We start from the raw sequence: 56,922 nt of genomic DNA on the forward strand, positions 1-56,922 counted from the left end.
GAAGGGGTGGTGCGCGCGCCTTCGGCGTTCTCGATCACCTTGGCTTTGCCGTTTTCCAGCACGGAGACACAGGAGTTGGTAGTCCCCAGGTCAATACCGATAATCTTGCCCATGTATGAAACTCTCCCGAAACTTTGAATTAGGTTGCCGCGTCAGTGGTGGCTGCACGCGGTAGCACTCGAACGCTTGACGACTAAATGGGGGCCGCTTTGCGGATTTCAAGCCTTCTCGTCGATGGACGGCGATGCCGCAGCGGCGGGCTTGCTGACCACAACCATGGCCGGGCGCAGCAGGCGGCCATTGAGCTGATAACCCTTCTGGAACACCTTGAGCACGGTGTTGGGCTCCACGTCGGCGCTTTCCTGCATGGCCATTGCCTGATGGTGCTCGGCGTTGAACGGTTCGCCATGCGGATCAACCACCTCGGCACCGTAGCGCTTGAGGGTGTCAGCGAACATTTTCAGGGTCAGCTGCATGCCTTCGCGCATCGGGCGAAGGGCTTCGTCTTCGGCGTTGGACATTTCCAGGCCGCGCTCGAGGCTGTCGATGATCGGCAGCAGGTCGCCTGCGAATTTTTCCAGCGCGAACTTGTGCGCCTTTTCCACATCCTGCTCGGCGCGGCGGCGGATGTTCTGCACGTCCGCGGCCACACGCAGGGATTGGTCCTTGGCTGCGGCCAGCTGCTCTTCGAGCGCCTGCACTTGAGCGGCGAGGTCTTCGCCGGTGGCTTCTGGCGCCGGGGTGGTGTCCGGGTTCTGTTCGTCCAGAGTCTTTTCTTCAGCCATGGAATTCTCCTTTGGATACGTCGGCGAGTGTTGCCTCGCACAGGTTGCCCGCTATATGGGGCCGCGATCACAAGCTTCAAGGGCCCCGCGTGCAGCCAATTCACTTTCGCCCGCTGAACGGCTCCATGGGCGAGCGATGGCCGGGATTGTCAGCACCACCAAAAGCACTGTATAAATAACCAGACATTTCTCACATCGGGGATCGTGACCATGCTGGTGCACCTGTCCGTTCACAACTACGCCATCGTCGAACACCTGGACCTTGAACTGGAACGCGGCATGAGCGTGATCACCGGTGAAACGGGTGCGGGCAAGTCCATCATGCTCGATGCGCTAGGCCTTACCCTGGGCGATCGGGCCGACAGTGGCGTGGTGCGCCCGGGCGCCGACAAGGCCGATATCCTGGCCACCTTCGACGTGAGCGAAATCCCCGATGCCAAGGCCTGGCTGGCGGAGCGGGACCTGGAAACCGACGCGCATTGCATCCTGCGCCGGGTGATCACCAGCGAAGGCCGTTCGCGTGGCTACATCAATGGCGCGCCCAGCCCGCTTGGCGATTTGAAAGCCCTGGGCGAGCTGCTGATCGACATCCACGGCCAGCATGAGCACCAGTCGCTGCTCAAGCCCGATACGCATCGCCGCTTGCTGGACGAATTCGCCGGTGCCACTGACCTTGCACGCCAGGTGAACCTGGCGGCACAACGCTGGCGGCAAACCCGGCAGGAAATCCACCGGCTTTCCAGCACCAGCGATGAGCAGCGCGCCCGTCATCAGTTGCTCAGCTACCAGCTCGAAGAGCTCGAAAACTTGGCGCTGGGCGAGAACGAACTCGAGGAGTTGGAAGAAGCGCAGAAGAACCTCGCCAACGCCGAGGGCCTGTTCGCTACCAGCCGCCAGGTGGTGGAGCAATGCAGCGAGAGCGACTCGGGCAACATTCTCGACGCGCTGGGTGCCTGCCTCAACCGGCTCACCGCCATCACCAACCCGCCACGGGCCTTGCAGGAAGCAGCGAACCTGCTGGCAAGCGCGCAGATTCAGGTGGAGGAAGCGGTGGGTGAGCTCAACCGGTTCGTGGATAATTTCGAAGCAGACCCGGCTCGCCTGCAACTGATTGAAGAGCGCCTGGACACGATCTATACCCTGGCGCGCAAACACCGGGTACAGCCTGGCGAAGTCGCCGCGCTCCAGCAGAAAATCTTCGACGAAGTGGAAAGCCTGGCGGCCAGCGATGAATCCATCGAGCGGCTTGAAGGCGAACTGGCAGCCTTTGCCCGGCACTATCAGGAAAAAGCCACCGAGCTTACCGCCCTGCGTGGCGAGGCAGCGAAGCGCCTGGCGGCGTCGGTCGAGGAAGAAATCCATCGCCTGGGCATGCCCGGCGGCACGTTCCGCATCGAGCTCAAGCCCCACGGCGGCAACGACCTGCACCCCAACGGCCAGGAAAGCATCGAGCTGATGGTCAGCGCCAACCCGGGCCAGCCGATCAAGTCACTGGCAAAAGTAGCGTCGGGCGGCGAGCTGTCGCGTATCAGCCTGGCCATTCAGGTGATCACCGCGCAAACGTCCCGCACGCCTACGCTGGTGTTCGACGAAGTGGACGTGGGCATTGGTGGCCCCACCGCAGAAATCGTCGGCCAACTACTGCGCAGGCTTGGGGACCGCGGGCAGGTACTGACCGTGACCCACCTGCCCCAGGTAGCCGCCCAGGGCCATCACCACCTGTTCGTGCACAAGCTGCGCGGCAGCGACGAAACCCGCACCGCCGTGCGAAGCCTGGCCAAGGCCGAGCGCATCGAGGAAGTGGCGCGGATGCTCGGCGGCGTGGACCTCACCAAGGAATCCCTCGCCCATGCGCGCAAGATGGTGGTCAGCGCCAAGGGCTGACCGCAACGGCTGCTCACCCGCAGACACAAAAAACCCGCCTTTCATGGCGGGTTTTTCATGCAGGCCTGGTTACTTGCCCTTGCGGACGTACAGCACCAGGTTGTGATCGACCAGCTCGAAGCCATGTTCGGCAACGATTTCCTTCTGCCGCTTTTCGATTTCGCTGTCGAAAAACTCGATCACCTCACCCGAATCCACGTCCACCATATGGTCGTGGTGGCCGCTGTCGGCCAATTCGAATACCGCATGACCACCATCGAAGTTATGGCGAACCACGAGCCCGGCAGCTTCGAATTGGGTCAATACGCGGTAAACCGTCGCCAGCCCAACATCCTCTCCCGCTTCCATGAGGGCCTTGTACACGTCCTCCGCGCTCATATGGCGCTGCTCGGCCGAGTCAAGCATTTGCAGGATCTTGACCCGTGGAAGGGTCACCTTGAGGCCTGCTTTTCGTAATTCGTTGTTTTCAACCATGGTCAGCTTTCTCGCCGATGCTGCTTCGCAGCTTCATTCATTGCGGGTATGATCGGGGCTTTGTTGACCCAGCCAAGATAGTGGAAGTCGCCCACCGATGCAAAACACCAAGCACTTGCTTACCAGCCTCACCTTCGTGAGCCTGCTCGCACTCGCCGGTTGTTCATTCCCCGGGGTTTATAAGATCGACATCCAGCAGGGCAATGTCGTCACGCAGGACATGATAGACCAGTTGAGGCCTGGAATGACCCGCCGGCAAGTGCGGTTTATCATGGGCAACCCGATGCTGGTGGATACTTTCCACCCCAACCGCTGGGATTACCTCTATAGCATGCAGCAAGGCGGTGCCCGTCGGCAGCAGGAACGCGTGAGCGTGTTCTTCAACGAAGCGGACCAGCTCGCCAGCCTTTCGGGCGATTTCATGCCTGGCGTGAGCCGCGACGACTCGATCCTGGGCAAAGACAACAACGCAGCGCCTGCCGAGGAAAACGCGCCTGTGCAGCAGCAACCAGAAGCGCCAGCCAAGCCAGGCTCGCTGCTGGAGCAGATCCAGCGCGACGTGGACCAGGCCAAGCCGGTGCCGGTGCCAAGCCCCGCGCCGATCGAAACTTCCCCGCAGTAATTCGCGGATGCAAAAAAGCCCGCTTCGCCGGGCTTTTTTTTCGCCTTGGGTTTTATGCCCGGCGCCAGTCAACAGCCGGGCGTTTGAACCTAGTCAGCCATTCAGCTGCTTCGCTCGCTGGCAAAAAGCATCTACCAAGGTATTCGCCGCCTGATTGAACAGCGGGCCCAGGGTGGCGCGCACAATCGGGCCGTCGTAATCGAAGGAGAGGTCGAGGCTGATCTTGCAGGCCTTTTCGCCCAGGGGCTTGAACACCCATATCCCATGGAGCTGAGTGAAGGGCCCTTCCTCGAGGTTCATCTCGATGCGCTCGCCGGGTATCAGCGCATTGCGCGTGACCAACCGCTGGCTCAGCCCGCCCTTGGCGACCTCCAGGCTGGCGCGCATGAAGTCGTCACTGCTTTCGATCACGCGGGTAGACGAGCACCAGGGCAGAAACTCCGGATAGCGCGCCACGTCGTTCACAAGGTCGTAGAGCGCCTTGGCCGGATACGGAAGCAAGGCAGAGCGTTGAATATGTGTGGTCATGAACGCGTCATTTTCCAAAACTGAGCGGCGAATACGATGAGAATGCCGCACGGCGCCACATAGCGCATCAAAAAGAAGGTCAACTGGAACATTAACGGGTTACGCATGGCCAGCTCATCCCGTACCGCGGCGCGACCCATTACCCAGCCGGCAAACACCACAAAACTCAGGCCACCCAGCGGAAGCATGATCCGCGAAGTGAAGAAATCGATCACTCCGAAGAAATCCAGCCCGGTGTCGGCCCCCCATTGATAGAGGCGGAAGCCGGCGGCATCGTTCACGAAAAATTTGGCCTGCTTCCACAGGTTGAATGAGAACACCGTACCCAGCCCGAACAGCCAGCAGGCCAGGGCTAGCCAGGTGGCGACCCAGGCCCGGGATATTTTATAGCGCTCCACCATGTAAGCCACCATGGGCTCGAGCAGCGAAATCGCGGAGCTCCAGGCAGCCACGCCCACCAGGATAAAGAACACCACGCCCATCAGTTGGCCAAACGGCACGCTGCCGAAGGCGTAAGGCAGGGTCACGAACATCAGGCCCGGCCCTTCGCCCGGGTTCAGGCCCGCGGCGAACACGATCGGGAACAGCGCCACACCGGCCAGCAGGGACACGAACGTATCCAGCAAAGCCACCGACACGATGGTGCCGCCGATGGACGCGCTGCGCGGCATGTAAGCGCCGTAGATCATGATCGACCCCACGCCCACGCTCAGCGAAAAGAACGCATGGCCCATGGCGGGCAGCAGGCCATCGAGCACCTTGCTGGCGTCGAAGTCGAACATGAAATGCACGCCTTCCATGAAGTGCCCGGTGGTCATGCTGTAGCCCAGCAGGATCAACAGCAGTACGAACAGCAGCGGCATCATGATCCGAAGGCTGCGCTCCAGCCCACCGACCACACCCTTGGCGATGACCACCGCCGAGGTGAACATGAACACGCTGTGCCAGAAGATCAGCCGCAGGGGATCGGCGATCACATTGCCGAAGTAGGCGCCTACCTGATCTGGCGTAACACCTTCGAAATCGCCCTTGGCCATGTCCACGATGTAATCGAAGGACCAACCGCCCACCACGCTGTAGAACGACAGAATCAGCAGCGCCGTGAGCATGCCGGCGAAGGCGGCCCAGGACCAGGCGCCTGGCTGGCCGGCTTCGCGGGCAAGCATGGCCAGCGCGTTGGCCGGGCTTTGCCGCGCCCGCCGGCCGATGAGGGTTTCGGCCAGCATCACCGGCACGCCGATCAGGGCGATACAGGCGAGGAACACGAGCACGAAGGCGCCGCCGCCATACTCCCCGACCATGTAAGGAAACTTCCAGATACTGCCCAGCCCGACCGCGGAACCGGTAGCGGCGAGGATGAATACCCAGCGGCTGGCCCAGCTTCCATGGACGGACACCTTTTCACTCGACATCCGTTTACTCGCCCATGAACAAAAAAGAGCGCGCATTGTCCGGGATATACCTCGGTGGCTCAACCCGTGAAGCACTGGTGAAACACTTCGAAACCGTAGCCGCCGCTTGAAGTTATCCCTATAATGCGCGCCCTATGGCTAAGCAAAAGAAGCATCCCACAGGGACGATCGCGCTGAACAAAAAAGCGCGCCACGACTATTTCATCGAGCAACGCATGGAGGCGGGGCTGGTGCTCGCCGGCTGGGAAGTGAAAAGCCTGCGTGCCGGCAAGGCGCAGCTGGTCGACAGCTACGTGCTGCTCAAGGACGGCGAAGCCTGGCTCTTCGGTTCGCATTTCACGCCGCTGACCGCCGCCAGTACCCATGTGATCGCCGACCCTATCCGCACCCGCAAGCTCTTGCTGAACAAGAAAGAGCTCGAGCGCCTGCATGCCTCGGTACAGCAAAAGGGCTACACCGCCGTGTGTACCGCGCTGTACTGGAGCAAGCACTTGATCAAGTGCGAAATTGCGCTGGGCAAGGGCAAGAAGGAATACGACAAGCGCGACACCGAGCGCGAGCGCGATTCCAACCGCGAGATGCAGCGCGCCGTACGCAGCAAGGGCAAGGGCGAAGAGTAACGCCCTTCCTCCTGCCATTGTGGGAGCTCGCGAATAAGGTGGTAGGAAGCGGGCGAAAGCTCGCGAATCAGGCAATCCCCTACAACCCCTTGCGCCGCTCCGCCCTGGCCAGCCGCTGCGCCTGCTGCTGCACTTCTTCCAGCACTTCCTGCACATACAGAATATGCCGGCTCGACACCTCTCGGGCTTTCTCGGCCTGGCCTTCCATGATCGCCTCATACAGCTCTCGGTGTTGGCTGATCAACATGGCTCGGGTTTCTGACCGTTGCTTGTACATGCCGCCAATGTTGGTCACCACGTTGCGCTTGAGCAGGTCGAACAGGCCGCGAATGGTGTGCAGCAACACGGCGTTATGGCTGGCCTCGGCGATTGCCAGATGGAAGCGCGCATCGGCGGCGCCCTCCTCTACTTGGCTGGCTTCATCGGCGCGGGCGTAGCAATCCTGCAGCGTATCGAATGCGGCCGTCAGCCGTTCGCGGTCCACATCAGTGGCGCGCAACGCCGCGTAATACGCACAGGAGGCTTCCAGCGTATGGCGAAACTCCAGCAGGTCGTGCTGGGCACTGGTGCTGTGTTCGAGCAATTCCAGTAAAGGGTCGCTAAAGGTCGTGCCCAGGCTGTCTACCACGTAATTACCGCCACCCTGGCGGCTGACCAGAATGCCTTTGGCTGCAAGCTTCTGGATGGCTTCGCGCAGGGACGGCCGAGACACGCCGAACTGCTCGGCCAGTACCCGCTCCGCCGGCAAGCGCTCACCAGCCTTGAGCGTGCCCTCGAGAATCATCCCCTCAAGCCGCTCGACAATATCGTCGGACAAGCGCCGCTGCCGAACCTGATCAAACCCCATCTACCGCCTCCCGTGCCTCAGCCGTAAGGGCTGATACCGCGATTTTACCTGCCTGCGAACGATCGCGCCTTAGACCTACTTACGAGGCGCTACGACCAAAGTCTCGACCAAGGGAAATTGACAGGCCAACCACGGGCACCCTAACCTACCCACCACAACCTGTAAATTGGTATTACCAATTTACCCAAGCGACCGCCTGCCAATAACAACTAGAGGCCGCCATGCAAACCTGGGAACAACTCTACAGCCCGCTGGGCAGCCTTGGGCTGTCTGCCACCTTCGCACTTATCCCCATCGCGTTTTTCTTCGTGGCCCTGGCCTGGCTTCGGCTTAAAGGCCACGTGGCCGGTAGCCTTACGCTGCTGCTCTCGCTGCTGGTAGCGATCTTTGCGTTTCGCATGCCCGCCGACATGGCGCTGGCCGCCGCCGGTTATGGCTTCCTCTATGGGCTGTGGCCTATCGCTTGGATCATTGTGGCCGCGGTGTTTCTGTACAAGCTGACCGTGCAAAGCGGCCAGTTCGAAGTGATCCGTGCCTCGGTGTTGTCGCTGACTGAAGACCAGCGGCTGCAAGTGCTGCTGATCGGCTTCTGCTTCGGTGCCTTCCTGGAAGGCGCGGCAGGTTTCGGCGCCCCGGTGGCCATCACCGCCGCGCTGCTGGTAGGGCTGGGCTTCAATCCCTTGTACGCCGCCGGGTTGTGTTTGATTGCCAACACCGCACCCGTGGCGTTCGGCGCGCTGGGCATTCCGATCATCGTGGCCGGCCAGGTGACTGGCATCGATGCGTTCAAGATCGGCGCCATGGCGGGCCGGCAATTGCCGTTGCTGTCGGTGTTCGTGCCCTTCTGGCTGGTGTTCATCATGGACGGCTGGCGCGGCGTACGCGAAACCTGGCCGGCAGCACTGGTGGCGGGCCTCAGCTTCGCGGTCACGCAATACCTCACCTCCAACTTCATTGGGCCGGAGCTGCCAGACATCACCTCTGCGTTGGTCAGCCTGGTGTCTCTCGCGCTGTTCCTCAAAGTATGGTCACCAGCGCCAAGCACCGCGCAGTTGGCAGGAGCAAGTGTCGGCGCCGCAGTGGTTACCGCACCCGCGCGCCAGGCTTGCCCCCACTCAATGGGCGCTATCCTCAAAGCCTGGTCGCCGTTTCTGATCCTCACCCTGCTGGTTACGGTGTGGACGCTCAAGCCCTTCAAGGCCCTGTTTGCCGCTGGCGGCTCGCTCTACAGCTGGGTATGGAGCACCCCCATCCCGCACCTGGACCAATTGGTGATGAAAGCGGCGCCCATCGTGGCGGCACCTACTGTGATGCCTGCGGTGTTCAAGCTTGATCCCATCTCGGCCACGGGCACTGCGATTTTCCTTTCCGCCTTGGTGAGCATGCTGGTGCTTCGCATAAGGCCGTCTATTGGTATTACCACTTTTCTCACCACGGTGAAGGAGCTGCGCTGGCCGATCCTGTCCATCGGCATGGTGCTGGCCTTCGCCTTCGTCACCAACTACTCGGGCATGTCCTCCACTCTGGCGCTGGTGCTTGCAGGTACCGGGGCGGCCTTCCCGTTCTTTTCGCCCTTCCTGGGTTGGCTTGGGGTATTCCTCACGGGCTCGGATACTTCGTCCAACGCGCTGTTCAGCTCACTGCAAGCCACCACCGCGCACCAGATCGGCGTGAACGACACCTTGCTGGTAGCCGCCAACACCAGCGGCGGGGTCACCGGGAAGATGATTTCGCCGCAGTCCATCGCCGTGGCCTGCGCCGCCACCGGCCTGGTGGGGAAAGAATCCGACCTGTTCCGCTTCACCCTCAAGCACAGCCTGTTCTTCGCCGCGCTGGTGGGGCTGATTACGTTGGCCCAGGCGTACTGGTTTACCGGCATTCTGGTGCATTGAAGCTTTACTGAAATGGCACGCCGGACACTCCGGCGTGGCGACCGAGCCCGACCATGGCAATAAAGAAAGCCGGGCCATTGTGGAGAACCTGCCTGATGAGCGAGCTTTTTTACAACGCGGCCCCGAACGCCACCCGCCTTGCCGCGCCTATTCCAGCGCCGCGTGAGTACCCGACGGGCAAGCCGGCGCGGGTGTACCTGTTCGGCACCTGCGTGGTGGACGTGTTCTTCCCCCACGCCGGGCTGGACGCGATCCGCCTGCTGGAGCGCGAAGGCATTGCCGTGGATTATCCACAGGGCCAGAGCTGCTGCGGCCAGCCCGCCTATACCAGCGGCTACACCGACCAGGCCCGCACGGTCGCCGCTGCCCAGCTGGAATTGTTCAAGCAGCCGTGGCCCGTGGTGGTGCCGTCGGGCTCGTGCGCCGGGATGTTCCGCGAGCATTACCCCGCGCTGTTCCAGGACGACCCGGCCCGGCTTGCCCAGGCGCAAGCCCTCGCCGCGCGCACCTATGAGCTGGCGGAGTTTCTGCTGCATGTGTGCCAGGTGGAGCTTCGCGATCAAGGCTCTCCCATCAAGGTGGCGCTGCATACGTCCTGCTCGGCGCGGCGGGAAATGAACACCCATGTGCACGGCCGCGCCCTCCTCGCCCAACTCGCCCAGGTGGAGCGCGTGGACCATAGCCATGAAAGCGAATGCTGCGGCTTCGGCGGCACCTTCAGCGTGCGCATGCCAGACATCTCCGGCGCCATGGTGGAGGACAAAACCCGCAACCTGATCGACTCCGGCGCGGATGAAGTGATCACCGCCGACTGTGGCTGCCTGATGAACATCAACGGCGCTTTGGAAAAACAGCGCCAACCGCTACGGGGCCAGCACCTGGCGAGCTTTCTGTGGCAGCGCACTGGAGGTGGCCAATGAACAGCCAGACCCGCATTCCCGCGTTGGAAATTCCTACAACCTTCCGCGAGCGCGCCCACACCGCATTAGGCGACAGCCAACTGCGCGGCAACTTCCGCACCGCCATGGATTCCTTGATGGCCAAACGCGCCCTGGCGTTTGCCGATGCCGATGAACGCGAGGAACTGCGCGTGCTGGGCAACGCAATTCGCGCGCGGGCGCTTTCCAAATTGCCCGAGCTGCTGGAAACCCTGGAGCGCAACCTCACCCGCCAAGGCATTCAGGTGCACTGGGCCGAGACCACCGAGCAAGCCAACGAGATCGTGCTCGGCATTGTGGCGAAGCATGAGGCGCGGCAGGTGATCAAGGGCAAGTCCATGGTCAGCGAAGAAATGGAAATGAACGACGTGCTGGCGGCCAAGGGCATCGAATGCCTGGAAGCCGACATGGGCGAGTTCATCGTGCAGCTGGACCACGAAAAGCCTTCCCACATCATCATGCCGGCCATCCATAAGAACGCCGGGCAGGTGGCCTCGCTGTTCGAAAACAAGCTGGGGGTGGAATACACCCGGGACGTGGACGAGTTGATCCAGATCGGCCGCCGCGTGCTGCGGCAGAAGTTCTTCGAGGCGGACATCGGCGTCTCCGGCGTGAACTTCGCGGTCGCCGAAACCGGCACCCTGCTGCTAGTGGAAAACGAAGGCAACGGCCGCATGGTCACCAGCGTGCCGCCTGTGCACATTGCCGTGACCGGTATCGAAAAGGTGGTGGAAAACCTGCGCGACGTGGTGCCGTTACTCTCCTTGCTCACCCGTTCGGCGCTGGGCATTCCCATCACCACCTACGTGAACATGATCTCCAGCCCACGCAAGGCCCATGAACTCGACGGCCCGCGCGAGGTGCACCTGGTGTTGCTAGACAACGGCCGCAGCCAGGCCTTTGCCGACAGTGAACTGCGCCAAACGCTGAACTGCATCCGCTGCGGCGCGTGCATGAACCACTGCCCGGTGTACACGCGAGTGGGTGGCCACACCTATGGCCAGGTGTACCCCGGCCCCATCGGCAAGATCATCACCCCGCACATGGTCGGGCTGGCGGCGGTGCCGGACCACCCCAGCGCCTCCTCCCTGTGCGGCGCCTGCGGCGAAGTATGCCCGGTGAAAATCCCCATCCCTGCCCTGCTGCGAAGGCTGCGCGAGGAAAACGTGAAGCCGCCCAGCGACACGCCACTGCTGCGTGGCCAAGGCAGCAAATACTCCCGAAAGGAACGCTTGGCTTGGAACGCCTGGGCCCGATTGAACAGTTCGCCCACGCTGTACCGCGCCTTCCTGAAAATGGCCACGCGGCTGCGCAAGCTCACCCCCGCGAACATCGGGCCATGGACCCAGAACCACAGCGCGCCCCAGCCGGCGCCACGGTCGCTGCATGAACTGGCCGCCGAGCACCTCGCCAAAGGGAAAACCACGCCATGAGCGCCCGTGAAAACATCCTTGGAAAGCTGCGGGCGAGCCTGCAAGGCACCACGCCGATTGTGGATAACTTCGACGAGGCCTTGGTCACTGCGCCTTGGTCCTACCCAGCGGAAGAACGGATAGGCCGGCTGCGGCAATTGATGGAAACGGTGCACACCGAAGTCCACCTCAGCACTGCGGCGCAATGGCCTTCATTAGTAGCGAAGCTGCTACGCGACCGCCAACTGGACAGCCTGCTGATCGCACCGCGCACGCCCTATGGCCAGCAACTGCTCAGCGCGTGGGAAGGCGACACGCATGCGCCGCAAACCAAAGCCTATGACAGGCCGATCGAGGCATGGAAAGGCGAGCTGTTCGATAACACACCGGCCAGCCTCACCGGCACGCTGGGCGCCATCGCGGCGACCGGCAGCCTGATCCTCTGGCCCACCGCCGACGAACCCCGGTTGATGAGCCTGGTGCCGCCGGTGCACTTCGCGTTGCTCAAGGCCAGCGAGATCCACAGCAACTTCTATGAAGTGATGCAGCGCTTCAACTGGGCCGACGGCATGCCCACCAATGCGTTATTAGTCTCCGGCCCCTCGAAAACCGCCGACATCGAACAGGTACTGGCCTACGGCGCCCACGGGCCGAAGGACCTTGTGGTGCTGATTTTGGAGGACGCATGACCCTGCCCGCCCGCTTCCTCGCCCATGCACAGGCATTGATCCCCGCCGAGCGACGGTTCGACGACCCGATGGCAACGCTCGCCTACGGCACCGACGCCAGCTTTTATCGGCTGCTGCCCAAGCTGGTGATACGGGTGGAAGCCGAAGCGGAAGTGATCAGCCTGCTCAAGGCCGCTGTCGCCGACAAGGTTGCGGTGACCTTCCGCGCCGCCGGCACCAGCCTCTCCGGCCAGGCCATCAGCGACTCGGTGTTGCTGGTACTGGGCGATCATTGGAACGGCCGCGATATCCGCAACCAGGGCGAGCAGATCCGCCTGCAACCGGGCGTGATCGGCGCCCAGGCCAACGCCTGGCTCAAACCCTATGGCCGCAAGCTGGGGCCGGACCCGGCATCTATCAACGCCTGCAAGATCGGCGGCATCGTCGCCAACAACGCGAGCGGCATGTGCTGCGGCACCGCGCAAAACACCTACCACACCCTCGCAGGCCTGCGCCTGGTGCTGGCGGACGGCACCTGCGTGGATACCGAAAGCCAAGACAGCGTTACGCAGTTCAGAGAAAGCCATGCGGACCTGCTCGCCACACTGGAGCAATTGGGCGAGGAAGTACGCGCGGACGAAGCCCTCGCCGCGCGCATCCGTCATAAGTACCGGCTGAAGAACACCACCGGCCTAAGCCTCAACGCGCTGGTGGATTACACCGACCCTCTGGATATCCTCGGCCATTTACTGGTGGGCTCCGAAGGCACCCTAGGCTTTATCAGCTCGGTGACCTACAACACCGTGGTGGACCTGCCCCACAAGGCCACCGCACTGGTGGTGTTCCCCTCCGTGGAAGAATGCTGCCGCGCCGTTACCGCATTACGTAGCCAGCCCGTGGCCGCCGTGGAATTGCTTGACCGCCGCAGCCTGCGCTCGGTGCAACACAAGCCCGGCATGCCGACGTTCGTGCAGCACTTATCCTCCGGCGCCTGCGCCCTGCTGATCGAAAGCACGGCCGGCTCTACCGAAACACTGCAAACGCAGGTCGCGCAGGTAGTCGCCACCCTCGCCTCGTTCGAGGTAGAGCAGCGCATCGCCTTCACCACCGACCCTACGGAAAACGCCCGCTTGTGGGCCATTCGCAAAGGCACCTTCCCGGCCGTGGGCGCGGTGCGTGAAACCGGCACCACGGTGATCATCGAAGACGTGACCTTCCCGCTGGAGCGCCTGGCCGAAGGCGTGAACCGCCTGCTAGCGCTGCTGGAAAAACACCGCTATGACGAAGCGATCCTGTTCGGCCATGCACTGGAAGGCAACCTGCACTTCGTGTTCACCCAAGGCTTCAACAACCCCGAGGAAATCGCCCGCTACGAAGCCCTGATGGCAGACGTCGCCCAACTGGTAGCAGTGGAATTCGGCGGCTCGCTCAAGGCCGAGCACGGCACCGGCCGCAACATGGCGCCGTTCGTGGAACTGGAATGGGGCACCCAAGCTTACCAACTGATGTGGACACTCAAGCGCCTGCTGGACCCTCACGGCATTCTCAACCCCGACGTGGTGCTCAGCGAAGACCCGCACATCCACCTCAAGCACCTCAAGCCCATGCCCGCCGCCGACGTGCTTGTGGATAAATGCATCGAATGTGGCTTTTGCGAACCGGTGTGCCCGTCCCGCGGGCTTACCCTCAGCCCCCGCCAACGCATCGTGATGTGGCGGGACATTCAGGCGCGCCAGCGCGACGGGCAGAACACCACAGCGCTGGAGCAGCAATTCCAGTACCACGGCATCGACACCTGCGCAGCCACCGGGCTGTGCGCCGAACGCTGCCCCGTGGGCATCAACACCGGCGACCTGATTAAAAAGCTACGCACCGCCAGCGCCGAACACGGCCGCACCGCCAGCTGGGCCGCCGAGCATTTCGCCACACTGCTGGCAGGCGGCCGTGTAGGCTTGCGCCTCGCCAATGGTGCACAGCGGCTACTAGGCGCACCGCGCATGGCCCGCTACGCCGCCGGTTTACGCCGAGTGAGCCAGGCCGTGCCCCACTGGCCCGCCGCATTGCCGCAAGCCCAGGCGCCCGTTCAATTCTCCGCCCCCAGCGCCGATGCCCGCCCCCGGGTGGTATACCTGGCGGCGTGCGTTTCCCGCGCGATGGGCCCGGCCAGTAGCGATGCCGAGCAAACGCCCCTGATCGACAAAACCCGCCAGTTGCTGGAAAAAGCCGGGTACCAAGTGGTATTCCCGGAAGGCCTGGACGCACTGTGCTGCGGCCAGCCCTTCGCTTCCAAAGGCTACCCCGACCAAGGCGAAGCCAAGCGCCAGGCATTGATCCGCGCCCTGTTGAAAGCCAGCCGCGGCGGGCTGGACCCAGTGTACTGCGACACCAGCCCGTGCACGCTGCGGCTCGTGGACAACCTCGCCGACACCCGACTGGACCTGTACGACCCGGTGCGTTTTATCCACAGCCACCTGCTCGACAAACTGGACTTCACGCCCCAGCAAGCACCCGTAGCGGTGCACGTCACCTGCAGCACCCAACACCTCGGCCAAAGCCAGGCTTTGCTAGACATCGCCCGCCGCTGCAGCCGCGAAGTGGTGGTGCCGGAAGGCATTCACTGCTGCGGCTTCGCCGGCGACAAAGGCTTCACCCAACCAGAGCTCAACGCCCACGCGTTGCGCTCACTCAAGAACGCGGTGCAGCACTGCAACGAAGGCATCTCCACCAGCCGCACCTGCGAGATCGGCCTGAGCGAACACAGCGGGCTCGATTACCACAGCCTGGTGTACCTGGTAGACCGGGTAACACGCCCCAAGGCGGTGCATGCTGATATGCCGCTTGTTGCGCCAAAAGAGGGCGAACACGCGGCGATCAGCTGAAACCTTGTCGTGTTAATTCGTACACAAAAAATAGAACCTCTCGGCAATTCGCGCAGTCCATGAAGTAAGCCCAACCGCGCGGGCGAACCTTGGCGCCTTGGCATTGGCCAATGAGCGTACTTATCCTTCAAAGGAGAAATGCCCATGACCCGTACCCTTCTTTCCGCCTTCGCCCTTTGCGCCGCCACCGTTGTGGCCGCGCCTGCCTTCGCCGCTGATGACCTGTGCGCCGCGAACCTGCAGAAAATCAACGACACCATGACCACTAACACCGCCACCAACCCAGCCCTGGAAAAAACCCTGCGCGGCCAGATCGACGCCGCCAAGGCCGACCAGGCCCGCGGTGACACCAAGGCCTGCATCGCCAGCACCGGCAAAATCCTGACCCAGCTGGACAACTACACCAAGAAAGGCGGCGCGGCAGGCAACTGAGCCACGACGGTGCGCTCAGCGGTCGACTTTTCTGGCCGAGGGGCGTATGCTTCACAGACCTGCCGCCACTGGCTGCAGGTACGGGGCCGATCAGGATTCGACGCCGGTAACGAAACTTTAGGTGCATGCCGAGTTGGTAACAGAACTCGTAAATCCACTGTTGCAACTTCTATAGTTGCCAATGACGAAACCTACGGCCAGGACTTCGCCATCGCCGCTTAATTGCGACGACTAGAACCTGAGCTTCTGGCTACTTCGGTACCAGCAGTCGCTAGGGGATGCCTGTAAACCCGAACCGACTGTCAGATAGAACAGGATCGTTGCCTAGTATGTCGTGGACGACGCAGCTAAAACTTACACGACTCGCCCAAAGCACCCTGCCCCTCGGGCGGCCGCGGGTTAACTCAGTAGAACGGGCTAAGCATGTAGTACCGACAGCGGAGTACTGGCGGACGGGGGTTCAAATCCCCCCGGCTCCACCAAATGATCAATCAAAGACGTCCACGGACGTCTTTTTTTGTGCCCGGAAGACAGTGAAATCAAGGGTTTACCGCTCTTTTGAGGGTCACAACGGTTTTTTGAGTTCCAGCCATCCCGGTATTCCCGGTGGTATTCCAGCCTACCTGGGGCTAATCTTGGGAATACCAAAAGGTGTCATGGAGCTTCTCCCATGTGCGCTCAAACAGCTCGCCTCTCCGACCGCCAGCTCAAGGCGGTCAAGCCCAAAGACAAGGACTACGTCCTCACGGATGGCGACGGCCTGCAGCTTCGCGTTCGGGTCAACCGCTCCATGCAGTGGAATTTCAACTACAGGCATCCGGTCACCAAAAATCGAATCAACATGGCGCTCGGCTCCTACCCTGAGGTCTCTCTGGCGCAAGCTCGGCGAAAAGCGGTTGAGGCTAGGGAAGTACTTGCGCAGGGGATCGACCCAAAAGCTCAGCGCAACGAGCTCGCGCAGGCCAAGCTAGCCGAGACGGAACATAAGTTCGAGAAAGTAGCTACCGCCTGGTTCGAGCTGAAAAAGGACTCGGTCACGCCGGCCTATGCCGAGGACATCTGGCGCTCACTCACGCTGCACGTTTTTCCGAGCTTGAAGTTGACTCCGATCTCGGAAGTGAGCGCACCGATGGTGATAAAGATCCTTCGCCCTATCGAAGCCAAAGGCAGCTTGGAAACGGTGAAGCGGCTTAGCCAGCGCCTCAACGAGATCATGACCTACGGGGTCAATTCGGGAATGATTTTCGCGAACCCGCTCAGCGGGATTCGGGCGGTATTCAAGAAGCCGAAGAAAGAAAACATGGCGGCGCTACCACCCGAGGAGCTTCCTGAGCTCATGCTGGAAATAGCGAACGCCAGTATCAAGCGCACGACCCGCTGCCTGATCGAGTGGCAGTTGCACACGATGACTCGCCCCGCCGAGGCGGCAACTACTCGCTGGGTAGACATCGACTTTGAAAGGCGAGTCTGGACCATCCCACCGGAGCGGATGAAGAAGCGCCGCCCACACAGCATCCCGTTGAGCGATCAAGCCATATCATTGCTGGAGATACTGAAGTCTCACAGTGGTCATCGGGAATACGTCTTCCCGGCAGACCGAAACCCTCGTACTCATGCCAATAGCCAGACCGCCAACATGGCATTGAAACGCATGGGCTTCCAAGACCGCTTGGTCAGCCACGGCATGCGCTCCATGGCCAGCACCATATTGAATGAACATGGGTGGGACCCGGAGCTCATCGAAGTGGCGTTGGCGCACGTCGACAAGGATGAGGTGCGCAGTGCCTACAACCGAGCCGACTACATCGAGCGACGGCGGCCGATGATGGCTTGGTGGAGCGAGTACATTCTGAAGGCGTCGACGGGCAATCTCTCGGCCAGCGCGATGAATGTGGCTAGGGATCGAAACGTAGTACCCATCCGATAGGGCGGCGACAACGGCGACACTGGCGACAGACCGCGTGCCATCTACATCCTTGCCGTCTGAGCGGATGGCGACAGTCGCCAACTCGCCTCGACTTTGGCTTCTCCGGCTAAGCCCGTGAGCATGGGGAGGCTTCGCATCCCCATGCTCACGGGCTAACACTAGAAAAGCGACAAACGGCCACTTTGCCACTGACAGCCACCGACTTCCAAAGCACGCAAGAGGTGGAATCTGGCGCATTTCCATGTGCCATTCACCAATTGACCCGAGCCGCGGTGACCGATAGAACGAAGGTTCAAAGCGCTGCCTTAGGCAGTACCCCAGATGACCAGAGCCTTCAAGGTCATGCCACTAACCCGGTGGTTCATCCCAAAGTGCGATTCGCGCCCGGAGGCTCGCACGGTCATTCGCCAGAATGATGGACGCCCTCTAAACAATCCGCCTAGTGCGGCTGCCCGCTAACCCTTTAGCCCTGCAGCAACGAACCTGCTCGGCCAACGTTTTGCGCCAACCGCTCGCCCGTCTCTTTTTCCAGAAAAGAGACGGGCGCTCCTACCACTGCTGCAGCCCTCATCGCACAGGGCTTTGCGGCAATTCCCCTCGTGACAATCGGCGTGACAAACGCCGATGTCACCAGCAACAGCGCTGTAGATGATGGTGCCGCAGACCAGGGAATGGACTGCACCTGACTGACAGTCAGGCATGCCCCGGTCATCGCAGTGCTGCTTGCACCTGGCTCAGGATCTCGCGGCACTGGCCTCGTCAGCCACTGCAGCCTCCACCCGCCCACCGGCGACGGTGCTCAGGAGGCCAGATCATGAGATGCCCTTGCTCCTGGTCGTAAGGAGCCGCCAGTCCCGCGTCAGTGGACACCCTCACAGGTCGCAGGGGCCTTGATCCCTGATAACACTCAACATTCTTGGCGGGATGATGTGAGGGAGAGATCGGTAATTTATGGAGGAAGGCTATGCAACTGCGCGAAGTACAAGGACCACCACGCCCCTTGTTGGAACAGCGGATTACGCCCCTACCCTACCCGGTCGCGGCGCTGGGCGATCCTTTGGGGCCGGCCGTAGAGCGCATGGCCGATGTGATCGGCGTGCCCTGCGCCATGGCCGCACAATCTGTTCTAGCCACGGCAGCTTTGGCGAGCCAGGCGCACGCCAATGTTCACCTCGACGGCCGAATTTATCCGTTGTCGCTGTACTTGCTGACGGTGGCTTGCTCGGGTGACCGCAAAAGCGCGGTGGACCATATCGCACTGCAGGCCGTACGCGACTGGGAAAGACAGCAGTGGATCGCCTATGGCGAACAGCTCAAGGCGCACCGAGCTGCAATGAGCCTCACCGCGAAGTCACCGACCTTGAAAAAGTCAGCACAGCTAGCGCTGGACGCCCAACCTGAACCCGTCCAACCGAGACTCCTCAGTGCTGAGCCGACCATTGAAGGCCTGGTCAAAAGCCTCTGCCATGGTTTGCCGAGCATGGGGCTGTTCAGCGATGAAGGCGGGCAGTTTTTGGGCGGAAGCACCATGAACAAGGACAACATGATCAAGGCCATCACTCACTTGTCGACGCTGTGGGACGGTAGCCCGATTGATCGGTCGCGCGCGATGGCTGGGGAAAGTCTGCGTGCCTATGATCGCCGCCTCAGCATGCACTTGATGCTGCAACCCCGCATGGCCGACCGCTTGCTGCAGGACGCTGATATCAAAGACCAGGGCATCCTGGGACGCTGTCTGATCAGTTGGCCGGAGCGTCTGGTTGGACAACGGCTGTACAAAGCCATCGATCTGACCCGAGATCCAAAGGTGCACCTGTACCAGCAGCGCATTGCCGCGCTCATGCAGAAGCCTTGGTCACGCCACAAAGACGGCGGCCTCAACCCTGTAAACATCGAGTTAAGCCCCCGCGCCCGTGAAGCATGGATTGCCATTCACGACACCATTGAATGCGAGTCTGGGGAATTCGGCGAGCTGGTCAACGTGCAAGCTGCTGCGGGCAAAGCCGCCGCGAACGTTCTACGCATGGCTGGTGTGATGGCGGTGGTTGAAGAATCGACTGTCTTGGAAGAAATGCACATTCAGCGCGCCTCTACGCTGATGGATTACTACCTGGCCGAAAACCAACGACTGACCGAACAGGAGCCTCTGAATAAGCTTCGAGCAGAGGCCGACTGCCTGCTGCGCTGGTTGATAAAGAAGAACTGGCCACCATTTCGCCTCCGCGACATCACACGCAACGGCCCTCGCTTTGCCCGTAAAAGCACGCGGCACACCTTCGAGTTATTGCTGCAGCTGGTTACCCATAACTGGCTGAACAATGCCGGAGACATATTCGAGGTGCGCCATGTTCCGCCTCAATGACGCCGTGCGCCGCTATCGAGCGCAACATCGCTCGCCGACCGAGCTACGGTGTGTCGCCGCAACTACCACCACTTTGTCGCCACGTGCCAATCCAGATGCGGCGGGGATTGTCGCCAGTGTCGCCGCTGTCGCCGCTCCAACGTCTGAGTCAATCGACCTCGCTCGGCTCATCGAGCAATTGCAAGGAGAAGGGGCTTTGCTGCAACACAGCGAAAATGCCCTCCTCATCCGCCCAGCACACTGGGCACAGTTGGACACCATCGGCCCCCACTGGAAAGCACTGCTGCTCCTACAAATCAACGATCAAGGTGAAGGCAATGGCGCTGGTCGGTCGGCGTGACGGTCGCAACTTTGGTTACGGCCGCCAACTGAGCTACGCCGGTCGGCAGGCATTGGAAGATCTGTTTGCCGGAGGCCACTTTGCCACGGTTAAAGCGCACAGCGATCGCTGGCATGCCTTCGTGCGATGGTGCCGATCGGAGGACGGCCCGGGTTACAACGATGCGCGCCAGATTGATCGACAGACGCTGGAGGACTACGTCGCATACCTGCGCCAGCAGATCCAGCAAGGTGCACTCTGCATCGCCACCGCGCAGAACCGCCTGAGCAGCGTCAACCGCACCCTTGCTGCGCTGCGCGGTGATCAGGATGTGAGGATCGCCAGGCCGAGTCAGGCGTTGGGACAGCAGCGCTCGAGCGTACGCACTCGCGCGCCGGATGGCCAAGATCACCAACAAGTGCGGCGACTGGCTGGGGTACTTGTTGAACAGCAATACGATCGGGTGGCCGCCATAGTCCTTTTAGCTCGAGCAACCGGCATGCGCCTGCGAGAAGCGATCCTGGCTGACCTGCCACGCTTACACCGCGAAGCCGAACGCTTAGGCCGCATCAACATCCAAGACGGCACCAAAGGAGGCCGTTCAGGCTCATCAGCGCCGCGATTGGTCGTGGCCAATGAAGCGGTGAAAGCGGCCCTGCAGTTGGTTCGTCAGGCATCGCCGACCGGCAGCCGCAATTTACTGGCCCGAGACGAAAGCTACGCCATATTTCTGCACCAAACCGTGCTGCCCGCCCGCGAAACGCTGCATGCACACGGGCTGAAGGGTTTTCATGAACTGCGCGCAGCCTACGCCTGCGAACGTTATGAGCAGCTCACGGGCCACGCCGCACCGGTAAATGGCGGCCAATGCTATCGCATTGACCGTGACCTTGATCAACAGGCGCGCCAACAAATCAGCCTAGAGCTCGCGCACAACCGGATCGATGTGGTCTCTGCCTACATTGGAGGTCGTTCATGAGAGAGTCTCTTGACATTTCTCTTTTCATAAGTGGTGTGCTTAGTGGCTCAAAGACCACCCGGAAACGCCATATAAAACAAGCTCAACTAATACAAATTTCTATTAGCCAACACTGGTCAAGAAGAAGTCCATGGACTTGGCAAGAGAAACATATCCGCTGGTTTTTGACAGATCACCTTAGAGGCAAATCCCACTCTACAAGATATTACTATTATCTCACATCCAAAATCATATGGCGGAGGATGAATAGGCATTTATCACCAAACGTGCTAACCGAAGCTTGCATACCAAAACACTAGACACGCCTTCAAAATAAAAACAACAAGCAACAAAAAAACATCTTACAAAAGCATTAGAAACAAGAAAAAATTTTCGATATTTACTAGCCTTTGCTTAAATGGTATAATCGCGCGCATTTATTGTTACCGGGTGATATACGTGCTAGTCGAAGAAACTCTTCATCTTGAAGAAATATGTACTTTGACGCATGAGGAGCGGCGACGAAGTCTCGGCGCATTTTACACCCCAAGTTTCCTAAGCAAACTGTTGTGCCTCTGGGCAATTGAGTGCAAAGATCAAGTAGTGCTAGAGCCAAGCTTTGGGGGCTGCACATTCCTTGAGGAAATCGCGTCCCGTTTTTCTCATTTGGGTTCAAGTGCGCCCTTACAAAACGTTTTTGGATGCGATATTGATAACAATGCCTTCTTAAAACTTGATACATTGAACATAGGGAAATTCAAAGAAAACTTTATTAAGAAAGATTTCCTTCTACTTGACGATAAAAATTTCTGCAGCGGAAAGGCAGACATCGTCATTGGGAACCCTCCCTATATCGGGCACTCCCAAATAGGACCCTCGCAGCGGAAATCCGTGGATAAATGGAAAACTACCTACGGCTTAACCATTGACGCAAGATCAAGCCTGTGGGTTTATTTTTTGATTCACTCGTTGAATTTCCTTAAAGATGGAGGACGGCTAGCTTTCGTCCTCCCAGGAAGTTTTCTCTCCGCAGATTATTCAAAGAAAATACATTCTCTGCTTCGCAACAAGTTCGAGCATTGTCTAATAGCGCCTATCGCAGAAAGAATTTTCATTTCTGAAGGCGCTGAGGAGCGAACCGTCATATTGCTTGCCGATGGATTTAAGCATTCCAGCCAAAGCCCAGGCACAGTAAAAATAGCGCACACGGCTACACTTTCAAATTTGCCGGAGCTGTTTGTTAAATGGAAGAAGAACAAAAATGAACTCCACGACTTTGAAAGCGTAGGCGCCGGTTCCTTTTTAGAAAGAAACTCTCAGCAGAAATTCATTGAGCTTTCGAAGACCACCGCCAACATTGAACTAGAAAGCATCGCAAGAATTAACATCGGCATCGTGACAGGCGACACTAAATTCTTCATTAAGCAGCTAAGCGCCTGGCAAAATCTCGGAATCAATAGCGAGTACTACGAATTTATCGTACCCAAGATCAAAGACATTAACGGGTTAAACCTAACTAAAAATCAAGTAAAAACTTTGATCAACTCCGATACTCGCTGTCTAATTCTAAACACCAAGGCAAAATTTCTTTCGCCTCAGACTTTAGCCTATCTCGGTAGCTACCCAGCTGAAAAATTAGACTTGGCAACATATAGAAAGCGGTCGATCTGGCATCAACCTAACGACCATAAGGTCCCTGACGGCTTTCTAACTTTTCTAACACACAATGGACCAAGGCTACTTATAAATAGTGCAAAAGCCAACTGCACTAACTCAGTGTATCGTATGTTTTTGAAAGAGCGCACAAGCGCAAACCAAAAAAAATTTATTGCTCTTTCTTTTTTATCTACATTTACACAGACACATGCTGAAATTATTGGTAGACCGTGTGGGTCTGGTGCTCTAAAGCTGGAACCCAGAGACGCGCTTAAGCTAAGGATTTTGTACCCAAAGGTTATCGACAATAATTTAGTTGAGATATCCTTTAAAGCAGCTCATAGAGAACTGTCCAAGAACCCACCCAATGAAGAAGCCGCGCGCAAGATAGCTGATGATGCCCTTGCAAGTATGCTTGGGGAAGATTTTAAACGCCAGTTAATGGAGCTTGAGGGTGCGTTGCATTCCGCCCGAGAGCATCGTAAGGGAAATGTAGTTTAGATGGAGCTGGTTAATGGATATCGTTGATTTAAAAAAGAACTTAGCGTTAGCGCTAAGCGAAAACGATGTTGATTTCAAAAAAATTCTCAGCCTCGCCAACGAAATCTCGAAGCATGACACTGAAAGCGTTCGATTCTCGGTCGATGCAAGCCATATTTCTAGGCTAGGGCATGAGCTGGTTTCTAAGCAAGAGACAGCAGTGGCTGAGCTGATAAAAAATGCTTACGACGCCGACGCTGAGTATGTCAAAGCGGTCTTCAAGCAAACTTCTAAAGCTGGTGGCGAGTTAAAAATAACCGACAACGGGTTGGGAATGAGTCGAGATGAGCTCATAAATGGCTTCATGCGAATATCAACCCGTAGTAAAAGTGAGAATCCCCGCTCTCCAAAATACACCCGCCAACGAGCCGGCCGTAAAGGAATTGGTAGATTCTCAGCTCAGCGGCTCGGAATGCGTCTGCAACTGACCACTAGGCGATTAGAAGACACCTATGGCATTTGTATTGACATAGATTGGAACAAGTTCGAAGAAGTTGGTGATCTCATTCTTGTCTCCAACAATATCACTACCGATTCCGCGGCTGAAATCGGTACGACCCTTCGTATTAGTAACCTTAAGGATTCATGGAGCAATGCACAAATCCAACGTGCGTACCGCTTCATCTCTGACCTTCTACAACCAACCCCACTCCAGTTCGCTCCTAAAAAGGGAGAAGGCGACCCTGGCTTTACCGTTGAGTTTTTTGAAGAAATTGACGGACATGAAACCCTTATCGCAAGTGAACGCCAGAATATTCTTGATAATGCCCACGCATTAATCTCTGGTTACGTCGACCACGATGGAGTTCCCTATTTTTCTATCCATTCGAAGCGATACAAAATTGAAGACGGCCCTGAACAGCTCATTTCCGACGCTCGAGTCAAAACTGTTTTTGAAGCTGAAATAAAAGATTACTCCCACCTAGCCGGTGTCAGTTTCCAAGCTTTCTACTTCATCGAAGATGATCTTCCACCAGGTTCAAGAAACATTGTACGAAACGTCCTTCGAAAGAATAGCGGCGTCCGGATTTATCGAAATGGTTTCCGTGTCTTACCGTATGGTGAACCTCAAGATGATTGGCTGGGACTCCAGCGCTCTTCCGCGCTCAGGCAATTACTTCCACCACACGCAAACTCTAACTTCATTGGATTTGTTCAAATTACAGATCTAGCCGGAGAGCATTTCGAAGAGACAGCAAGCCGAGAAGGTCTCATTGAGAATCAATCGTTCTCACAGCTTCAAGACTATATTTATAAGTCGCTGATGAACGGAATCATAAAAATAGCCCATGCGCGCGGGAAAAAGATCTTCGCTACCGATCCAAGTGCCAAAAAAACCACTGTTGAACGTGTAGACGAAATCACATCAAAAATTTCCACATACGTTGAGAAAATTAATAGCAGCGCTAGCAACAATGGCTTACCTCGCCCTGCAGTCGAACAAGCTAAACTTGATGAAGATGTCACAGAAATTTTTGAAAACATTGAGCTTCTAGAGCATGACACCAAGATTCTACTCGAAGAACTGGGCATGCTGCGCGTTTTGGCCAGTCTGGGTCTTACCATAGGTGAATTTACACACGAAACGAGGCACGTATTGTCAGCATTGTCAGCAGGCATATTCCGTCTAAGCAAATCCCATCCCGAAGCGGAAAAAATCAAGACATTGCAGACAAATATAGAATCACTGCAAGCTTATATGAGATATTTTGACAAGGCCGTCACTCAGAACTCACAGAGAAATCTTGAGGTACACGAACTTCGAGATTTAATCGGTGACTTCCAGCAGGTTGTTGAGTCAGCCATAAAACGTCAATTCGTCAGCTTGACCGTAGAGATAAGCGGATATGAGCTTTTTGTGAAGCCTAGTCACAAATCAGAATGGGCCTCAATTTTTTTCAATTTATTCACAAACTCCTTAAAGGCAATTAACCGTGCCAAGACCATCGGCGATATACGAATAGTTGCGGGCGAGGTTGATGAGACCAAACTATTTGTTGAGTTCTCCGATAACGGTGATGGCATTGCTGAAGAAAACAAATCCAAAGTATTTGATGCGTTCTTTACCACAAGCACTCCTGCGGATGCATTGGCAGATGATGAGGTACACATTACTGGATCTGGCCTGGGCCTAAAGATAATTCGAGATATCATTGAGAACGGAGGTGGTGACATTTATATATCTGAACCACCTAAAGGCTACTCAACGTGCATCCGAATTGAATTCCCAAGAGCTGAAGAAGAGGAGATACCAGATGAATTGCGTTAAATACTTGTGCATTGACGATCAGCCAGAAGAATATATTGAGCCGCTACTAGACCAGCTAAGCACTCATAATCAGAACCTGCAATTCAAAGGAATGCACCCGGAAGAGTTTGCAAGTCAGTTTGAAAAAATCCAGCGCTTAGCTAGTGAAGAGCATTGTTTTGGCTTGCTGGTTGACCTTCGGTTAGACCAAGACGCAGATGTAGACGGCAATAAAGTTTACTACCGCGGCCCAACGCTCGCACAAGAGCTACGTACGCGGATGGCAGAGAAGGACCTTCCAAGTTTTCCTATCATACTTTGGTCAATGAACGATAATATCGTACATTCTTATGCACCAGACAGCTCGTCACATGATTTATTTGATGCGGTTTATGCAAAAGACGATGGGCAGCACCCGCTTGGTGAAAATGTAGCATCCGAGATTTATTGGCTTGCTGCTGGATATCGCGAGCTTGCTGAAATCCATGACCGTCATTCGGGCTATTTTCTAGAGCATGTGATCGGGCTTATTGAAGGAGATCGGAACAGCTTGGACCCCCGCCTCCTATCGTTTTTAAAGGGCAATGTAGCATTTGAAATAGCTGGCAAAGTTTTAAATACGCTGCTTCGATCAGAGGGTGTATTAGCCAGCCCGGCGATGCTTGCAGCACGCTTGGGGATTGATATTGAAAAATCTGCTGATAGCTGGACCAGCCTACTAGAAAACCTGATGAACTGCAGATACTCTGGCGTCTTCCATCAAGCTTGGCCAAGATGGTGGGTTCATCGTATTGAGAACTGGTGGTCTGAGCTTGCGTCTTACAAAGGATCTTTGCGCAAATTCACGGCCCCAGAGCGCGTGACCATTATCAATGAAAAGCTTGGGTTAAAGTTGGTATCCGCAAACCCTATAGGTGAAAATTATAGCTTGAGATACTCTACTGTTTGCGTCGCCACTGAAAAAGCGCTTGACCCAGTTGACGGCTTCAAAGTCTATAGTTCTCGGCAAGATGCTTGGCAAGATAGTAGGTACGTCTCAGCTTACGCTGTACTTAATAGAATTAAAAAAAGCGAATGGATTCTCGACCCACTGGAGGTGGAACGTTTTAAACAGCTTACGGAAAGGCTAAAAAATGTCAAAAAAGATTAAACCGGACTCTTTTCGAAAACAAATTGCATCTGAACTTCGGCTACTAGGCGGCGTTCTAAATCGCAACGTGAGTGATGTTTGCTTTGACACAGGCCCCATAACCCAAGCTGCAAACATGTGCGGAATTTCTAAACCTTATGGCCCAGAGTCTTGGGGCTATCAAGTTGATGATTTACGCTTTAGGGTAAAAACGCCTCAGAAAGTGATACCGAGCACGGTAGGTGACTATCTGCATGTCATGATGAACTTTAAGATTCAAGGGAAATGCTCAAGCGATCTCACAGACTTGATAAAATTACTTGAATTCAGCATTGTGGTAACCAATGAAGATAAATCCTATCTATCGTCTTGGCATTTTGACAAGCACTTAGTCTCTGACGACGGCGGGGACGGAGACCCAGAAGATGCTCACCCACTTTATCATTTCCAGTACGGCGGGAAGAATTTAGGACCTCTCGGGGGTAATCATGGAGGAATCCTGATAATGCCGAGCCCTAGAATTGGCCACCCTCCAATGGACGTAGTTCTGGCAATAGACTTCGTATTATCAAATTTCGCTGGAATCCATTGGAAGGGGTTACGTGAGCAGCCTGACTACCGTACCCGTCTAGTAGAAGCACAGGGAAAGTATCTTCGACCCTATGTCGAAAGTATGCTTTCTTGGTGGAATACTGGACGGGAATCGGATTTTGTTAAGAGTCTCTGGCCGCATCTGATATAGACTTCGCGAGGCGCACTGGGCATCACGCCCGCCGTCCTCCAAGATTGGAAGGGAAAGGATGCCCAATTCTCAATTTACTGCGGTGCGCTGTGTCTGACCAGTTGATCACTTCATAGCGTGCTTTTTACCTTGGTGGCATTCCAAACGGTATCCCAGGATTTTTTTGTTCGACGCATATTATAGAATAATCAAACAGATATATTCACAATTCAAATTACCCCGGCCCCTCATTGGCGCTCTGAAAACTACGCCCCTATATCCGCTCCCTTGGGCCAGTTGACCTCCCCGCCCCCACTCCCTATCCTCCCACCCGTCGCGCCTCATGCGCGACCAGGTTTGACGGCCTGTCCTACGTACGAACGCGCAGTCTTAGGACTTGGCTCGGGGCACCTATGCACCCGGCCATTCTCTATGGCGGCTGTGTGTGGGGCACCTTCAGGTGCGCCGGGTGCGTATGTGACCGGTCCGTCAACCCATGCACAGCTGCCACCACTCGTTTGACGGCGGGTGATGGCGGGCCTTCCTCCACGTACGGAAACGCCGCTAATGACTGAGCCCTCCTCTTCCACCACTTACCAAAAGCTTCAACGCGCCAGCGAACTGCTATGCACCGCAGCCGCGCTTGCCAGCGAAACCACCGACGCGGACCTAACGCTCTGTCGCGCCGTAAACCAAGCGGTGATTGTGCTTACCGACACCAGTCGAGCGCTGTTAGAAGACGTGATGCAAGACATCGATTCCAACCGATAGCTTGGCAGCTATACGTTACAGCGTGCCCGCGGGGGCTACGTTGCTGATCTCGCGGGCTCCTCAGTCATTACGCCTACGCAGCGGTAAATTCGTCTTCAAGCGCGCTTTTCTGGCCGCACCTCCTACCCCCGGAGCGAATTCCTGAAGGGTGCTACGCACACGTGGCTTGGGAGGTCGGACGTCAACCCGCCGCCTGGGAAATGCCGCTCCAGATGCAGCGGCTTAAATTCCTGTAGGAAATTTCTTCTTTTTTGATAGGCTTTTGCCATCAGTGGAGAGGAAAGCTATGCCCGTTGTCATCGTTGAGAACGACACATCGCAGTGGGAAGACGAAACAGGGGCGGTCTACCACTTCCCCAAACGCTACCAGGCGTGGCTCGCTCCGGGAACCGAAGTGGTCTACTACAAAGGGCGCATCAAAGACAAAGCGTTTGCGTCCCTTCGTCTCAGCGACGATCCGCATTACTTTGGTATCGCACGCATCGGGAAGGTGTACGCCGACCCGGGAAGTGATAAGGGTGACCTTTTTGCGCTTATCGAAAATTTCACTCCATTCGAAGGTGCCGTTCCCTCGAAAATTAACGGGAATTACCTTGAGACTATCCCCGCCACGCGCGTTAAGAACTACTGGCGCGACGGGGTGCGACCCGTTTCTCAATCTGATTACGATGCCATCCTAAGCCACGCGAAGCTCCTACCTTCTCAAGCTAACGCGGCTGAGGACGATACCGATGACGATCCGTTGACCTTCACATCTGCATATGAAGGCAGCAAGGTGAGCTACTTTGGAACCCGCTACGAGCGCCGAAAGGATCTGAGGCTAAAGGCAATCGCTATCCACGGACTTGACTGCAAAGCATGTGGTTTCGATTTCGAACGCGCATACGGCGAGCATGCGAAGGGCTTTATTCACGTTCATCATGTATTGCCAATTTCGGAGTTTGGTGAAGAGAAAGCCGTGAATCCTGAAACTGATCTAGTGACCTTGTGCGCTAACTGTCACGCGGTAATCCATCGCAAACGGGACATGACCCTTAGCGTGGACGAGCTGAAAGGAATGTTGCGCGGCCGGTGGGCTGTCGAGTCCTAGTCGCCACCAAGCAGACGCAGACGTTGACTTGGGCACTACGAACCAAGTCTACGTCGGACTAAACAGCTACCCCTTCACACAAACCACCTGCCTCAACGTATGCACCACCTCCACCAAATCCCGCTGGGCCTCCATCACTTTCTCGATATCCTTGTAAGCCATAGGTATCTCATCAATCACGGCCTCATCCTTCCTGCACTCCACCCCTTGCGTCGCCTTCACCTGATCCGCCACGGTAAACCGTGCCTTGGCCTGTGTGCGGCTCATCACCCGCCCTGCCCCGTGTGAGCAGCTGCAAAACGCTTCTTCATTGCCCAGCCCGCGCACGATAAAGCTCTTGGCGCCCATGGAGCCGGGGATGATGCCCATTTGGCCTTTTTGCGCGGAGACGGCGCCTTTGCGGGTGAGGAGGATGTCTTCGCCGAAGTAAGTGCCGCGCTCGATGTAGTTGTGGTGGCAGTCCACGGCGATGAGTCGCGCTTCGAAGGGTTTGCGGATGATGCTGCGGGCGGCGTCGAGCACGGCGAGCATCATCACGGCGCGGTTCTGGCGGGCGTAGTCCTGGGCCCATTCCACGGCTTCCACATAGTCGTCGAAGCTGCGGGTGCCCTCCTTCAGGTAGGCGAGGTCGCGGTCGGGCAGGTTGATCATGTGGGCGCGCATTTCGTCGCGTGCCTTTTCGATGAAATACGAGCCGATGGCGTTGCCGACGCCACGCGAGCCGGTGTGCAGCATGAACCACACGTGGTTGGCCTCGTCGAGGCACACCTCCACGAAGTGGTTGCCGGTGCCCAGGGTGCCGAGGTGTTTGTGGTTGTTGGTTTTCTTCAGCACCGGGTGCTTGGCGGCGATGGCGTCGAAGCGGCCTTTCAAGGCGGCCCAGGCGTGGTCCACTTGTTTGGGCGCGGCGTCCCATGAACCTTTGTCGCGGCCGCGGCCCATGGTGCGGCCGTGGGGTACGGCTTTTTCGATGGCCGTGCGCAGGCCGGCGAGGTTGTCTGGCAGGTCGGCCGCGCTCAGGGAGGTGCGCACGGCGGACATGCCGCAGCCCAGGTCCACGCCCACCGCTGCGGGGATTACTGCGCCTTTGGTGGGGATCACGCTGCCGATGGTGGAGCCTTTGCCCAGGTGCACGTCGGGCATTACGGCCATGTGCTTGAAGATGAAGGGCATGCGGGCGGTGTTCAGCAGTTGCTGCTTGGCGGCGGGGTCGACAGGCACGCCTTGGGTCCACATTTTGATGGGGCTCCCTTCGGTGCCCTTGAGCAGGTCGTAGTGTTGGGTGGTCATGCTGGCCTCCGTGGTAACGGCCGCGCCGCGCCAGGCAAGTACGCTTGGGCCGCGACGCCCTCGGTTCAGGTTTGGACAAGCTCGGCCCGGGCGAATTGCGTCGCTTGCGGGGAGGGCGCCATATGCCCCCGGCCAATCGCCCTGGGTCAAGCAGCGGATACCGCACGGTTGAAATACTCGTTGCGCCAAGTCTGGGATTTAACTATCGTAGTTCAACATCCACTATCGCATTGAGATAACCATGTCAGACATAGTGCTAGAAACGCGTGGAGCTGTGGCGATCATCACCCTCAACCGGCCAGCTGTGATGAATGCCTGGACGACCGCAATGCGTAACGAAATCATCACCGCGTTGCAGGCCTACGACACCGACCCAGCCATCAAGGCGGTGATCATGACGGGCGCTGGCGACCGGGCGTTTTCCGCGGGCCAGGATTTGTCTGAAGCTCATGACTTCGATGGCGATCGCGCTGTGGAGTGGGTATACGAGTGGGAGCGCTATTACGCGGTGTTACGTACGCTGTCCAAGCCCTTGGTCATGGCGCTGAACGGCACGGCCGCCGGGTCGGCGTTCCAGGTGGCACTGCTAGGCGACATCCGCGTTGGCCACCCTGGCGTGCGCATGGGCCAGCCGGAAATCAATTCAGGCATCCCCAGCACCACCGGGCCCTGGATCATGAACAGCATGTTGGGGATGTCGCGCACTATCGAGCTCACCCTCACTGGGCGGTTGATGGACGCCGAGGAGTGCAAACACATCGGCCTGATCCACTACCTAGTGCCGGCCGACCAGGTGATGCCCAAGGCATTGGAAATTGCCCAGCAACTGGCGGACAAACCGCCCATCGCCATGCGCCTGGACAAGCAACGCTTCGCTGAAATGAGCGAGGCAGGGTTCAAAAGCGCCATTGAAGCCGGCACGCGATTGCAGAAAGAGGCTTATGACTCGGGCGAGCCTGCCCGCATGATGGAGGAATTTTTCAAGAAGCGGGCTAAAACGGCCTGACTTGCAGCACGGCGCCACCGGCAGCGGTGGCGGCACCCGAACAAGAATTGGCGGCGGCTATGTACCCCCCTGAACCCTGAGACTCTTGCTTCTGCCGACGTCCTTCTTCCCTTAACGATCGTCACGCTTTAGTGGGAGTGAATCATGAGCAGCCCAGACAATCCCGGCCGCCGACAGCTACTCAAGGTCGGCGCTACCCTCGCCCTAGCTTGTGGCTTGCCTACCGTCGTACGCGCGGAGGCCAGGCAGATCATCGTGTCAGACCCCGGCGGCCCCTATACCCTCGCCTACCGCAAGGCGTTCTACGACCCCTTTGAACAGGCCACCGGCATCAAGGTGGTGAGCGTGGCCCGGGAGTCACAGCCCGTGGCGCAATTCACCGCGATGGTGAAAACCAAGAATTTTGTGTGGGACGTCACCACCCTGACCATCTCGGCAGACATCCCTTACCTGGAAGCCGAGGGCATGCTCGAGCCCATAGGCCTGAAGGCTGAAGACTTCCCCGATCTGCTCCCTGAGGCCATCACCCCCAATTACCTGGGTGTGGACGTGTACTCCACAGTACTGGCGTATCGCACCGATACCTTCGAGGCCGGGAAAGGCCCGCAGTCCTGGGCGGACTTCTGGAACGTGGAAGCCTTCCCTGGCCGCCGCTGCCTGCGCCGCAGCCCGCTCGATACGCTGGAACAAGCGCTGTTGGCCGACGGTGTCGGGCTGGACGAGCTTTACCCGCTGGACGTCGACCGGGCCTTTAAAAGCCTGGACAAGATCAAGCCGCATGTAGACCTGTGGTGGACCTCTGGCGCACAGGCCATGCAGGCGATCCAGAGCGGTGAAGTGGACATGATCTCGACCTGGAACGGCCGCGCCCAGGCTGCCATCGAAAACGGCGCGCCCGTGCACATCGTGTGGAACCAGGGCCTGTACTCCATCGAAGGCTGGGCCATCCCGAAGGGCACCCCCCGGGCGGAAATGGCCAGGGCGTTCGTAAGGCTCTGCGCCGATGCCCAACGCCAGGCCGCCTTCACCGACACCCTTGCCTATGGGCCGACCAACCGCAAGGCGTTCGACAGCATTCCACCGGCGCGCGCCGCCTTGTTGCCCACCGCTCCAGCCAACCTCAAAGACATGCGCCTGCCCAGCCCCGCCTGGTGGGCAAAAAATCGCACGGCTGTTACCGAACGCTTCAACGCGTGGATCTTGTCGTAAGGGGATAGGTGCATGAGCGTCAAACTGGAAACACGCGGCCTGAGCAAAGCCTACGGCGCGTTCGTAGCCCTGCAGCCCACCAACATTCAAGTGCGCGAGGGGGAGTTTTTGACCCTGCTCGGGCCTTCGGGCTCTGGCAAAACCACGTTGTTGCAGATGATCTCGGGGCTGGTGCCACCAAGCAGTGGGCAGTTGCTGATCGACGGGGCGGACGCCACGCACGCCTCGCCAGGCGATCGCGGCATGGGGCTGGTGTTCCAGAGCTATGCGTTGTTCCCCCATATGAGTGTGCGCGATAACGTGGCTTATGGCCTACGCATGCGCAAGCTGCCCAAGGCAGAGGTTAACCGTGCCGTTGAAGACGCGCTGGGCATGGTGCGCATGCAGGATTTTGCCCACCGCTACCCCAACGAATTGTCCGGTGGGCAGCAACAGCGGATTGCCCTGGCACGTTGCTTCGCCTATCGGCCGTCGGTGATCCTGCTGGACGAACCGCTGGGCGCGCTGGACAAAAACCTTCGCGAGCATATGCAGCTTGAAATCCGCCGCATGCATAAGGAGCTGGGCGCCACCTTCATTTACGTGACCCACGACCAGGAAGAGGCGCTGACCCTGTCGGACCGCATTTGCCTGATGAACCGCGCCCGGGTAGAGCAGCTGGCCACGCCACTGGAACTCTACGACCAACCCGCCAGCCGGTTTGCCGCCGAGTTCATCGGCCATTCCAACCTGCTGTGCGGTCGCGTCAGCGAATACGGCACGCTGCAGGTGGAAGGGCGCAACGTGGCGTTGGCCGGTTGTGGCGGTTCACTGCCCGGGCCGGGCGAGGCCACCTTGCTGGTTCGCCCGGAGGCGGCGCAACTTACCGCCCCTGCTCAAGGCGTGTTGGCCGGGCGCATCGAGGAGTGCGTGTTCCTGGGCAGCGATATCCGAGTGCTGGTGCGCCTGCCCTCGGGCGCGGTGTTCAGTGTGCGCTGCGCGCGTCATCTTCACCCCAGCGTGGGTGATGAGGTGGGCATCAGCTGGCAGCCGCAGCACGCCACCTTCTTGCCCGCGCAGGTGAAGCCATGAACTTCAAGCGCGGCCTGATCCCGGCCATCCCCGCCCTGCTGTTCCTCGCGGCCTTTTTCCTGCTGCCCGTCACCGAGATGCTGATGGGCAGTTTTCAGAACACCAGCGGCGAATTCAGCCTGGAGAACTTCCAACGCATCGCGGCCACCCCCGTGTATGGGCGAGTGCTGGGTATCACGTTCTGGATCTCGGCGGTGACGGCCATATTGGCGGTGCTGCTGGCCTACCCCGTTTCCTACCTGCTGACACGCCTGTCGCCCTATGGCCGCGAGCGCTGGTTGCTGTGGATCATGTTGCCGTTCTGGACCAGCTACCTGGTGAAAACCTATGCCTGGATGCTGTTGCTGTCGCGCAAAGGCCTGCTGACCACCTTCGCCGCCAACTTTGTGGATAACCCCTCCGGGCTGGTGCCGGCAGTGTCAGGCGTGATCATTGGAATGGTGCATGCCATGTTGCCGTTGGCCGTGGTAACCCTGCTGCCGATCATGCGCACCATCGATCAGCGCTTGATGCCCGCGGCCCAGACCCTCGGCGCCAGCCGAGCGATGGGCTTTTTCAGTATTTTTCTGCCGCTTTCAGCGCCAGGCATCGCGGCCGCCACGCTGCTTGTCTTCATCACCAGCCTAGGCTTCTTCATCGTGCCGGCGTTGCTGGGCTCGCCACGCGAAATGATGGTGGCGCAACTGGTGATTTCCTCGGTGTTGGACCTCTTCGACTTGCACTTTGCCGGCGCGCTCTCGGTGGTGTTGCTGGCCTGTTCGTTGCTGGTGTTTCTGGTGTACGACCGGGTGGCTGGGCTGTCCTCGCTCGGTGGCGAGGCCCCGAAAGATCGAAAGGCAGGCCGGGGGCTCATGGTACTGATCGGCATTGGCCACCTGTTTTCCCGGTTTGGCCGGGAGCGCCCGCGCGCCGGGGACAGCCGCCTGTTGACCGGGTACAGCGTGCTGCTGGTGCTGTTGTTGATCTTGCCGGTGCTCATTGTGGTGCCGCTGGCCTTTACCAGCAGCCCGTTCATTGCTTTCCCGCCCAAGCTGTTCAGCCTTAAGTGGTTCACCGAGTTTTTCACCTCGGCGGTGTGGCAAACCGCGTTGCTGCGCTCGCTAGGCGTAGGGGTAGCCACCGCGTTGCTGGCGCTGATATTGGGCTTCGGCGCGACCATGGCGCTCACCCGGTTATCGGCCGGCTGGCGCAAGGCGCTGTTTACTTTGTTCATTGCCCCGCTGATCGTGCCGCGTATCGTGATTGCCCTGGGCTTGTTGTACCTGTTTTCCCGCATCGGCCTGGCGGGCAAGGACCTGGGCCTGGTGTTGGGGCACACGGTATTGGCGCTGCCCTACGTGGTGGTGACCTTGTCGGCGGCGTTCAAGCAATACGACTGGCGCCTGGACGACGCCGCCCGCAGCCTGGGCGCCGGCACCTTTACCCGGCTGCGCACCGTGACCCTGCCGCTGATGTCCGCCAGCCTGGTGTCGGCTTTCCTGCTGGCGTTCATCACCTCGTTCGACGACCTGACCATCGCATCTTCGTCAGCGGCGGCATCAACACCACCTTGCCCAAGCAGATGTGGGACAGCATCCAGTTAGCGCTTACCCCAACATTGGCGGCGGTCTCTACCACCTTGCTGGCTTTCATCATTCTTTTTGCCGTGATCGCCCAGTGGGTATCGCGCCGCTCTCTTTCCAAGCGCCAAGGACTTTGAACGATGCATCCTTATGCCCAGTATTTTCCCCACCGCCTGCCTGAGGATGGCCTGGTCACGGCCCCTTTGATTCATGCCGGGCTGATGGCCGATGCGGCAAACATGCGCATCCTGTTCGATGGCCGCTCCCTGGATAACCATGCCCTGCGCGAACGTATCGCCGGGGTGCAGGCAGCGCTGAGCGCGCGCGGCCTGAGCCCGGGTGACCGGGTGGCGGTGATGCTCAACAACAGCGACGACCAGATTGTGCTGATTTACGCACTGATCCTTAGCGGGCTGGTGTGGGTGCCGATCAATACCAAGCTACGCGGCCCCGGCCTGGACTACCCGTTCGAGCATGCCCAGCCAAGCCTGGTAGTGGGCGAGGCCGGTTTTGAGCCACTGCTGCGGCAAAGCGCGGCAGCCGCCCTGCCCTATGTATCGATCCACGCGCTGCATGAGGAAGCCGAAGCCTTCCCCGCGGCCGCATTGGTGCTGGTGGACAGCCCCTGGAACGCCCCGCTGTGCCTGATCTACACCTCCGGCACAACTGGCGCCCCCAAGGGCGTGGTGTTTACCCACCGCATGATGCGGATCGCCACCGAAGCGGTGGTGCGGGTAGCCGACGTGCGGCCCGGCGACCGCCAACTGTTGTGGGAGCCGCTGTGCCATATCGGCGGCGCGCAAATGTTGCTGCTGCCGTTTTTGGTGGACGTACAGCTGCACGTGTTGCCGCGCTTTTCCGCCAGCCAGTTCTGGGCTCAATGCACCGCTACCGGGGCGACTCAATTGCACTACCTGGGGGGCATCCTGGACATCCTGATGCAACAGCCTGCCTCGGCGTGGCCTGCGCACCATAGCCTGCGCACGCTGTGGGGGGCTGGTGTCAGCAAGGCCAACTGGGCCGCGGTGGCGCAACGGTTCAACGCCCCGCTGCGCGAGTGCTACGGCATGACCGAGTGCTCCAGCTTCGCCACCTTGAACGTTACGGGCAAACCAGGTTCGATCGGCAAGGCGTTGCCTTGGCTACGGGTGGAACTTCTCGACCCGGAAGGCAAGCCCGTGCCTCCCGGCATGCTGGGTGAGATTGTGCTGAGCAGTTCGGTGGAAGGGGTGTTCTTGCCGGGTTACCTGAACAACCCCGCCGCCACTGACAGCGCCCTGCGTGAAGGTCGCTTGCACACCGGGGACATGGCACGGGCCGATGCCGAAGGTGACTTGTTCTTCGTCGGCAGGCGCACCGACAGCATGCGGGTGCGTGGCGAAAACGTCTCGGCGTGGGAGGTGGAGCGCGTATTCAGCAGCCACCCAGCAGTACATGCTTGTGCGGCGGTGGGTGTGGAATCAGGCGTGGGCGAACAAGAGATCCTGCTCTATGTGCAGTTCGAGACGTCCACCGTGGCTGATTGGCGAGCATTGACCCAGTGGGCGGGGGAACGCTTGGCCACTTTCCAGCAGCCGCGCTTTTACCAAGCGGTGGATGCGTTCGAGCTCACGCCCAGCGAGCGGATCAAAAAACACCTGTTGCCGCGGGATATTCAAGGGGCGTGGGATCGGGCAGCGGTTTGACGAGCGGAGCGGGCCGCGACAACCCTTTAGCGAATAGCAATAGAATAACGCTGCAAACCCGAGGATAATTCGCCTCTTTTGATTTGATACTGCAGCCCATGCCTAACTCGCGCCCCTCCCGCAAAGCCGCCGCCGATCCCACGGCTTCGTCGTTATATGTGCAGTCGGTGGAAAAGGCCATGAAAGTACTCATGGCCTTCGACGGCAGCCAGCGCAACTTGTCGCTGTCGGAGATCGCCAACCTCACGGGCATGGACCTCAGCTCTGCGCAGCGTTTCACCTATACCCTGGCCACCTTGGGCTATCTGAAAAAAGATCAGGGCAAAAAGTATGAGCTGTCGCCCAAGCTGCTGGATTTCACCTCGCACTACCTGCAGTCCAGCGACCTGGTGAACCGTGCGGGGCCCTACCTGCAGCAGCTGAGCGCCGAAACCGAAGAGGCCACCAACCTGACGGTGATGGACGATGTAGACATTATTTTCGTGCTGCGGATTGTCAGCCGTCATGTGTTCAACAACAGCGTTATCGCCGGTACGCGCCTGCCCGCCTGGTGCACCGCGCCCGGCATGGCCATCCTGGCGACTTACGGCGATGACGAAGTCAACGATATCTTCGACCGCAGCCAGTTCATCAAGCACACCCCGGCCACGATCACTGATCGGGGCCGGCTATGGGCCAACCTCGAGCAGATTCGCGAACAGCGTTACGCCCATACCGAGGACCAGTACTTCTACGGGGACGTGTCCACGGCCTCGGCCATCCTCGATGCCCACGGCCGCGGCATCGGCGCGGTCAACGTGGCAGTGTCGCGCTCGCGCTGGGTCGCCGAGCGGGACCTTCGCCGCTATGCCGACCTGTTAATCTCCACCGCCTCATCGATTTCCAGCAAGCGCAGAAGCTGAGCGCCGAGCTCCGTACGGAAATTGCCGCATCCTCAGAGGTATCGCCATGCTCAACGAACAACTGGACGCACTCAAGATCCCAAAGAACCTGCGTACGCCGATCGAGCGGTTGTTGCGCTCGCTGGAGGAAGCCAACACGCCGGAAGAAGTAGCCGCGGAGGCGGAGATTCAGCTTGAGTTTGTGCGCGGGCTGGAGTCGGACCGGCGTATTCGCAAGCCCGATATCGAGGCGTTGTATATCTTTTTCGACGACGCGGTGCAGGCGCGCTTGGAAGGCTTGCAGGGTTAGGTTCAACGCGCCTCTAAAAACGCCCGAACCGCCTGCACCGTAGGCCCGGGGGCTTCTTCCATCAGCCAGTGGCCCGCGCCGGGCACTACCACTTCCGTGACATGGTCGGCGGCGTTGCGCATTACGATGGCTTCGTTGTTGCCGAAGGACTTTTCCCCGCCGATCGCCAGCACCGGCATGGCCAGCTTCGGGGTAAGCGAAGCCTGGTTGTCTACGGCATCCTGGCGGATGCTGCGAAATTGCGCGAAAGCGGCGTGCATCGCGCCGGGCCTGGCGTAGAGGGTGGCGTAGTGGGCGCGGGTGGCTTCGTCCACTTTTGCCGGGTTGCCGGCGAACTCGTTCCAGAAGCGATCGAGGTAAATGCGCTCACGGCCCGCCACCAACCGCTCGGCATCCGGCCCACCGAAATCGAAGTGCCAAAGGGCGGGCAAGCGCACGATGTCGTTCCACGGCGGCACGCCGGGCACCGGCGCGTCCATCACCACCAGCCTGTCGGTGCGGTCGCGGTAGCGGGCGGCGTATGCGTAGGCAACCATGGTGCCGATGTCGTGGCCGATCACCACGGAATGCTCAATGCCTAATGCCGCCAGCACGCCACGAATATCGCCCGCCTGGGTTTTCTTGTCGTAGCCGCTTTCAGGAATGGAGGACAAGCCCATGCCGCGCAGGTCGGGCACCACCACGGTGTGGTCTTTTACCAGGTCGGTGGCGAGCGGTCCCCACATGTCGCCGGTATCGCCAAAGCCATGCAGCAGCACCACCGCCGGGCCTTTGCCGCCCACGCGTACGTGGAGGGTGGCGCCTTCCACCGGTATATCCTGGGTTCGAAACGCGGCTGGGAAGGGAGCCACCTCGGCTATAGCAGGGGCAGCCAGCACCAGCAATGTGACAGCGGCGAGCAGGGCACGAACCATGTAAGCCTCCATCACCCGGGAGGGGTTCCCGTGGGGTAATTCAAGCGTAGCGCTAACCCGGTTATTCGCCATTCCGCTTACCGGCACCGCGCGCTAGCACGCCTGAATCGATTCACGCCTTGTAACTAATCCGCCGCCCAGCCCCCGAACCTTCCCCCTCATCCCACCGTCCGACCTTAGCCACTGACGTTCGCTTTGAGGTACCGGATGAAAGACTCCATCGTCAATAAATACCGTTTGATCGTCAAAACCCTGGGCTACGTGGGCTGGGCATTGTTCTGGCTGTTGCTATGGGACGTGGCGGTCACGGTGGATTTCATGCTGTTCCTGGACAGCAAGCTCAACCTGCCGCTGATGCCGTTGACCCTGCTGGGTTCGGCGCTGGTGGTGTTGATCAGCTTCCGCAACAGCAGTGCCTATGGCCGCTGGTGGGAGGCGCGCACGTTGTGGGGCGCGATGGTGAACAACTCGCGCAGCTTTGCCCGACAGGTGCTGACGCTGCTGGATGACCCGGATGGCGAGGTGAACCCGGTGAAGGCCACGCTGCTGCGCCGGCATGTGGCCTATGTGAATTGCCTGGCGGCGCACCTGCGCGGGCAGCCGTGCCCGGAGGAGGTACGGGCGTTTATCCCCGATGACGAGTTCGCCCGCCATGGCGCCACCAACAACTTTGCCAATGACATTCTCAATGGCAGCGCGGCGCTGCTGGCCAAGGAGTACAAGGCGGGCCACCTGGACAGCATTCGCTTGTCGCGGCTGGAGTCCACCTTGGTGGAGTTGTCCAACAGCCAGGGCGGCATGGAGCGGATCGCCAATACGCCGCTGCCCTACCCTTACGTGTATTTCCCCCGGCTGTTCATTTCGCTGTTCTGCCTGATCGTGCCGGTGGGCCTGGTGGAGTCACTGGGCTGGTTCACCCCACTGGCGTCGACTGTGGTGGGCTTTATGTTGCTGGCGATCGAGCGCATTGGTACCGACCTGCAGAGCCCGTTCCGCAGGAGTGAGCACCAGATCAAGATGGAAGCGATCTGCGAAACCATCGAGAAAAACCTGGCTTCGATGCAGCGTGATGCCTTGGGTGGGGACCGCATCGCTTGACGCCCGGTTAGCGTGGCGAGGCCGGGGGCTCGAAGGCAGCCGTCCGGTTACGCCCGCCTTCCTTGGCCGCGTACATGGCGGTATCGGCATCCTTGATCAATTGCTCCGCGCCCCGGCTGTCATCGGCTGAATACAAGGTGAAGCCAATGCTGGCGCTGACCTTCACCGGGGCATGGTCGAGCATTACCGGCGCGGCTACCGTGGCGAGCAGCTTGGCCGCAACGCCATTGGCTTGTGAGGGGTCGGACAGGTGGGTAAGCACCACCACGAACTCATCCCCTGCCACACGAAATACCCGGTCGCTGCCGCGCAGGCAGCGGACCATCCGCTGGCCCACTTCCTTGAGCAGCAGGTCGCCCGCATCGTGGCCCAGGCGGTCGTTGATGGCCTTGAAACCGTCCAGGTCGATAAACAGCACGGCCAAGGTGTCGTCTTCAGTGGCCATCGCCCGCGGCAACCATTCGCTCAGCGCCCGCCGGTTCGCCACGCCTGTGAGGGGGTCTTGCAGGGCTTCGCGCTCACGGGCTTCTTCCTTGGCCTTGCGGGCGGAAATTTCATGGAGAAAGGCGTTGAAGAACACGCCATGCTCCGAATGCAGGGCATTGATGTGCAGTTCGACCGGAATGGTGCGGCCATCGCGGCGCAGGGCCTGCAATTCCAGGCGCTTGCCCAGCACCCGGTTCTCGCCGGTCTGCAGGTAGTGCCGCATGCCCTTTACATGTTGCTCGCGCATGGTGGGCGGCACCACCAGGTCTTCCAACAGTTGGCCGACAGCTTCTTCGCGGCTCCAGCCAAACGTGGCCTCGGCCTGGCGGTTCCAGGCCAGGATGCGGCCTTGGTCGTCGGTACGTACGTAGGCGTCCTGGGTGTATTCCAGCACGGCGGTCAGCTCTACCTCGCGCTGATGCAGTGCCTCGGTGCGCTCGGCCACACGCTGTTCCAGCTCGGTAGCCAGCTTCGCCAAGGCGGCCTGGGCCACCTTGCGCGCCTGGATATCGGTAACCACGGCCAAAATGAAATCCAGCTCGCCGTTGGGCAGCAGGTGGCGAGTGAGGGTCACGTGAATCCAGCGGTGCTCGCCATTTTTGCGTATCAGCCGTTTCTCCAGTTCCAGCCTGTCTATTGCGCCATCGCGCAGGCGGGTCCACTGAGGCAGGTTTTCGCCCAGATCCTGAGGGTGGGTGAAGTCCTGATAGGTCATGCGGTGCAGTTCACTTGCTGAATACCCGACGAGTGCGCAGAAGGCAGGGTTTACCCGCTTGAGCACGCCATTGGCATCGGACAGCACCATGCCCGGCCCGGCGCTCTGGAACACGGAGCGGAAGCGGTCCTCGGCGGTTTCGATCCGCGCGTCGGATAGCCGAAGGTGGGAACGCGACAATAGCGCTGCTTCTCGCAGGCGGATCTCGCGCACCACCAGCTCGGCCAGGTCTTCAAGCACTTGCAGCTGTTCGCCACTCAGCTCACGCGGCCGCGAATCGATGGCGCACAGCGTGCCCAATGCATGGCCGTCGCTGGTGCGCAGCGGCACGCCGGCATAAAAGCGAATATTGGGTGCACTGGTTACCAAGGGGTTGCGAGCGAAGCGAAGGTCGCGGCTGGCGTCGTTGACGATCAGCGGTTCGTGCTGGCGGATGGCGTGGTCGCAAAAGGCGATCTCACGGGGTGTTTCGCGCACCCCAAGCCCATAGGCGGATTTGAACCACTGCCGATGCTCGTCGATGAGCGATACCAGCGCAATGGGCACATCGAGCGCACGCGCCAGCAGCCGGGTAATTCGGTCGAATTCCGGCTCTGGTTCCGTATCCAGCAGGTTCAGTGCTCGAAGCAACCGCAGCCGAACCTGCTCGGGTTCTGACGCCACTTTGCTCAACCGTAGGCTCCCTGTACCGGTTAATGTCGAGAACAGATAAAACACTGCCCGGGCAGGCCGGGCAGTTACGGGTGCAAACCGCTCAGCTAGCGGGAGCCGCTGCGCTCCATACGCTCACGGTCGCTGAGTTCAACCACGCGCCGGGCGGCGTCGACATCATTGTAGCGGTACTCGTCCCGCCCATTGTCGTCAGTGATGTGGAAGACAGCCGTAGCGTCCTTGCGCTGGGCTTCACAGGGAATATCCCGGCCTTCGAGCCGCTGGATCTTGACTGCCATGGGTGCGTTCCTCACAGAAGTTCGCTGGGTACAGTACCGCCGTTGGCGGAAATCTTTTGCAGCACGGCTTTGTGCAACCACATGTTCATTTCGGCGGAGTCGTTAAGCTTGTCGGCCGGGCAGTTCAGCTCGGTGGCCAGCTCCTTGCGATGTTCCAGGCTGCTGTCGATGCCAAGCAGCTTCAACAGGTCGACTACAGAGGTGCGCCAGTTGAGTTTTTCGGCATGTTCGTTGGCCAGGCCGTCCAGCTTGGCGCCCACATCCACGGTGGTATCCGTGCGCGGCGTGGTGGTACCGGTCATGGGCGGCACCCCACCGTCCACGCTTACCGGCGCGGCGCTACCGGGAGGGGTTGGCGTTGCAGTGGTCGTGGTGGGCTGAGTGTCGTCATGGCCAATGCCCAACTTGCTCAGGATGTCTTTGAAAAGGCTCATCGATGGTTCCTCGTGGTGCCGTAGGTCTTTGGTGGACCCCGGCCCCGCGCGGAAAGTTTGATCGGTGTGACCGCCGCGCTCAGGCGAACACGGTCACCCGGTTGCGGCCGCTGCGCTTGGAGGTGTACAGGGCCTGGTCGGCGCGCTCGATCAGTTCCTGGTAATCGGCTGCCGGCTTGCGCAGGTCGGCAACGCCCAGGCTGATGGTAAAGCGGATGGCTTTGTTCTCGTGGGTGACCACCAGGGCCTCGATGGACGCACGCAGGCGTTCAGCCAGTATGTGGCCCCCTTCCTTGTCAGTATCGGGAAGCAGCAGGGCGAACTCCTCGCCCCCGTAGCGGCCGCAGATGTCGGAGTCGCGCACATGCTCGCGCACCACATCCGCCACGCGCTGGATCACCCGATCGCCACCCGGGTGGCCATAGGTGTCGTTCACCTGCTTGAAGTGGTCGATGTCGAACATCACCAGGGCGCAATCGTTACCGTAGCGGCTGTGGCGGGCGTATTCGTGCTTCAGCGCCTCTTCCCAATGGCCCCGGTTGTACAGCCCGGTGAGGCGATCGGTGCTGGAAAGCTTCTGCAACTGCGCGTTCACCGTTTGCAGCTGGCGGCGGTTGGTAGCTACTTCCGTCACGTCATAGATCACCAGGCAAATGTGCTCTATCTGGTTGTTGATCGAGCGCAGCGGGAACAGCGTGGTGTTCTGGTACATGAACGGCTCGGAGCCGGTGATGGGCTGATAGGTTTCGAACTTCAACAAGTAGGGGCGTTGCTCCCAGATCGTGAAACTAGGAGAGCCCAGCGTGACCACGTTTTCTACCTTGCGGGTAAACCAGGTCTGCTCCACCTCGCGGAACAACGAGAAGAACGACTTGCCTTGGGCTTCCCGGGCCGGGATGCCGGAATGGTTTTCGATGAACGAGTTCCACACCGTCACGTTGAAGGAACGATCAAAGACGACCACACCTACATCGATGCTTTGGGTAATGGCGAGGAGCCAGTGGAGTTCGGTAAGGTCCATAGGTGTGTTCATATCAATTCATCATGTACGCGAGCTTGCCTTTGAGCCTGGCCAGCGACGTCTCGGTAAACAGGAGCAGCAGGTCGAAGTGTATATCGTAGCCTTCGACGCTATAGCTGATTTCCACGGCGAGGGTTTGCTTCCAGCGGTGGCGGTTGAGCGTGATCAGGTCTTCGATACGGGCGTGCTCGCCCAACACCTGCGGATGGCTTAGCGAAAAGGTAAGGTCAATCTGTTCGCCAATGCCGCTCAGGCAGGCACCGATCAGCAAGGCGGACAAATCCAGCAGCATTTCCGACTGGCTACTTTCGCGGTATTCCTGGCGCAACAGCCGGGCCATGTCCGGCAGGCTGCTGTCGTGGAACATCAGCAGTGCCTCACCCGCGATGCCTTCGCCGATATAACCCTGGCAGATGGCTGTGAGTTGATTGCCGCGCTGGGCGTCGGCCAGGGCCATGTGCAGTTCACCCACTTCCAGCACATTGACGTTGGGGATAGGCAACTCGATGAACACGTGCAGCACCTTGGCGAGCAGCGCGGCGGCGCGGCCCATGGCAACGTTCACGGTTTCACGGAACGCGTCGTTGAAATTGATCGCAGCGTCGGCCCCGGGCTGTTCGATCGGCCCTTGGCCGGTGGCGAACACGCCACACTGGCTGAGTGCCTCGCGCAGTTCATCCGGGTTGGCGGGCTTCTTGAGAAATGCGGTTGCCCCTAGCCCCATCACGCGGCGTACGGCTTCATCCTGCACGTCACCGGACACCACGATCACTTGAGTATCGAGGCCTTCCTCCTGGATGGCCGCCAGTACCTCATAGCCGTCCATCTCGGGCATGGTGAGGTCCAGCAACACCACTTCGCCCAGGCCGTTGCGAATGGCTTCCAGGCCCAGCCGACCGTTTTCGGCTTGGGTTACCGACAGTTCAAGCCCTTCGGGTAAGGCCCGCAGCAACTGCTTGCGGGCCATGTTGGAATCGTCACAAATGAGCAAAGGTACAGCAGCCATTGAGATCTTCGTCCGGTTGAAAGCTGTGCGGGGCGCGGCGAGCGGCACTGTAAACAAGCAGCATGGCACTACGCCAGCGCTTTGGCGTGCTTGTATCAAATCATGCACGTATTAGGGTAAAACCTAGCAGTAATGCTTCACTGGTAACGAGCCGGTCGTAGCATAGCTTGGACATCGAGCCCTGCAGTTGTATGATGTCCGGCAACAACTGTCGAAGCCGTCGCATTCAAATCACCCTCGCTTTGGCAGCGCTCACGCTTCCCGTTAACCGAACAAGGAGACAACAATGCCTGACGTTCTCGGACACAATTTCATCAACGGTGCCCGTAGCGCCCTTGGCGAATCCAGCCTCAAGAGCATAGACGCCGCCAGCGGCGAAGCTCTGCCCTACAGCTTCTGCCAGGCTACCGATGCTGAAGTGGATGCTGCTGCCAAGGCTGCCGATGCCGCCTACCCTGAATTCCGTCAGTTGAGCCCCGTTCGCCGGGCAGAGTTCCTTGAAGCTGTCGCCGATGAGCTAGATGCTCTGGGCGATGACTTCGTCGCTATCGTTTGCCGTGAAACTGCCCTGCCTGCCGCGCGCATCCAGGGCGAGCGCGGCCGCACCAGTGGCCAGATGCGCCTGTTCGCCAAAGTGCTGCGCCGTGGCGACTACCTTGGCGCCCGCATCGACCTGCCGCTGCCTGACCGCAAGCCGCTGCCACGCCTGGACCTGCGCCAATACCGTATCGGTGTGGGCCCGGTGGCTGTGTTCGGCGCCAGCAACTTCCCTCTGGCGTTCTCCACCGCTGGCGGTGACACCGCTTCGGCGTTCGCCGCAGGCTGCCCGGTTGTGGTGAAAGCCCACAGCGGCCACATGGCCACCGCCGACCTGGTGGGCACCGCCATCACCCGCGCTGCCGAGCGTACCGGCATGCCCAAGGGCGTGTTCAACATGATCTTCGGCAACCGTGTTGGTGAAGCGCTGGTCAAGCACCCTGCCATCAAGGCTGTAGGCTTCACCGGTTCGTTGGGTGGCGGCACCGCGCTGTGCAAGATCGCTGCAGAGCGCCCAGAGCCCATCCCGGTATTCGCCGAGATGTCGAGTATCAACCCGGTGATCCTGCTGCCAGAAGCCCTCAAGGCACGTGGCGCGACCGTGGCCAAGGAATTGGCAGGTTCGGTATGCATGGGCGCAGGCCAGTTCTGCACCAACCCAGGCTTGGTTATCGGCGTGAAGTCGGCTGAATTTACCACCTTCCTGGAAGCGCTGAAAACCGAGATCGGTGGCCAGCCCGCGCAGACCATGCTCAATGCCGGTGGCCTGAAAAGCTACAGCAGTGGCGTGCAGCACCTGCTCAGCCACCCAGGCATCACTCACCTCGCTGGCAACGCGCAGGAGGGCAACCAGGCCCAGGCGCAGCTGTTCAAGGCAGACGTTTCTCTGCTGCTGAATGGCGATGCGCTGCTGCAGGAAGAGGTGTTCGGCCCTACCACCGTTGTGGTGGAAGTAGCTGACGACGCTGAGCTCAAGCAAGCGCTGCTGGGCCTGCGTGGCCAACTGACCGCGACGCTGATTGGCGAAACCGCCGACCTGCAGACCTACCAGTGGCTGGTGCCGATCCTGGAGCACAAAGTCGGGCGTATTCTGGTGAACGGTTACCCGACCGGCGTGGAAGTCTGCGAAGCCATGGTGCACGGCGGCCCGTTCCCGGCCACTTCCGACGCCCGTGGTACATCGGTGGGTACCCTGGCGATCGACCGTTACCTGCGGCCGATCTGCTTCCAGAACTACCCTGACGCGCTGCTGCCCGAAGCCTTGCAGAACGCCAACCCGCTGGGCCTTCAGCGCCTGGTGAACGGTGAGTGGAGCACCCAGGCTATCGCCTGATGCTGGTCGCGAACCGGGTGATGATTCTTCATTGCCCGGTTCGCGGGTTTCACCCCTCCTACTGCACCACCCTCCCTTCTCCACGCCCGCGCGGGTCGGACGCTGTTTCCAGCTGGCCGTTCTCTACCCGGATCATCTGTATGTTCCCCATCAGCCAGCCCTGATCTTCCAGGGTGTAGCCCATCTTTTTCAGGTCATCCGCCACTTCACCAGTGAGCGGCGCCATGGCGTCGTAGTAGATCGTGTCCTTGGGCAGCAACTGGTGATGCACGCGCTGCACGGTCACAGCCTCCACGGGGGTGAGGTGGTAGTCGTACAGGTTGTTCAGCACCTGGAACACGCTGGTGAAGATCCGCGAGCCACCGGGTGTACCAACCACCAACGTCACCTTGCCATCACGGGTCACGATGGTCGGGCTCATGGACGAGAGCATCCGTTTGCCGGGCGCGATGGCGTTGGCGTCACTGCCCACCACGCCAAACCCGTTGGCCACGCCAGGCTTGGCGCTGAAGTCGTCCATCTCGTCGTTGAGCAGGAAGCCCGCGCCCGTCACCACCACGCCACTGCCGTAATCGAAGTTCAGCGTGTAGGTATTGCTGACCGCGTTGCCGTCCTTGTCGATGATCGAGAAGTGCGTGGTCTGGTGGGTTTCCAGCCCCGGGCGAACCTGCTCGGTGGGCGAAATGGCGCTGGGGTTGATCTCCGCGGCGCGTTTGTCGAGGTAGGCCGGGGCCGTGAGCATGCCCACCGGCACCTTGTTGAAGTCCGGGTCGCCGAGGTAGTCCGCACGGTCGGCGAACACGCGTTTTTCGATTTCCGCGAGCAAGTGAATGTAGCGGGCGGAGTTCAGCGGTACGCCGTTGAAGTCACTGCTGCGGCGCTCCTTGATCCCCAACAGTTGCGCCAGCGCGATGCCGCCGGAACTAGGCAGGGGCGCTGTATAGATGGCATTGCCGCGCCAGTCGATGCGCAGGGGTTCACGCCAGCGGGCCTTGTACCCCTTGAGGTCTGCCGCGGTGATCAGGCCGTTGTCGTGCTGCATCTGGGCAACCAGCAACTGCGCGGTTTTGCCCTGGTAGAACTCGCTCACCCCTTTGTCAGCGATGCGTTCGAGGGTTTGCGCCAGCTCGGGCTGCGTGAAGCGTTCGCCCACTTTCATGCTGCCGAAGTACTGCGGGAAATTGGTGCTGCTCTTGAACAGGCCCAAGGCGTCTTCGCGGTACTGGTACTGCTCCTGCGCCACGATAAACCCGCGCTTGGCATAACCGATGGCTGGGGTAAGCAGTTCAGACCACGGCAGCTTGCCGAAGCGTTTGTGCGCCTCCCACAGGCCCATCACGGTGCCGGGCACGCCGGCAGCCCTGGCACCCACCAGGCTCAAATCCGGCACCACTTCGCCCTTGGCGTCCAGGTACATGTCCTTGGTGGCCGCCTTTGGTGCCGTTTCGCGGTAATCGAGGAAATACGGCTTGCCCTTCACGTACAGCGTCATGAAGCCACCGCCGCCCAGGTTGCCGGCCTCCGGGTAAGTGACCGCGAGCGTGAAGGCGGTGGCCACTGCGGCGTCCACGGCATTGCCGCCTTGCTTGAGGATCGCTTCGGCGACCTCGGCCCCGTAGCGGTCCGGCGACGCCACCGCGCCAGCCGGCAGGGCACTGGCCCAACTGCTGCTCGACGCCACCAACACAGCGGTGGCGACCAGGGTTTTGCAAAGTACGAGGCGCATCGGTTGTCCTTGTAATGAGGTATCCGCCCTCAATTAAGGCCTATAAATGCCACCTCGGCAAAAAGCGCAGCGTGCCGGGCGTTATTGCGCGTACACCTTGAGCTTCTCTTGAATGAAATCCAGGAAGCATTGAATCCGCAGCGCAAGCTGGGTGTTGCGGTAGTACACCGCATGGATCGGTTGCCGGTAGCCGGTATTGAACCCGGCCAGCACCACCTGCAGCCTGCCTTCGTGAATGTCATGGTGGGTCATGAAGTGGGACAGGCACACGATGCCCTCGCCCGCCAGGGCAAGCTCCCGCAAGGTGTCGCCACTGGAGGCCGCCACCGCCGGGTCGATCGGCAAACGGTCGCCACCCGCATGGCGCAGCGGCCATTGGTTCAGGCCTTCGTTGCGGGTAAAGCCCAGCAGGGTGTGATGGGCAAGGTCCTCTACACGCTCGGGTGTACCGTGGCGCGCTAGGTAAGCCGGGCTGGCCAATATGTTCAGCGGGCTGCTGCCCAAGGGGCGCGCATGCAGGGTGGAATCCGCCAGGGTGCCGATGCGGATCGCCACGTCGGTATTTTCCTCGAGCAGGTCAATGATCAGGTCATTGGTGTTCAGCTCGAGGAAGATATCCGGGTAGCGCTGGCGAAACTCGGCCACGTACGGAACGACGGCATGCAACATGAACGGCGAAGCGGCGTTGATGCGCAGCCGACCCGAGGGCGCCTGCTGGCGGACGGCGAGATGCTCCTCCAGCGCTTCCATGTCCTGAAGAATGGCCTTGGCCCGTTCGAAGAAATACTTGCCCTCTTCGGTCAGGCTCATGCGCCGGGTAGTGCGGTTGATCAGCGTGGTACCCAGCTTGGTTTCAAGCCGCGCCAGGGTACGGCTAACCGCTGAGGGCGACTGCCCGGCCTGCTCGGCGGCGGCTGAAATGGAGCCGCCTTCGATTACCGCGATAAAGAGTTGAAGTTCGTCCGATCGCGCTTTCACATGCAGGGCTCTGGGGGGATTCACAGCCCTTTTAGCACAGTCTCCAGGTGCTGTTGATAACGCGCCACGTCGGCTTCGATATTGGGCCGTTTCATCACATCCACTGCCAGGAAGGTCGGCAGGGCTGTCATGCCGAGGAACTCGTTGGCTTTGTGGAACGGGAAGTACACCGCATCCACGCCTTTGCCTTCGAAGAAGTCGGCAGGGTCATCGAAAGCCTGCTGGGGCGCATTCCAGGTGGCCGAAATCATGTAGCGCTTGCCGTGCAGCAGCCCACCGCTACCGTAGCGCTGGGAGGCGTCAGAGCGGGTACGGCCGTCGTTGGCGTAGAGGCTGCCATGGCCTTGGGTAAATACCTCGTCAATGTACTGCTTCACCGTCCAGGGCGCGCCCATCCACCAGCCGGGCATCTGATAGATCACCACATCGGCCCACAGGTATTTCTCGACCTCGGCGGCAATGTCGTAGCCGCCGTCGATGAAGGTGTCCTTCACGTCATGGCCGGCGTGATCGAGCCAGGCCAGCGCGGCGTCGTGCAGGGTTTCGTTGTAGCGGCCGGCGGAGTGAGCGAACTGTTTGCCGCCGTTGAGTAGCAGGATATTCATGGGCTAGCCCTCATAAGTGTCGAATGCGGCGCAGCCTACCTATCCACTACCCTGAAAACCACCCACACAGGCGCAAATCGCTTGTTCCCTGAACGCAACAATCCCCAGCCCATCTTTGCGCTAGGCTAGTGTTAATTCAAACAGGAGGACCGCAATGAGCGACGCTTACGGTTTCATTCTCAAGGCCAAAACCCGCCCCGAAAAGGCAGAAGCGTTCAAGGCGATGTTTCTTGAACATGTAGCGGGGAGCCGCGAGGAGCCTGGCTGCATCGAATACCACATGCTGCAGGACGAAGAAGACCCGAGCCTGTTCGTGTTCTATGAAGTGTGGGCGAGCAAGGCGGCGCTGGATGTGCACTCCGCCCTGCCCCACATGAAGGCTTTTTTCGACGTTCGCATGGATTACCTGGAGCGGGACTTCGAGGTTCAGCGTATCCGCATGCTTAGCCCGTCGTCCGCGCTGCGGTAATCATTCGGCGGCGCGATACCCCTGCACGATGGCGGAGAAATCCAGGCCGCCGTCGCCACGCAGGTTCATGGCTTGGTACAGCTGCTGGGCCAGCGCGCCCATCACCACGGGCTGGTTGGCCTGCTTGGCCGCTTCCGTGGCGAGGCCCAGGTCCTTGAGCATCAGCCGGGCGCCGAAGCCACCGCTGTAGCCACGGCTGGCCGGTGCCGTTTCCACGATCCCGGGCCAAGGGTTGTAGGTGTCCGAGCTCCAGCAACGGCCGGTGGAACTGTTGATCACGCCTGCCAGCACCTTGGTGTCGATGCCCAAGGCATTGCCCAGCGCCATGGCTTCCGCTACGCCGATCATGGAGATGCCCAACAGCATGTTGTTGCAGATCTTCGCCACCTGGCCGGTGCCCACTTCGCCGCAATGCACGATGTTCTTGCCCATCTGCGCCAGCACCGGTTGCAGCGTGGCGAACAGCGCTTCGCTGGCGCCCACCATAAAGGTGAGGGTGCCCGCCTGAGCGCCGCCCGTGCCGCCAGATACCGGCGCATCGGCGAAGTCCACGCCCTGCCTCGCGGCGGCCGCATGCATGTCCCTTGCGGTTTGCGGGTCGATGGTGCTGCAGTCCACCACCGGCGTACCGGCCCGAATACCCGCCAGCACGCCGTCTTCCTGCTCGAACACCGCGCGTACGTGAGCCGCGGCCGGCAGCATAGTGATCACTAGCTCTGCCTGTTGCGCGGCCTCTCTAGGCGAGGTGGCCACTTCCGCCCCTAGCGCCCCAAGTTCAGCCAGTACGCCTTGGTTGAGGTCGAACAGCAGCAAGCTGTGCCCGGCCTTGATCAGGTTGCGGGCCATGGGCGCCCCCATGTTGCCCAAACCGATAAATGCGATTTTCATGGCTGGTTCCTAGCGCAGGTGGATAGTGGTGTTAACGCCGGTGTTTACGCTGGCGTCGTCGAACCACCGTGCGGTAACCGTCTTGGTTTGGGTGTAGAACTGCACCACTTGTTTGCCATACGGCCCCAGGTCGCCCAGCTTGGAACCGCGCGAGCCAGTGAAGCTGAAGAACGGCACCGGAACGGGGATCGGGATGTTGATGCCCACCTGGCCCACGTCGATTTCGCTCTGGAACTTGCGCGCCGCCGCGCCGCTTTGGGTGAACAACCCTGTGCCGTTGCCAAACGGGTTGCGGTTCACCAGGGCGATGGCTTCGTCAAGGGTGTCCACTTCCAGCACCACCAGCACCGGGCCGAAGATTTCCTCGGTGTAGATGCGCATGTCGGTGGTCACGTCGGTAAACAGGGTTGGCCCTACGAAATTGCCCTGCTCATACCCCGGCACGCTCACGTTGCGCCCGTCCAGCTCCAGCAGCGCGCCTTGTTCCACGCCGCTGGCGATCAACTCTTCCACCCGCGCTTTGGCCCGTGGCGAGATCACCGGGCCAACGTCGGTGCCCGGCTCGCTGCCGGCGTTCACCTTCAGGCGCTCGGCCAGTGCCTTGAGGTCCGGTATCCATTCCCGGCTGCTACCCACCATCACCGCCACCGAAGTGGCCATGCAGCGTTGCCCGGCCGCACCGAAGGCAGCGCCCACCAAGGCATTAAGGGTTTGCTCGCGGTTAGCATCCGGCAGCACCACGGCATGGTTTTTCGCACCCATCATCGCTTGCACGCGTTTGCCGTGCTGGCCGGCCAGGTTGTACACATGGGTGCCCACGGCCGTGGAGCCCACGAACGAAATGGCCTTGATCGTAGGGTGGGTACAAATGGCATCCACTACTTCCTTGCCGCCATGCACCACGTTCAGCACGCCCGCCGGCACGCCCGCTTCCAGGGCAAGCTTCACCAGCTCCATGGTAGAGAGCGGGTCCTGCTCGGAGGGCTTGAGCACAAAGGTGTTGCCGCACACGATGGCCATGGGGAACATCCAAAGCGGGATCATGGCCGGGAAGTTGAACGGGGTAATACCGGCGCACACGCCGATGGGCTGGCGAAGGGTGTAGGTATCCACACCACCGGCCACGTTTTCGGCGAATTCGCCCATCTGCAGGCTGCCGACCGAGCACGCATGCTCCACCACTTCCAGCCCACGGAAAATATCGCCCTCGGCGTCAGCCAGGGTTTTGCCCTGCTCGGCACTGAGCACGGCGGCAATGCGCTTGCTGTGCTCGCGGATCAGCGCCTGGAGCTTGAGCATGATGCGCATGCGGGCGCCAACGGGCGTATTGCGCCATTCGAGGAAGGCCTGCTGCGCGGCATTGACCGCTGCATCCACCTCGGCAACCGTGGCGAAGGGCACACGCGCCAACACCTCTTGCGTCGCTGGGTTGACCACGTCTTGCCATTGAGCGGATTGGGATTCGATCCATTGGCCGTCGATCAACAGCTTGACCGTGGCGACCCGAGTGCTTTCGCCTGGAAGGGGCGCATTCATATAAACCTCCGCGTGATTGTTGTTGTTCGCGATCAGCGCTCGATTCTGCGCTGGCAGGGAATGCCTGCATCCAGTATAGGTATGCAAACTTCCAACAAGAATGCGGATATAAGCCGGATCATCATGCAGAAACACATCACGTCGCTGGCGGGGCTGAACTGGGATGACCTGAAGTTTTTCCTTGAGGTGGCACGGCTGCGCAAGGCCAGCAGCGCGGCCAAGCGGCTCGGGGTGGACTACACCACCGTGTCCCGGCGCATCACCGCGCTGGAAACCTCGCTCGGCACGCTGCTGTTCGAAAAGTCCCGCACCAATGGCTTCAGCCTTACCAACGAAGGGCAGCGGTTGCTGGGCTACGCCGAGGCCATCGAAAGCACGCTGCACATGGCCTGTGAACAAGTCACCGGCTCTGGCCTGGCACCCTCCGGGCATGTGCGCATGGGCTGCACCGAAGGCTTCGGCAGCTTTTTCATCACACCGCTACTGAGTGAGTTCGTGGAGCAATACCCGGCCATTTCTGTGGACATATTGCCGCTGCCCCACTTCATCAGCCTGTCCAAGCGCGAAGCCGATATCGTGATCGCCCTGGAGCGCCCGGAACATGGGCCGTATGTGTGCTGCAAACTCACCGACTACCGGCTGCGCCTGTACGCTACCGCCGACTACCTCGCCAGGCACGCGCCCATCACCGATGTGGCACAGCTGCCTGATCATCCGTTCGTAAGCTACGTGGACGACCTGGCCTTCAGCTCCGAACTGCTTTACCTCAGCCATTTGCTCCCCGCCGCCAGCGCGAGGCTGCGCAGCACCAGCGTGGTCGCGCAAATGGTGGCGGCGCGGCAAGGGCATGGGCTGGCGATCCTCCCCTGCTTCCTCGCCGCCGAAGCGCCGGAATTGGTGCCGGTGTTACCGGAGAAGGTGGAGCTGACCCGGCAGTTCTGGATGTACTGCCGGGAAGACCTGCGCAAGCTCAAGCGCATCACCCTGCTGTGGGATTACATCAGGGCACAGACTGAGCTCAACCGCCCGTTTTTGCTGGGCGAAGCGCAGTTGCTTCGGAAGGTTGATTGATCGCCCTGATCGACGATGCCAAGGGCTGGAAGACGGGGCTGGATTGGGACGCCCCTGCGCTGCCCATCACTTCGAGCTTCAGCAGATGCCCCAGGTAATTCAGCCCCTCGGCCAGGAGAGTAATGTTATGGCTGTCGCTTCGGCTGGAACTCACCTCGATGTACCCGCAGACCGAGAGCGTCCTTAGCTCCTCCAGGTCTGTGATGGCGATGGAATGCCAATCTCCAGCGGCAATCAGCTTCAGCAGCCTTAAATGCTTTGCGTCATACGTATTCATACCGGACCCTCCATGGATGGATAGCCGATAGTAGCCCCGGGCCATCGGTCATGGATAGGGGGGTTTTGACAAACCTGATGAGTGCATCGCATTGGGGGGTTGGGCTTGAGTTCGCAAGCCGTAAGGGCTGGGGCACTCGGGCGCTCTGGCACGTGGGTGATGGGCCGGCCGCGCCATTGTGTGTGCGCTTTGTATGAACGGAGGCATTTGTTTACGGTGACGGAGCAACCGGCTGTAAGCATTACTCCAGCGTGAGTTTCAGGGCTGCTTTCAGACCATTGGGGTAGTCCATTCCCGGACTATGCCCAGTCCCACAGGTGAATCAGCGCCCACAGGATGCGGGGTGGCACAAGGTCACAAAGCCAGCCAGGCATTCACTTCAGAAATCCCTGAACTAATGATTTGCCGCAGCCTATTCAACCCGCCGCCACGTGCTGCCTACCATCGGCGCATCGGAACGGGCCCGTCAGAGGCCCGGCCTCGGTTCACGCTTGCTACTGCCCTTCATTGCTTTCGGCCACGCCGGGGGCATTACGTAGCTGCGCGCCGAGGGGGCACCGATGCAACTGGAGATTTTCCGATCACTCTGGGGTTACAGGGCCAGCAAGGCCCAGGCGCTGGAGGAGCTGCTGGCGGCGGGGTTCGACGGCATAGAAGCGAGGCTGCCGTTGGACGCAGCCGAGCGGCGGGAATTCGCGGCGTTTCTTGCCAGCAATCGCGTGCCTTACATCGCTACGGTATTCACCGCCTACGACGTGCTGCCCAAGCAAAGCGCGCCGCCCTCTGAACACCTGGAAGACCTTCAACGCAAGCTGGACTGGGCCAATGAGCTGGCGCCGCGCTTTGTAAATGTGCTGGCCGGCAACGACCGTTGGCCGCTGGCGCAGCAGGTTGAATTCTTCGGCGAGCTACTGGCGCTGGCCAGCCAACAAGGCGTGCCGGTGCTGGTGGAAACCCACCGCGCGCGGTCGCTGTTCAACCCGTGGGTTACCCTCGAACTCATTCGGCAACTGCCGGCGCTGCGCTTCACCAGCGATATCAGCCATTGGGTGGTGTGCTGCGAGCGCTTGTTGAACGACCCGGCCGATGACCTTTCCCCGTTCGTGGAGCGCGTGGCGCACATTCAAGCCCGGGTGGGCTACGACCAAGGCCCGCAGGTGCCGCACCCTGGCGCACCGGAATACGCCGAAGCGTTGGCCTTCCATCAAGGCCATTGGGAAGCGGTATGGCGCGCGCAGCGAGCGCGTGGCCAGGCCGTTACTACCCTCACGCCTGAATTCGGCGCAGACGGCTATCTGCATCACCTTCCTTTCACCAATGTGCCGGTGGCCGACCTCTGGGGTTTGAACCAGTGGATGGCCAACACAGAACGCGCGCACTTCCAACGTTTCCTCAGCGAGGGCCAGGCGGCATGAGCAACGCCAATTTCAGCAGCATTCCCGTGGTAAACATCGCCGGCCTGTTCAGCGTGGAGCTGGAGCACCGCCTGGCCGTGGCCGAGCAATTGGGCCGTGCCGCCAGTGAGGTGGGCTTTCTGTATATCACCGGCCACGGCATCGACCCGGCGCTGATCGAAGGTTTGCAGAACGCTGCGAAGGCGTATTTCGCCCAGCCGCTGGACGCGAAGATGAAGCATTACATCGGCACCTCCGAAAGCCACAAGGGCTTCGTGCCCAAGGGTGAAGAGGTGTACGGCGAGGGTGAGCCGGATCACAAGGAAGCGTTCGATATCGGCTTCGAAGTGCCCGCGAACGACCCGCTGTATCTGGCCCGCACACCGCTGCTCGGGCCGAACCATTGGCCAGCTGTGCCGGGCTTCAAGGAAGCGGTGCAGGCTTACTATGCCGCGGTGTTCGGCCTGGGCAGCAAGCTGTTCAGCGGCTTCGCCCTCGCGCTCGGCCTGCCTGAGGATTACTTCGCGCCCATGGTCAGCCGGCCGCCTTCCAAGCTGCGGCTGATTCACTACCCATTCGACGCACGACGGGTGGATGCGCCCGGCATCGGCGCCCATACCGACTACGAGTGCTTCACCATCCTGCATGCTGACCAGCCAGGCCTGGAGGTGATGAACGACCAGAACGAATGGGTCGACGCGCCGCCGCACCCGGGTGCCTTTGTGGTGAACATCGGCGACATGCTGGAAGTGATGACCGCGGGCACCTTTGTGGCCACGGCCCACCGGGTGCGCAAGGTCGCGGCCGAGCGCTACGCCTTCCCGCTGTTCTATGCCTGCGATTACCACACCCAGATCGCCCCGCTGCCCAGCTTCCTCAAGGGCGAGCAGCACTATGAAGCCCTGCCCATCGGGGAACACATGTGGGGCCAGGCCCTGCAAACCTACCAGTACCTGCGGCGCAAAGTGGCGGCTGGGGAGTTGCAATTGCCTACCCACGCGCGCAAGCCCGCCAGTTTCGGCCACCTGAAAAATCAGGCAGCCGCGTTGTGATCGCCCAGCACCTACATCAAAAACTCCAGGAGCCTTCGCCCATGCATTACACCACCCGCTTCGGCCTGCTTGCCGCCGGCCTGCTGTGCGCTACTGCAACCTTCGCCGCACCTACCACCACCCCCGGCGTGTTTAAGGTGGGGATGGAGATCACCTACCCGCCGTTCGAATCCTACGATGCCAACAAGCAGGTGGTGGGCTCGGACCCGGAGCTGGCGCACTCTCTCGCCAAAGCCATGGGCAGCAAGGCGGATTTTGTGGACACCAAATTCCCTAACCTGATCAATGGCCTTAACGCCGGGCA

51 protein-coding genes, 1 other RNA gene and 1 pseudogene (2 of these 53 cut by a window edge) are annotated in these 56,922 nt (G+C 59.8%); 34 read left to right on the plus strand and 19 right to left on the minus strand.

All coding sequences use genetic code 11. The features are described from left to right. Together dnaK and grpE are read right to left on the minus strand one after the other, a co-directional pair. On the minus strand, window positions 1-113 hold the start of the coding sequence (dnaK, locus tag LG385_RS17890) for a molecular chaperone DnaK (RefSeq protein ID WP_181117719.1). 1,801 nt of this gene lie to the left of the window's left edge; 113 of the gene's 1,914 nt are visible here — the first part of the coding sequence; the start codon lies at window positions 111-113; its stop codon lies beyond the left edge, outside the window. A 105-nt stretch (window positions 114-218) separates the two neighbouring features. Continuing rightward, a pseudogene (grpE, locus tag LG385_RS17895) lies at window positions 219-800 on the minus strand (nucleotide exchange factor GrpE); the annotation flags it as partial. 195 nt (window positions 801-995) lie between these two features. Here grpE and recN point away from each other — a divergent pair. Beyond that, window positions 996-2,669 (plus strand): DNA repair protein RecN, encoded by a 1,674-nt coding sequence (recN, locus tag LG385_RS17900; protein WP_225775331.1) that lies wholly within the window; start codon window positions 996-998, stop codon window positions 2,667-2,669. A gap of 69 nt (window positions 2,670-2,738) precedes the next feature. On the opposite strand, the gene fur is transcribed toward recN, so the two are convergent. Then, a complete protein-coding gene (fur, locus tag LG385_RS17905; RefSeq protein ID WP_181122760.1) occupies window positions 2,739-3,143 on the minus strand; it encodes a ferric iron uptake transcriptional regulator in 405 nt (134 codons plus the stop codon). A gap of 97 nt (window positions 3,144-3,240) precedes the next feature. On the opposite strand from fur, the gene LG385_RS17910 reads away from it, so the two are divergent. Then, entirely contained in the window at window positions 3,241-3,765 is a 525-nt protein-coding gene (locus LG385_RS17910) for an outer membrane protein assembly factor BamE (protein WP_225775332.1), read from the plus strand. Window positions 3,766-3,858: 93 nt separating this feature from the next. On the opposite strand, the gene LG385_RS17915 is transcribed toward LG385_RS17910, so the two are convergent. Then, window positions 3,859-4,293, minus strand: coding sequence for a type II toxin-antitoxin system RatA family toxin (locus tag LG385_RS17915; RefSeq protein WP_181117714.1), 435 nt, complete (start codon window positions 4,291-4,293; stop codon window positions 3,859-3,861). Beyond that, entirely contained in the window at window positions 4,290-5,705 is a 1,416-nt protein-coding gene (locus LG385_RS17920) for a sodium-dependent transporter (RefSeq protein WP_181117713.1), read from the minus strand. The genes LG385_RS17915 and LG385_RS17920 overlap by 4 nt, the downstream gene beginning before the upstream one ends. A 134-nt stretch (window positions 5,706-5,839) precedes the next feature. Here LG385_RS17920 and smpB point away from each other — a divergent pair, with 134 nt between their 5' ends. Then, complete coding sequence (smpB, locus tag LG385_RS17925) at window positions 5,840-6,325, plus strand: SsrA-binding protein SmpB (RefSeq protein WP_181117712.1); 486 nt, start codon at window positions 5,840-5,842, stop codon at window positions 6,323-6,325. Window positions 6,326-6,404: 79 nt separating this feature from the next. Here smpB and LG385_RS17930 read toward each other — a convergent pair whose 3' ends face one another. Beyond that, window positions 6,405-7,172, minus strand: a complete 768-nt coding sequence (locus LG385_RS17930; protein ID WP_225775333.1) for an FCD domain-containing protein — start codon at window positions 7,170-7,172, stop codon at window positions 6,405-6,407. A 221-nt stretch (window positions 7,173-7,393) separates the two neighbouring features. Between LG385_RS17930 and LG385_RS17935 the strand changes: the two genes are divergently transcribed. From LG385_RS17935 to LG385_RS18020, 17 genes are all read left to right on the plus strand, one after another. Next, window positions 7,394-9,064 (plus strand): lactate permease LctP family transporter, encoded by a 1,671-nt coding sequence (locus LG385_RS17935; RefSeq protein ID WP_225775334.1) that lies wholly within the window; start codon window positions 7,394-7,396, stop codon window positions 9,062-9,064. A gap of 95 nt (window positions 9,065-9,159) precedes the next feature. Beyond that, window positions 9,160-9,984 (plus strand): (Fe-S)-binding protein, encoded by an 825-nt coding sequence (locus tag LG385_RS17940; protein WP_225775335.1) that lies wholly within the window; start codon window positions 9,160-9,162, stop codon window positions 9,982-9,984. Then, window positions 9,981-11,435, plus strand: a complete 1,455-nt coding sequence (locus LG385_RS17945) for a LutB/LldF family L-lactate oxidation iron-sulfur protein (protein ID WP_225775336.1) — start codon at window positions 9,981-9,983, stop codon at window positions 11,433-11,435. Before LG385_RS17940 ends, LG385_RS17945 begins: the two co-directional genes overlap by 4 nt. Then, window positions 11,432-12,103 carry a LutC/YkgG family protein gene (locus tag LG385_RS17950; RefSeq protein ID WP_225775337.1) on the plus strand — a complete coding sequence of 224 codons (672 nt, stop codon included), beginning with the start codon at window positions 11,432-11,434 and terminating at the stop codon, window positions 12,101-12,103. The genes LG385_RS17945 and LG385_RS17950 overlap by 4 nt, the downstream gene beginning before the upstream one ends. Continuing rightward, window positions 12,100-14,961: an FAD-binding and (Fe-S)-binding domain-containing protein gene (locus tag LG385_RS17955; RefSeq protein ID WP_225775338.1), complete on the plus strand. Its 2,862-nt coding sequence runs from the start codon at window positions 12,100-12,102 to the stop codon at window positions 14,959-14,961. The genes LG385_RS17950 and LG385_RS17955 overlap by 4 nt, the downstream gene beginning before the upstream one ends. Before the next feature lie 144 nt (window positions 14,962-15,105). Continuing rightward, on the plus strand, window positions 15,106-15,393 hold the full coding sequence (locus LG385_RS17960) for a hypothetical protein (protein WP_225775339.1): 288 nt from the start codon (window positions 15,106-15,108) through the stop codon (window positions 15,391-15,393). 82 nt (window positions 15,394-15,475) lie between these two features. Continuing rightward, window positions 15,476-15,875, plus strand: a transfer-messenger RNA (tmRNA) gene (ssrA, locus tag LG385_RS17965). A gap of 188 nt (window positions 15,876-16,063) precedes the next feature. Next, entirely contained in the window at window positions 16,064-17,320 is a 1,257-nt protein-coding gene (locus tag LG385_RS17970) for an integrase domain-containing protein (protein WP_225775340.1), read from the plus strand. A gap of 964 nt (window positions 17,321-18,284) precedes the next feature. Then, window positions 18,285-19,682, plus strand: a complete 1,398-nt coding sequence (locus LG385_RS17975; protein ID WP_225775341.1) for a YfjI family protein — start codon at window positions 18,285-18,287, stop codon at window positions 19,680-19,682. After that, window positions 19,666-20,022: a hypothetical protein gene (locus LG385_RS17980; protein WP_225775342.1), complete on the plus strand. Its 357-nt coding sequence runs from the start codon at window positions 19,666-19,668 to the stop codon at window positions 20,020-20,022. Before LG385_RS17975 ends, LG385_RS17980 begins: the two co-directional genes overlap by 17 nt. Beyond that, a complete protein-coding gene (locus tag LG385_RS17985) occupies window positions 20,000-20,980 on the plus strand; it encodes an integrase domain-containing protein (RefSeq protein ID WP_225775343.1) in 981 nt (326 codons plus the stop codon). Before LG385_RS17980 ends, LG385_RS17985 begins: the two co-directional genes overlap by 23 nt. 438 nt (window positions 20,981-21,418) lie before the next feature. Beyond that, window positions 21,419-23,116 carry an Eco57I restriction-modification methylase domain-containing protein gene (locus LG385_RS17995; RefSeq protein ID WP_225775345.1) on the plus strand — a complete coding sequence of 566 codons (1,698 nt, stop codon included), beginning with the start codon at window positions 21,419-21,421 and terminating at the stop codon, window positions 23,114-23,116. 13 nt (window positions 23,117-23,129) lie between these two features. Next, window positions 23,130-25,424: a sensor histidine kinase gene (locus tag LG385_RS18000; RefSeq protein ID WP_225775346.1), complete on the plus strand. Its 2,295-nt coding sequence runs from the start codon at window positions 23,130-23,132 to the stop codon at window positions 25,422-25,424. Beyond that, on the plus strand, window positions 25,411-26,553 hold the full coding sequence (locus LG385_RS18005) for a hypothetical protein (protein ID WP_225775347.1): 1,143 nt from the start codon (window positions 25,411-25,413) through the stop codon (window positions 26,551-26,553). Before LG385_RS18000 ends, LG385_RS18005 begins: the two co-directional genes overlap by 14 nt. Then, window positions 26,537-27,274: a hypothetical protein gene (locus tag LG385_RS18010; RefSeq protein WP_225775348.1), complete on the plus strand. Its 738-nt coding sequence runs from the start codon at window positions 26,537-26,539 to the stop codon at window positions 27,272-27,274. Before LG385_RS18005 ends, LG385_RS18010 begins: the two co-directional genes overlap by 17 nt. Window positions 27,275-27,820: 546 nt before the next feature. Further along, window positions 27,821-28,024: a hypothetical protein gene (locus LG385_RS18015; RefSeq protein ID WP_225775349.1), complete on the plus strand. Its 204-nt coding sequence runs from the start codon at window positions 27,821-27,823 to the stop codon at window positions 28,022-28,024. 286 nt (window positions 28,025-28,310) lie between these two features. Further along, on the plus strand, window positions 28,311-29,114 hold the full coding sequence (locus LG385_RS18020; protein ID WP_225775350.1) for an HNH endonuclease: 804 nt from the start codon (window positions 28,311-28,313) through the stop codon (window positions 29,112-29,114). 66 nt (window positions 29,115-29,180) lie between these two features. Here LG385_RS18020 and LG385_RS18025 read toward each other — a convergent pair whose 3' ends face one another. After that, window positions 29,181-30,404: an RtcB family protein gene (locus tag LG385_RS18025; RefSeq protein WP_225775351.1), complete on the minus strand. Its 1,224-nt coding sequence runs from the start codon at window positions 30,402-30,404 to the stop codon at window positions 29,181-29,183. A gap of 241 nt (window positions 30,405-30,645) precedes the next feature. On the opposite strand from LG385_RS18025, the gene LG385_RS18030 reads away from it, so the two are divergent. From LG385_RS18030 to LG385_RS18060, 7 genes are all read left to right on the plus strand, one after another. After that, window positions 30,646-31,410, plus strand: coding sequence for an enoyl-CoA hydratase/isomerase family protein (locus LG385_RS18030; protein ID WP_225775352.1), 765 nt, complete (start codon window positions 30,646-30,648; stop codon window positions 31,408-31,410). Window positions 31,411-31,554: 144 nt separating this feature from the next. Continuing rightward, window positions 31,555-32,619, plus strand: coding sequence for an ABC transporter substrate-binding protein (locus LG385_RS18035; RefSeq protein WP_225775353.1), 1,065 nt, complete (start codon window positions 31,555-31,557; stop codon window positions 32,617-32,619). A gap of 12 nt (window positions 32,620-32,631) precedes the next feature. Beyond that, window positions 32,632-33,690, plus strand: coding sequence for an ABC transporter ATP-binding protein (locus LG385_RS18040; RefSeq protein ID WP_225775354.1), 1,059 nt, complete (start codon window positions 32,632-32,634; stop codon window positions 33,688-33,690). Then, on the plus strand, window positions 33,687-35,273 hold the full coding sequence (locus LG385_RS18045) for an ABC transporter permease subunit (RefSeq protein WP_225775355.1): 1,587 nt from the start codon (window positions 33,687-33,689) through the stop codon (window positions 35,271-35,273). The genes LG385_RS18040 and LG385_RS18045 overlap by 4 nt, the downstream gene beginning before the upstream one ends. Window positions 35,274-35,392: 119 nt before the next feature. Continuing rightward, complete coding sequence (locus tag LG385_RS18050; RefSeq protein WP_225775356.1) at window positions 35,393-36,937, plus strand: AMP-binding protein; 1,545 nt, start codon at window positions 35,393-35,395, stop codon at window positions 36,935-36,937. A gap of 98 nt (window positions 36,938-37,035) precedes the next feature. After that, window positions 37,036-37,839 carry an IclR family transcriptional regulator gene (locus tag LG385_RS18055; protein WP_263974709.1) on the plus strand — a complete coding sequence of 268 codons (804 nt, stop codon included), beginning with the start codon at window positions 37,036-37,038 and terminating at the stop codon, window positions 37,837-37,839. 46 nt (window positions 37,840-37,885) lie between these two features. Continuing rightward, window positions 37,886-38,128, plus strand: coding sequence for a hypothetical protein (locus LG385_RS18060; RefSeq protein ID WP_181117694.1), 243 nt, complete (start codon window positions 37,886-37,888; stop codon window positions 38,126-38,128). Window positions 38,129-38,130: 2 nt separating this feature from the next. Here the strand turns inward: LG385_RS18060 and LG385_RS18065 are convergent, their stop codons facing one another. Continuing rightward, on the minus strand, window positions 38,131-39,042 hold the full coding sequence (locus LG385_RS18065; RefSeq protein ID WP_225775358.1) for an alpha/beta fold hydrolase: 912 nt from the start codon (window positions 39,040-39,042) through the stop codon (window positions 38,131-38,133). A 207-nt stretch (window positions 39,043-39,249) separates the two neighbouring features. Between LG385_RS18065 and LG385_RS18070 the strand changes: the two genes are divergently transcribed. Continuing rightward, on the plus strand, window positions 39,250-40,140 hold the full coding sequence (locus LG385_RS18070) for a bestrophin family protein (RefSeq protein ID WP_181117692.1): 891 nt from the start codon (window positions 39,250-39,252) through the stop codon (window positions 40,138-40,140). 7 nt (window positions 40,141-40,147) lie between these two features. On the opposite strand, the gene LG385_RS18075 is transcribed toward LG385_RS18070, so the two are convergent. The 5 genes from LG385_RS18075 to LG385_RS18095 all read right to left on the minus strand — a co-directional run bounded on the left by LG385_RS18075 (window position 40,148) and on the right by LG385_RS18095 (window position 44,752). After that, on the minus strand, window positions 40,148-42,004 hold the full coding sequence (locus LG385_RS18075; protein WP_225775359.1) for a PAS domain S-box protein: 1,857 nt from the start codon (window positions 42,002-42,004) through the stop codon (window positions 40,148-40,150). A gap of 95 nt (window positions 42,005-42,099) precedes the next feature. Continuing rightward, window positions 42,100-42,291 (minus strand): hypothetical protein, encoded by a 192-nt coding sequence (locus LG385_RS18080; protein ID WP_181122702.1) that lies wholly within the window; start codon window positions 42,289-42,291, stop codon window positions 42,100-42,102. A gap of 11 nt (window positions 42,292-42,302) precedes the next feature. Beyond that, complete coding sequence (locus LG385_RS18085; RefSeq protein WP_181122700.1) at window positions 42,303-42,725, minus strand: DUF3597 domain-containing protein; 423 nt, start codon at window positions 42,723-42,725, stop codon at window positions 42,303-42,305. 79 nt (window positions 42,726-42,804) lie between these two features. Next, window positions 42,805-43,758: a sensor domain-containing diguanylate cyclase gene (locus tag LG385_RS18090; protein WP_225775360.1), complete on the minus strand. Its 954-nt coding sequence runs from the start codon at window positions 43,756-43,758 to the stop codon at window positions 42,805-42,807. A 1-nt stretch (window position 43,759) separates the two neighbouring features. Beyond that, window positions 43,760-44,752, minus strand: a complete 993-nt coding sequence (locus tag LG385_RS18095; protein ID WP_225775361.1) for a response regulator — start codon at window positions 44,750-44,752, stop codon at window positions 43,760-43,762. Window positions 44,753-45,038: 286 nt separating this feature from the next. Here LG385_RS18095 and LG385_RS18100 point away from each other — a divergent pair, with 286 nt between their 5' ends. After that, window positions 45,039-46,622, plus strand: coding sequence for an aldehyde dehydrogenase (NADP(+)) (locus LG385_RS18100; protein ID WP_181117686.1), 1,584 nt, complete (start codon window positions 45,039-45,041; stop codon window positions 46,620-46,622). A 58-nt stretch (window positions 46,623-46,680) separates the two neighbouring features. Here the strand turns inward: LG385_RS18100 and ggt are convergent, their stop codons facing one another. From ggt to LG385_RS18115, 3 genes are all read right to left on the minus strand, one after another. Then, complete coding sequence (ggt, locus tag LG385_RS18105; protein WP_225775362.1) at window positions 46,681-48,348, minus strand: gamma-glutamyltransferase; 1,668 nt, start codon at window positions 48,346-48,348, stop codon at window positions 46,681-46,683. 81 nt (window positions 48,349-48,429) lie between these two features. Further along, the gene (locus tag LG385_RS18110) at window positions 48,430-49,326 is read right to left on the minus strand and encodes a LysR family transcriptional regulator (protein WP_225775363.1); all 897 of its coding nucleotides are present in this window, start codon (window positions 49,324-49,326) and stop codon (window positions 48,430-48,432) included. A 20-nt stretch (window positions 49,327-49,346) separates the two neighbouring features. After that, window positions 49,347-49,931: an NAD(P)H-dependent oxidoreductase gene (locus tag LG385_RS18115; protein ID WP_225775364.1), complete on the minus strand. Its 585-nt coding sequence runs from the start codon at window positions 49,929-49,931 to the stop codon at window positions 49,347-49,349. A gap of 154 nt (window positions 49,932-50,085) precedes the next feature. Here LG385_RS18115 and LG385_RS18120 point away from each other — a divergent pair, with 154 nt between their 5' ends. Beyond that, entirely contained in the window at window positions 50,086-50,400 is a 315-nt protein-coding gene (locus tag LG385_RS18120; RefSeq protein WP_225775365.1) for a putative quinol monooxygenase, read from the plus strand. Here LG385_RS18120 and mmsB read toward each other — a convergent pair whose 3' ends face one another. Both mmsB and LG385_RS18130 read right to left on the minus strand, forming a co-directional pair. Next, window positions 50,401-51,288 carry a 3-hydroxyisobutyrate dehydrogenase gene (gene mmsB / locus LG385_RS18125; protein WP_181117681.1) on the minus strand — a complete coding sequence of 296 codons (888 nt, stop codon included), beginning with the start codon at window positions 51,286-51,288 and terminating at the stop codon, window positions 50,401-50,403. Window positions 51,289-51,297: 9 nt separating this feature from the next. Continuing rightward, window positions 51,298-52,824, minus strand: a complete 1,527-nt coding sequence (locus LG385_RS18130) for a CoA-acylating methylmalonate-semialdehyde dehydrogenase (protein ID WP_225775366.1) — start codon at window positions 52,822-52,824, stop codon at window positions 51,298-51,300. 123 nt (window positions 52,825-52,947) lie between these two features. Here LG385_RS18130 and LG385_RS18135 point away from each other — a divergent pair, with 123 nt between their 5' ends. Beyond that, the gene (locus LG385_RS18135) at window positions 52,948-53,895 is read left to right on the plus strand and encodes a LysR family transcriptional regulator (RefSeq protein ID WP_225776278.1); all 948 of its coding nucleotides are present in this window, start codon (window positions 52,948-52,950) and stop codon (window positions 53,893-53,895) included. Here the strand turns inward: LG385_RS18135 and LG385_RS18140 are convergent. Next, on the minus strand, window positions 53,843-54,172 hold the full coding sequence (locus LG385_RS18140) for a hypothetical protein (protein ID WP_225775367.1): 330 nt from the start codon (window positions 54,170-54,172) through the stop codon (window positions 53,843-53,845). The genes LG385_RS18135 and LG385_RS18140 overlap by 53 nt on opposite strands. A gap of 560 nt (window positions 54,173-54,732) precedes the next feature. On the opposite strand from LG385_RS18140, the gene LG385_RS18145 reads away from it, so the two are divergent. The 3 genes in view from LG385_RS18145 to LG385_RS18155 are tightly spaced (at most 41 nt apart) and all read left to right on the plus strand, a layout consistent with a single transcriptional unit that may run on beyond the window. Beyond that, a complete protein-coding gene (locus LG385_RS18145) occupies window positions 54,733-55,587 on the plus strand; it encodes a sugar phosphate isomerase/epimerase family protein (RefSeq protein WP_225775368.1) in 855 nt (284 codons plus the stop codon). Continuing rightward, window positions 55,584-56,618 carry an isopenicillin N synthase family dioxygenase gene (locus LG385_RS18150; protein ID WP_225775369.1) on the plus strand — a complete coding sequence of 345 codons (1,035 nt, stop codon included), beginning with the start codon at window positions 55,584-55,586 and terminating at the stop codon, window positions 56,616-56,618. The genes LG385_RS18145 and LG385_RS18150 overlap by 4 nt, the downstream gene beginning before the upstream one ends. A gap of 41 nt (window positions 56,619-56,659) precedes the next feature. Next, window positions 56,660-56,922: the start of an ABC transporter substrate-binding protein gene (locus LG385_RS18155; RefSeq protein ID WP_225775370.1), read on the plus strand. 526 nt of this gene lie beyond the right edge of the window; the window shows 263 of its 789 coding nt (coding positions 1-263); its start codon is at window positions 56,660-56,662; its stop codon lies beyond the right edge, outside the window.

Source organism: Pseudomonas sp. Marseille-Q5115, assembly GCF_916618905.1.
In the GTDB taxonomy this organism is placed as follows: Bacteria; Pseudomonadota; Gammaproteobacteria; order Pseudomonadales; family Pseudomonadaceae; genus Aquipseudomonas; species Aquipseudomonas japonica_A.

Excerpts from the sequence above, each read along its gene's own strand:
- LG385_RS18035 (WP_225775353.1), top strand. The coding sequence starts at position 31,555 with ATGAGCAGCCCAGACAATCCCGGCCGCCGACAGCTACTCAAGGTCGGC.
- LG385_RS17985 (WP_225775343.1), top strand. The coding sequence starts at position 20,000 with ATGGCGCTGGTCGGTCGGCGTGACGGTCGCAACTTTGGTTACGGCCGC.
- LG385_RS17975 (WP_225775341.1), top strand. The coding sequence starts at position 18,285 with ATGCAACTGCGCGAAGTACAAGGACCACCACGCCCCTTGTTGGAACAG.
- ggt (WP_225775362.1), bottom strand. The coding sequence starts at position 48,348 with ATGCGCCTCGTACTTTGCAAAACCCTGGTCGCCACCGCTGTGTTGGTG.
- LG385_RS18135 (WP_225776278.1), top strand. The coding sequence starts at position 52,948 with ATGCAGAAACACATCACGTCGCTGGCGGGGCTGAACTGGGATGACCTG.
- LG385_RS17940 (WP_225775335.1), top strand. The coding sequence starts at position 9,160 with ATGAGCGAGCTTTTTTACAACGCGGCCCCGAACGCCACCCGCCTTGCC.
- LG385_RS18065 (WP_225775358.1), bottom strand. The coding sequence starts at position 39,042 with ATGGTTCGTGCCCTGCTCGCCGCTGTCACATTGCTGGTGCTGGCTGCC.
- LG385_RS18050 (WP_225775356.1), top strand. The coding sequence starts at position 35,393 with ATGCATCCTTATGCCCAGTATTTTCCCCACCGCCTGCCTGAGGATGGC.
- LG385_RS17960 (WP_225775339.1), top strand. The coding sequence starts at position 15,106 with ATGACCCGTACCCTTCTTTCCGCCTTCGCCCTTTGCGCCGCCACCGTT.
- LG385_RS17935 (WP_225775334.1), top strand. The coding sequence starts at position 7,394 with ATGCAAACCTGGGAACAACTCTACAGCCCGCTGGGCAGCCTTGGGCTG.
- LG385_RS18120 (WP_225775365.1), top strand. The coding sequence starts at position 50,086 with ATGAGCGACGCTTACGGTTTCATTCTCAAGGCCAAAACCCGCCCCGAA.
- LG385_RS18080 (WP_181122702.1), bottom strand. The coding sequence starts at position 42,291 with ATGGCAGTCAAGATCCAGCGGCTCGAAGGCCGGGATATTCCCTGTGAA.
- LG385_RS18055 (WP_263974709.1), top strand. The coding sequence starts at position 37,036 with ATGCCTAACTCGCGCCCCTCCCGCAAAGCCGCCGCCGATCCCACGGCT.
- LG385_RS18115 (WP_225775364.1), bottom strand. The coding sequence starts at position 49,931 with ATGAATATCCTGCTACTCAACGGCGGCAAACAGTTCGCTCACTCCGCC.
- LG385_RS18085 (WP_181122700.1), bottom strand. The coding sequence starts at position 42,725 with ATGAGCCTTTTCAAAGACATCCTGAGCAAGTTGGGCATTGGCCATGAC.
- LG385_RS18090 (WP_225775360.1), bottom strand. The coding sequence starts at position 43,758 with ATGAACACACCTATGGACCTTACCGAACTCCACTGGCTCCTCGCCATT.
- fur (WP_181122760.1), bottom strand. The coding sequence starts at position 3,143 with ATGGTTGAAAACAACGAATTACGAAAAGCAGGCCTCAAGGTGACCCTT.
- LG385_RS17910 (WP_225775332.1), top strand. The coding sequence starts at position 3,241 with ATGCAAAACACCAAGCACTTGCTTACCAGCCTCACCTTCGTGAGCCTG.
- LG385_RS18020 (WP_225775350.1), top strand. The coding sequence starts at position 28,311 with ATGCCCGTTGTCATCGTTGAGAACGACACATCGCAGTGGGAAGACGAA.
- mmsB (WP_181117681.1), bottom strand. The coding sequence starts at position 51,288 with ATGAAAATCGCATTTATCGGTTTGGGCAACATGGGGGCGCCCATGGCC.
- LG385_RS18010 (WP_225775348.1), top strand. The coding sequence starts at position 26,537 with ATGTCAAAAAAGATTAAACCGGACTCTTTTCGAAAACAAATTGCATCT.
- recN (WP_225775331.1), top strand. The coding sequence starts at position 996 with ATGCTGGTGCACCTGTCCGTTCACAACTACGCCATCGTCGAACACCTG.
- LG385_RS18100 (WP_181117686.1), top strand. The coding sequence starts at position 45,039 with ATGCCTGACGTTCTCGGACACAATTTCATCAACGGTGCCCGTAGCGCC.
- LG385_RS18045 (WP_225775355.1), top strand. The coding sequence starts at position 33,687 with ATGAACTTCAAGCGCGGCCTGATCCCGGCCATCCCCGCCCTGCTGTTC.
- LG385_RS18145 (WP_225775368.1), top strand. The coding sequence starts at position 54,733 with ATGCAACTGGAGATTTTCCGATCACTCTGGGGTTACAGGGCCAGCAAG.
- smpB (WP_181117712.1), top strand. The coding sequence starts at position 5,840 with ATGGCTAAGCAAAAGAAGCATCCCACAGGGACGATCGCGCTGAACAAA.
- LG385_RS17970 (WP_225775340.1), top strand. The coding sequence starts at position 16,064 with ATGTGCGCTCAAACAGCTCGCCTCTCCGACCGCCAGCTCAAGGCGGTC.
- LG385_RS17915 (WP_181117714.1), bottom strand. The coding sequence starts at position 4,293 with ATGACCACACATATTCAACGCTCTGCCTTGCTTCCGTATCCGGCCAAG.
- LG385_RS18070 (WP_181117692.1), top strand. The coding sequence starts at position 39,250 with ATGAAAGACTCCATCGTCAATAAATACCGTTTGATCGTCAAAACCCTG.
- LG385_RS17980 (WP_225775342.1), top strand. The coding sequence starts at position 19,666 with ATGTTCCGCCTCAATGACGCCGTGCGCCGCTATCGAGCGCAACATCGC.
- LG385_RS18095 (WP_225775361.1), bottom strand. The coding sequence starts at position 44,752 with ATGGCTGCTGTACCTTTGCTCATTTGTGACGATTCCAACATGGCCCGC.
- LG385_RS18130 (WP_225775366.1), bottom strand. The coding sequence starts at position 52,824 with ATGAATGCGCCCCTTCCAGGCGAAAGCACTCGGGTCGCCACGGTCAAG.
- LG385_RS17950 (WP_225775337.1), top strand. The coding sequence starts at position 11,432 with ATGAGCGCCCGTGAAAACATCCTTGGAAAGCTGCGGGCGAGCCTGCAA.
- LG385_RS17930 (WP_225775333.1), bottom strand. The coding sequence starts at position 7,172 with ATGGGGTTTGATCAGGTTCGGCAGCGGCGCTTGTCCGACGATATTGTC.
- LG385_RS18025 (WP_225775351.1), bottom strand. The coding sequence starts at position 30,404 with ATGACCACCCAACACTACGACCTGCTCAAGGGCACCGAAGGGAGCCCC.
- LG385_RS18040 (WP_225775354.1), top strand. The coding sequence starts at position 32,632 with ATGAGCGTCAAACTGGAAACACGCGGCCTGAGCAAAGCCTACGGCGCG.
- LG385_RS18150 (WP_225775369.1), top strand. The coding sequence starts at position 55,584 with ATGAGCAACGCCAATTTCAGCAGCATTCCCGTGGTAAACATCGCCGGC.
- LG385_RS18000 (WP_225775346.1), top strand. The coding sequence starts at position 23,130 with ATGGATATCGTTGATTTAAAAAAGAACTTAGCGTTAGCGCTAAGCGAA.
- LG385_RS18015 (WP_225775349.1), top strand. The coding sequence starts at position 27,821 with ATGACTGAGCCCTCCTCTTCCACCACTTACCAAAAGCTTCAACGCGCC.
- LG385_RS18005 (WP_225775347.1), top strand. The coding sequence starts at position 25,411 with ATGAATTGCGTTAAATACTTGTGCATTGACGATCAGCCAGAAGAATAT.
- LG385_RS18060 (WP_181117694.1), top strand. The coding sequence starts at position 37,886 with ATGCTCAACGAACAACTGGACGCACTCAAGATCCCAAAGAACCTGCGT.
- LG385_RS17955 (WP_225775338.1), top strand. The coding sequence starts at position 12,100 with ATGACCCTGCCCGCCCGCTTCCTCGCCCATGCACAGGCATTGATCCCC.
- LG385_RS18030 (WP_225775352.1), top strand. The coding sequence starts at position 30,646 with ATGTCAGACATAGTGCTAGAAACGCGTGGAGCTGTGGCGATCATCACC.
- LG385_RS18140 (WP_225775367.1), bottom strand. The coding sequence starts at position 54,172 with ATGAATACGTATGACGCAAAGCATTTAAGGCTGCTGAAGCTGATTGCC.
- LG385_RS17945 (WP_225775336.1), top strand. The coding sequence starts at position 9,981 with ATGAACAGCCAGACCCGCATTCCCGCGTTGGAAATTCCTACAACCTTC.
- LG385_RS17920 (WP_181117713.1), bottom strand. The coding sequence starts at position 5,705 with ATGTCGAGTGAAAAGGTGTCCGTCCATGGAAGCTGGGCCAGCCGCTGG.